48 protein-coding genes, 1 tRNA gene and 1 pseudogene (2 of these 50 running past the window's edge) are annotated in these 57,458 nt (G+C 72.8%); 27 read left to right on the top strand and 23 right to left on the bottom strand.

The genetic code is table 11. The features are described 5' to 3' along the window. The 3 genes in view from HNR13_RS14455 to HNR13_RS14445 are tightly spaced (each overlapping or abutting the next) and all read right to left on the bottom strand, a layout consistent with a single transcriptional unit that may run on beyond the window. Positions 1–874 carry the 5' portion of a P-loop NTPase gene (locus HNR13_RS14455; RefSeq protein WP_179606839.1) on the bottom strand. 290 nt of this gene lie to the left of the window's left edge, so 874 of the gene's 1,164 nt are visible here — the first part of the coding sequence; the start codon lies at positions 872–874; its stop codon lies off the left edge, out of view. Continuing rightward, positions 867–1,391 carry a DUF1003 domain-containing protein gene (locus tag HNR13_RS14450; protein ID WP_179609509.1) on the bottom strand — a complete coding sequence of 175 codons (525 nt, stop codon included), beginning with the start codon at positions 1,389–1,391 and terminating at the stop codon, positions 867–869. Before HNR13_RS14450 ends, HNR13_RS14455 begins: the two co-directional genes overlap by 8 nt. Continuing rightward, positions 1,378–2,691 carry a magnesium transporter MgtE N-terminal domain-containing protein gene (locus HNR13_RS14445; RefSeq protein ID WP_343063566.1) on the bottom strand — a complete coding sequence of 438 codons (1,314 nt, stop codon included), beginning with the start codon at positions 2,689–2,691 and terminating at the stop codon, positions 1,378–1,380. Before HNR13_RS14445 ends, HNR13_RS14450 begins: the two co-directional genes overlap by 14 nt. Positions 2,692–2,749: 58 nt before the next feature. Here HNR13_RS14445 and HNR13_RS14440 point away from each other — a divergent pair, with 58 nt between their 5' ends. After that, positions 2,750–3,373, top strand: coding sequence for a YflT domain-containing protein (locus HNR13_RS14440; RefSeq protein WP_179606837.1), 624 nt, complete (start codon positions 2,750–2,752; stop codon positions 3,371–3,373). A gap of 9 nt (positions 3,374–3,382) precedes the next feature. Here the strand turns inward: HNR13_RS14440 and HNR13_RS14435 are convergent, their stop codons facing one another. Further along, positions 3,383–4,951: an aminopeptidase P family protein gene (locus HNR13_RS14435; RefSeq protein WP_246312778.1), complete on the bottom strand. Its 1,569-nt coding sequence runs from the start codon at positions 4,949–4,951 to the stop codon at positions 3,383–3,385. 33 nt (positions 4,952–4,984) lie between these two features. On the opposite strand from HNR13_RS14435, the gene HNR13_RS14430 reads away from it, so the two are divergent. Both HNR13_RS14430 and HNR13_RS14425 read left to right on the top strand, forming a co-directional pair. Next, positions 4,985–5,851 carry a PHP domain-containing protein gene (locus HNR13_RS14430; RefSeq protein ID WP_179606833.1) on the top strand — a complete coding sequence of 289 codons (867 nt, stop codon included), beginning with the start codon at positions 4,985–4,987 and terminating at the stop codon, positions 5,849–5,851. Between the two features lie 50 nt (positions 5,852–5,901). Next, positions 5,902–7,089, top strand: coding sequence for an aggregation-promoting factor C-terminal-like domain-containing protein (locus tag HNR13_RS14425; protein WP_179606831.1), 1,188 nt, complete (start codon positions 5,902–5,904; stop codon positions 7,087–7,089). 67 nt (positions 7,090–7,156) lie between these two features. On the opposite strand, the gene HNR13_RS14420 is transcribed toward HNR13_RS14425, so the two are convergent. After that, positions 7,157–8,635, bottom strand: coding sequence for a DEAD/DEAH box helicase (locus HNR13_RS14420; protein WP_179606829.1), 1,479 nt, complete (start codon positions 8,633–8,635; stop codon positions 7,157–7,159). A 122-nt stretch (positions 8,636–8,757) separates the two neighbouring features. Between HNR13_RS14420 and HNR13_RS14415 the strand changes: the two genes are divergently transcribed. Beyond that, the gene (locus HNR13_RS14415; RefSeq protein WP_179606827.1) at positions 8,758–9,468 is read left to right on the top strand and encodes a ferritin-like fold-containing protein; all 711 of its coding nucleotides are present in this window, start codon (positions 8,758–8,760) and stop codon (positions 9,466–9,468) included. 139 nt (positions 9,469–9,607) lie between these two features. Here the strand turns inward: HNR13_RS14415 and HNR13_RS14410 are convergent, their stop codons facing one another. Together HNR13_RS14410 and HNR13_RS14405 are read right to left on the bottom strand one after the other, a co-directional pair. Continuing rightward, positions 9,608–9,910, bottom strand: a complete 303-nt coding sequence (locus HNR13_RS14410) for a hypothetical protein (protein WP_179606825.1) — start codon at positions 9,908–9,910, stop codon at positions 9,608–9,610. 10 nt (positions 9,911–9,920) lie between these two features. Continuing rightward, complete coding sequence (locus tag HNR13_RS14405; protein ID WP_179606823.1) at positions 9,921–10,145, bottom strand: DUF3107 domain-containing protein; 225 nt, start codon at positions 10,143–10,145, stop codon at positions 9,921–9,923. Between the two features lie 108 nt (positions 10,146–10,253). On the opposite strand from HNR13_RS14405, the gene HNR13_RS14400 reads away from it, so the two are divergent. Further along, a complete protein-coding gene (locus HNR13_RS14400) occupies positions 10,254–13,400 on the top strand; it encodes an ATP-dependent helicase (protein ID WP_179606821.1) in 3,147 nt (1,048 codons plus the stop codon). Between the two features lie 34 nt (positions 13,401–13,434). Next, a complete protein-coding gene (locus tag HNR13_RS14395) occupies positions 13,435–16,746 on the top strand; it encodes an ATP-dependent helicase (protein ID WP_179606819.1) in 3,312 nt (1,103 codons plus the stop codon). Between the two features lie 199 nt (positions 16,747–16,945). Here HNR13_RS14395 and HNR13_RS14390 read toward each other — a convergent pair whose 3' ends face one another. Beyond that, entirely contained in the window at positions 16,946–17,992 is a 1,047-nt protein-coding gene (locus tag HNR13_RS14390) for a phosphotransferase (protein ID WP_179606817.1), read from the bottom strand. 79 nt (positions 17,993–18,071) lie between these two features. Between HNR13_RS14390 and nudC the strand changes: the two genes are divergently transcribed. Together nudC and HNR13_RS14380 are read left to right on the top strand one after the other, a co-directional pair. Beyond that, complete coding sequence (gene nudC / locus HNR13_RS14385) at positions 18,072–19,091, top strand: NAD(+) diphosphatase (protein WP_179606815.1); 1,020 nt, start codon at positions 18,072–18,074, stop codon at positions 19,089–19,091. A 10-nt stretch (positions 19,092–19,101) separates the two neighbouring features. Continuing rightward, positions 19,102–20,835 carry an ATP-dependent helicase gene (locus HNR13_RS14380; protein ID WP_343063563.1) on the top strand — a complete coding sequence of 578 codons (1,734 nt, stop codon included), beginning with the start codon at positions 19,102–19,104 and terminating at the stop codon, positions 20,833–20,835. Positions 20,836–20,851: 16 nt separating this feature from the next. On the opposite strand, the pseudogene HNR13_RS14375 reads toward HNR13_RS14380, so the two are convergent. Together HNR13_RS14375 and HNR13_RS14370 are read right to left on the bottom strand one after the other, a co-directional pair. Continuing rightward, a pseudogene (locus HNR13_RS14375) lies at positions 20,852–21,457 on the bottom strand (TOMM precursor leader peptide-binding protein); the annotation flags it as partial. Between the two features lie 359 nt (positions 21,458–21,816). Then, positions 21,817–23,160, bottom strand: coding sequence for a zinc-dependent metalloprotease (locus HNR13_RS14370; protein WP_179606813.1), 1,344 nt, complete (start codon positions 23,158–23,160; stop codon positions 21,817–21,819). 157 nt (positions 23,161–23,317) lie between these two features. Between HNR13_RS14370 and HNR13_RS14365 the strand changes: the two genes are divergently transcribed. The 4 genes from HNR13_RS14365 (at position 23,318) to HNR13_RS14350 (ending at position 29,403) form a co-directional block, all read left to right on the top strand. Next, the gene (locus tag HNR13_RS14365) at positions 23,318–24,457 is read left to right on the top strand and encodes a YlbL family protein (RefSeq protein WP_343063562.1); all 1,140 of its coding nucleotides are present in this window, start codon (positions 23,318–23,320) and stop codon (positions 24,455–24,457) included. A 117-nt stretch (positions 24,458–24,574) separates the two neighbouring features. Then, a complete protein-coding gene (locus HNR13_RS14360) occupies positions 24,575–27,550 on the top strand; it encodes a UPF0182 family protein (RefSeq protein WP_179606811.1) in 2,976 nt (991 codons plus the stop codon). Positions 27,551–27,736: 186 nt separating this feature from the next. Then, positions 27,737–28,930: an ROK family transcriptional regulator gene (locus tag HNR13_RS14355; protein WP_179606809.1), complete on the top strand. Its 1,194-nt coding sequence runs from the start codon at positions 27,737–27,739 to the stop codon at positions 28,928–28,930. Then, entirely contained in the window at positions 28,930–29,403 is a 474-nt protein-coding gene (locus tag HNR13_RS14350) for a hypothetical protein (RefSeq protein ID WP_179606807.1), read from the top strand. The genes HNR13_RS14355 and HNR13_RS14350 overlap by 1 nt, the downstream gene beginning before the upstream one ends. A 42-nt stretch (positions 29,404–29,445) precedes the next feature. Here the strand turns inward: HNR13_RS14350 and HNR13_RS14345 are convergent, their stop codons facing one another. Next, complete coding sequence (locus tag HNR13_RS14345) at positions 29,446–30,585, bottom strand: ROK family protein (RefSeq protein WP_179606805.1); 1,140 nt, start codon at positions 30,583–30,585, stop codon at positions 29,446–29,448. A 75-nt stretch (positions 30,586–30,660) separates the two neighbouring features. Between HNR13_RS14345 and HNR13_RS14340 the strand changes: the two genes are divergently transcribed. Next, positions 30,661–31,179 (top strand): isochorismatase family protein, encoded by a 519-nt coding sequence (locus tag HNR13_RS14340; protein ID WP_179606803.1) that lies wholly within the window; start codon positions 30,661–30,663, stop codon positions 31,177–31,179. A gap of 33 nt (positions 31,180–31,212) precedes the next feature. On the opposite strand, the gene HNR13_RS14335 is transcribed toward HNR13_RS14340, so the two are convergent. From HNR13_RS14335 to HNR13_RS14320, 4 genes are all read right to left on the bottom strand, one after another. Beyond that, a complete protein-coding gene (locus HNR13_RS14335) occupies positions 31,213–34,620 on the bottom strand; it encodes an SbcC/MukB-like Walker B domain-containing protein (RefSeq protein ID WP_179606801.1) in 3,408 nt (1,135 codons plus the stop codon). Then, complete coding sequence (locus HNR13_RS14330; protein WP_179606799.1) at positions 34,617–35,333, bottom strand: DUF4194 domain-containing protein; 717 nt, start codon at positions 35,331–35,333, stop codon at positions 34,617–34,619. Before HNR13_RS14330 ends, HNR13_RS14335 begins: the two co-directional genes overlap by 4 nt. Next, entirely contained in the window at positions 35,330–36,826 is a 1,497-nt protein-coding gene (locus tag HNR13_RS14325) for a DUF3375 family protein (protein ID WP_179606797.1), read from the bottom strand. Before HNR13_RS14325 ends, HNR13_RS14330 begins: the two co-directional genes overlap by 4 nt. Positions 36,827–36,916: 90 nt before the next feature. Beyond that, positions 36,917–36,993, bottom strand: a tRNA-Met gene (locus HNR13_RS14320). Positions 36,994–37,117: 124 nt separating this feature from the next. Here HNR13_RS14320 and HNR13_RS14315 point away from each other — a divergent pair. From HNR13_RS14315 to HNR13_RS14285, 7 genes are read left to right on the top strand one after another with little or no spacing between them, the layout of a single operon-like run. Beyond that, positions 37,118–38,185, top strand: a complete 1,068-nt coding sequence (locus HNR13_RS14315) for a response regulator (protein WP_179606795.1) — start codon at positions 37,118–37,120, stop codon at positions 38,183–38,185. Next, positions 38,182–39,192 carry an ATP-grasp domain-containing protein gene (locus tag HNR13_RS14310; protein ID WP_179606793.1) on the top strand — a complete coding sequence of 337 codons (1,011 nt, stop codon included), beginning with the start codon at positions 38,182–38,184 and terminating at the stop codon, positions 39,190–39,192. Before HNR13_RS14315 ends, HNR13_RS14310 begins: the two co-directional genes overlap by 4 nt. An 11-nt stretch (positions 39,193–39,203) precedes the next feature. Next, entirely contained in the window at positions 39,204–40,001 is a 798-nt protein-coding gene (locus HNR13_RS14305) for a PHP domain-containing protein (protein WP_382313454.1), read from the top strand. Next, complete coding sequence (locus HNR13_RS14300) at positions 39,998–40,153, top strand: hypothetical protein (protein ID WP_179603898.1); 156 nt, start codon at positions 39,998–40,000, stop codon at positions 40,151–40,153. Before HNR13_RS14305 ends, HNR13_RS14300 begins: the two co-directional genes overlap by 4 nt. Then, positions 40,150–40,539 carry a response regulator gene (locus HNR13_RS14295; protein WP_179606791.1) on the top strand — a complete coding sequence of 130 codons (390 nt, stop codon included), beginning with the start codon at positions 40,150–40,152 and terminating at the stop codon, positions 40,537–40,539. The genes HNR13_RS14300 and HNR13_RS14295 overlap by 4 nt, the downstream gene beginning before the upstream one ends. After that, entirely contained in the window at positions 40,536–42,314 is a 1,779-nt protein-coding gene (locus HNR13_RS14290; RefSeq protein WP_179606789.1) for a sensor histidine kinase, read from the top strand. The genes HNR13_RS14295 and HNR13_RS14290 overlap by 4 nt, the downstream gene beginning before the upstream one ends. Further along, positions 42,311–43,117, top strand: a complete 807-nt coding sequence (locus HNR13_RS14285) for a carbon-nitrogen hydrolase family protein (RefSeq protein ID WP_179606787.1) — start codon at positions 42,311–42,313, stop codon at positions 43,115–43,117. The genes HNR13_RS14290 and HNR13_RS14285 overlap by 4 nt, the downstream gene beginning before the upstream one ends. Positions 43,118–43,136: 19 nt before the next feature. Here the strand turns inward: HNR13_RS14285 and HNR13_RS14280 are convergent, their stop codons facing one another. Then, a complete protein-coding gene (locus HNR13_RS14280) occupies positions 43,137–44,333 on the bottom strand; it encodes a pyridoxal phosphate-dependent aminotransferase (protein WP_179606785.1) in 1,197 nt (398 codons plus the stop codon). Between the two features lie 148 nt (positions 44,334–44,481). On the opposite strand from HNR13_RS14280, the gene HNR13_RS14275 reads away from it, so the two are divergent. The 4 genes from HNR13_RS14275 (at position 44,482) to HNR13_RS14260 (ending at position 49,267) form a co-directional block, all read left to right on the top strand. Continuing rightward, positions 44,482–46,386, top strand: coding sequence for a S1C family serine protease (locus tag HNR13_RS14275; RefSeq protein ID WP_179606783.1), 1,905 nt, complete (start codon positions 44,482–44,484; stop codon positions 46,384–46,386). 142 nt (positions 46,387–46,528) lie between these two features. After that, entirely contained in the window at positions 46,529–47,572 is a 1,044-nt protein-coding gene (locus HNR13_RS14270; RefSeq protein ID WP_179606781.1) for a glycosyltransferase family 2 protein, read from the top strand. A gap of 2 nt (positions 47,573–47,574) precedes the next feature. After that, positions 47,575–48,393: a CDP-alcohol phosphatidyltransferase family protein gene (locus HNR13_RS14265; RefSeq protein WP_179606779.1), complete on the top strand. Its 819-nt coding sequence runs from the start codon at positions 47,575–47,577 to the stop codon at positions 48,391–48,393. Further along, a complete protein-coding gene (locus HNR13_RS14260) occupies positions 48,386–49,267 on the top strand; it encodes a glycosyltransferase (RefSeq protein ID WP_179606777.1) in 882 nt (293 codons plus the stop codon). Before HNR13_RS14265 ends, HNR13_RS14260 begins: the two co-directional genes overlap by 8 nt. On the opposite strand, the gene HNR13_RS14255 is transcribed toward HNR13_RS14260, so the two are convergent. From HNR13_RS14255 to HNR13_RS14230, 6 genes are all read right to left on the bottom strand, one after another. Beyond that, positions 49,264–50,313: a hypothetical protein gene (locus HNR13_RS14255; protein WP_246312777.1), complete on the bottom strand. Its 1,050-nt coding sequence runs from the start codon at positions 50,311–50,313 to the stop codon at positions 49,264–49,266. The two genes, HNR13_RS14260 and HNR13_RS14255, sit on opposite strands and share 4 nt — an antisense overlap. A gap of 63 nt (positions 50,314–50,376) precedes the next feature. Then, positions 50,377–50,676 carry a helix-turn-helix domain-containing protein gene (locus HNR13_RS14250; protein ID WP_179606775.1) on the bottom strand — a complete coding sequence of 100 codons (300 nt, stop codon included), beginning with the start codon at positions 50,674–50,676 and terminating at the stop codon, positions 50,377–50,379. Positions 50,677–50,811: 135 nt separating this feature from the next. After that, positions 50,812–51,123 carry a hypothetical protein gene (locus HNR13_RS21650; protein WP_179603897.1) on the bottom strand — a complete coding sequence of 104 codons (312 nt, stop codon included), beginning with the start codon at positions 51,121–51,123 and terminating at the stop codon, positions 50,812–50,814. A gap of 137 nt (positions 51,124–51,260) precedes the next feature. After that, the gene (locus HNR13_RS14240) at positions 51,261–51,995 is read right to left on the bottom strand and encodes an ATP-binding cassette domain-containing protein (protein ID WP_179606773.1); all 735 of its coding nucleotides are present in this window, start codon (positions 51,993–51,995) and stop codon (positions 51,261–51,263) included. Beyond that, entirely contained in the window at positions 51,996–52,880 is an 885-nt protein-coding gene (locus HNR13_RS14235) for an ABC transporter permease (RefSeq protein ID WP_382312792.1), read from the bottom strand. A 54-nt stretch (positions 52,881–52,934) separates the two neighbouring features. Continuing rightward, positions 52,935–53,627, bottom strand: a complete 693-nt coding sequence (locus tag HNR13_RS14230; protein WP_179606771.1) for an NTP transferase domain-containing protein — start codon at positions 53,625–53,627, stop codon at positions 52,935–52,937. 415 nt (positions 53,628–54,042) lie between these two features. On the opposite strand from HNR13_RS14230, the gene HNR13_RS14225 reads away from it, so the two are divergent. The 3 genes from HNR13_RS14225 to HNR13_RS14215 are packed head-to-tail and all read left to right on the top strand — an operon-like array spanning position 54,043 to position 56,947. Beyond that, a complete protein-coding gene (locus tag HNR13_RS14225) occupies positions 54,043–55,059 on the top strand; it encodes an ABC transporter ATP-binding protein (protein WP_179609496.1) in 1,017 nt (338 codons plus the stop codon). After that, a complete protein-coding gene (locus HNR13_RS14220; protein ID WP_343063561.1) occupies positions 55,035–56,612 on the top strand; it encodes a hypothetical protein in 1,578 nt (525 codons plus the stop codon). The genes HNR13_RS14225 and HNR13_RS14220 overlap by 25 nt, the downstream gene beginning before the upstream one ends. A gap of 56 nt (positions 56,613–56,668) precedes the next feature. Continuing rightward, positions 56,669–56,947 carry a DUF3039 domain-containing protein gene (locus tag HNR13_RS14215; RefSeq protein ID WP_179606770.1) on the top strand — a complete coding sequence of 93 codons (279 nt, stop codon included), beginning with the start codon at positions 56,669–56,671 and terminating at the stop codon, positions 56,945–56,947. 23 nt (positions 56,948–56,970) lie between these two features. On the opposite strand, the gene HNR13_RS14210 is transcribed toward HNR13_RS14215, so the two are convergent. Beyond that, on the bottom strand, positions 56,971–57,458 hold the 3' end of the coding sequence (locus tag HNR13_RS14210; protein ID WP_179606768.1) for a nicotinate phosphoribosyltransferase. Its footprint extends 817 nt past the window's final position; 488 of the gene's 1,305 nt are visible here — the last part of the coding sequence; its start codon lies beyond the right edge, outside the window; the stop codon is at positions 56,971–56,973.

Raw genomic sequence — 57,458 nt, 5'->3', positions numbered from 1 at the left:
CGATGACGCCGACGATCCGCTGGCCGGTCTGGCGGGCGACCACGCCGCTGCGCTCGGCCACGTCGGCCGCGGCCGGCTGGGGCGTGGTGATCACGAGCACCTCGGCCTGCGGCAGCAGCTGCCCGACCGAGATCGCCACGTCGCCGGTGCCGGGCGGCAGGTCGAGGAGCAGCACGTCGAGGTCGCCGAAGAACACGTCGCCGAGGAACTGCTGGATCGTCCGGTGCAGCATCGGGCCGCGCCACGCGACGGCGGCCGAGGAGGAGTCCACGAACATGCCGATCGAGATCACCTTCACGCCGTACGCGACCGGCGGCAGGATCATGTCGTCCACGCGCGTCGGCCGCACCGCCGCGCCGTCCGCGTCGGTCAGCCCGAGCAGGCCGGGGATCGAGAAACCGTGCACGTCGGCATCCACCAGGCCGACCCGGAGGCCGCGCTCGGCGAGCGCGACGGCGAGGTTGGCGGTCAGTGTGGACTTGCCCACCCCGCCCTTGCCGCTCGTGACGGCGTAGACGCGGGTCAGCGAGTCGGGGCCGAACTGCTGCGCACGGGCCGCGCGTCCGCCGCGCAGCTTCTCGGTGAGCGCGGCACGCTCGGCGGGCGTCATCACCGAAACGTCGACGGTCACGGCGCTGACACCCGGCACGGAGGCCGCGGCGGCGTGGACGTCCCGCTCGATCCGGTCGGCGGCCGGGCAGCCGACGATCGTGAGCTTCACCTTCACGGTGGCGTGCCCCTCGGGGGAGACCTCCACCCCGCCGATCATGTCCAGCTCGGTGACGGGCTTTCGGATCTCGGGGTCGAGGACGCCGGAGAGGGCGCGCTGGATCAGCTCAGCGGTCGCGTCGGGACCGGCGCCGGCCTCAGGCACGCGCACGTCCGTTCTCGGCCGGCTCGCCCTTCTCCAGGTCCTCCAGCAGCGCACGCAGCTCGGCGCGGATGAAGTCCTTCGTGGCCATGTCCCTGACCGCGAGCCGCAGGGCGACGACCTCGCGCGCCAGGTACTCGGTGTCGGCCAGGTTGCGCTCCGCGCGCTGCCTGTCCTGCTCGATCTGGACGCGGTCGCGGTCGTCCTGCCGGTTCTGGGCGAGCAGGATGAGCGGCGCGGCGTACGACGCCTGCAGCGACAGCACCAGGGTCAGCGCGATGAAGCCGAGCGCCGCCGAGTCGAACCGCCAGGCGTTCGGCAGGAGCGTGTTCCACAGCATCCAGGCCGCGACGAAGACGGTCAGCCCGAGGATGAACCACGGTGTGCCCATCGCCCGCGCGATCCACTCCGTGAACCGGCCGAACCGGTCGTTCTGCTCCAACGGGTTGCGGCGGGGGATCACCGACGTGCGGAGGCCCTTGGGGGCGTCGAGGCTCGCGTCCTGCCTAACTCGTGCGATGTCCGCCCCTCCTTCCGTTCACGATGCGGATACTGCCGGTCTCGTCGGACGGCGCCTTCACCGGCTCGTCCTCGTCCTGACTTCGCCAGTCGTCGGGGAGCAGGTAGTCGAGGACGTCGTCGATCGTCACCACCCCGACGAGCCGGTGCTTCTCGTCCACGACCGGGACGGAGACTAGGTTGTAGCTGGCGAGGATGCGGGAGACCTCCGCCGCGGAGGTGTCGGCGGTCACCGGCTCCAGGCTCGGGTCGAGCAGGGTGCCGAGCCGGACGTGCGGCGGGTAGCGCAGCATCCGCTGGAAGTGCACGATGCCGAGGAACCGCCCGGTCGGCGCCTCGTAGGGCGGCAGCGTCACGCAGACGGCGGCACCGAGCGCCGGGGCGAGCTCGTGCCGGCGGATGAGGGCCAGCCCCTCCGCCACGGTGGCGTCGGCCGAGACGATGATCGGCTCGGTCGTCATCAGGCCGCCCGCGGTGTCCGGTGCGTAGCTCAGCAGCATGCGGACGTCGTCCGCCTCCTCCGGCTCCATGAGCTCCAGGAGGTGCTCGCCGCGCTCGTCGGAGAGCTGGGCGATGAGGTCCGCGGCGTCGTCCGGCTGCATCTGGTCGAGCACGTCGGCGGCGCGGTCGTCGTCGAGCTTCGCGAGGATCTGCACCTGCTCGCTCTCCGGCATCTCCTCGAGCACGTCGGCGAGCCGGTCGTCCGGCAGCTCCTCCGCGACCTCCAGCATGCGCTGCTGCGGGAGGTCGAGCAGAGTGTTCGCGAGGTCGGCCGGCTTCAGCTCGGAGTACGCCGCGATGAGCTGCTCGGCGGACTGCGCCTCGCCGCGGGCCTGCTTCTCGCGCACCTCGTTCCAGGCGACGAACGTGGTCTGGCCCTTCCCGAACGGGGAGGCGCCCGACTTCGGCCGGCGGACGAAGAGCTGGCTCACGGCCCACTCGCCGGTGGCGGACTCCTGGATGGCGACATCCTCGATCGTCGCCTCGCCGGTGCCGTCGGCGAAGACCACCTTGCGGCCGAGGAGCTCCGCGATCACCCTGACCTCGCCGCCGCGCTGCTCGAACCGGCGCACGTTGATGAGTCCGTTGGTGATGATCTGGCCGGTGGAGATGCTGGTCACCCGCCCGATCGACAGGAAGACCCTGCGCTTGCCCGGGATCTCCACGATGAGGCCCACGACGCTCGGCGGGTCGTCCTTGCGGTACACCACGAGCACGTCGCGCACCTTGCCGACCCGGTCGCCGACCGGATCGAACACGCTGGTGCCTGCCAACCGGGCGACGAAGATGCGGGTGCTCACGACTAATAACTTAACCCCCTAACAGCCCGGCGGACGGTGAGGATGGGACAATGGCCGGATGACCACACCCAGCCCGCTCGGCGGACGAAACCGGACGCTCTTCCCGACCATGCCCCGGGGAGAGATCGTGGCTGCCTACGAGACGTACGTCGACGCCCAGCAGGCCGTCGACGTGCTGGCGCGCGCCGACTTCCCCGTCGACAAGGTCTCGATCGTCGGCAGCGACCTCAAGAGCGTGGAGCGCGTGACCGGCAAGCTCACCTGGGGCAGGGTCGCGCTCGCCGGCGCCGCCTCCGGAGCGTGGCTCGGCATCTTCTTCGGGTTGCTGCTGCTCATCTTCTCGCCGACCGTCAGCTACGCGTTCGTCATCGCGGCCGTGCTCATCGGCGCCGGCTTCGGCATGCTGTTCGGCATCGTCTCGTACGCGATCAACCGGCGCCGCCGGGACTACACGTCGGTGATGCAGGTCATCGCGACCAGCTACTCCGTGCTGGTGGACTCCGACCTGGTCAACCGGGCGCGCAACCTGCTCGGCGGCGTCGCCGACGTGCAGGCCGCGCCGGGCGGCTGGGCGCCGCCGGCGCACCCGTCCGACCCGCCGCCCGCGCAGCCGGTCCAGCCTCCGGCGCAGCCGGAGCCGCCCGCGGACGACCAGCAGCCGCCGGCGCCTCCCGCGTCGTAGCGGGATCTCTCAGCGGGCGCTGAGCCGCCGCACCCACGCCTCGACGTCGTCGGCCGTGCGGGGGAGGGCGATGGAGAGGTTCTCCGCGCCGTCCGCCGTGACGAGGATGTTGTCCTCGATCCGCACGCCGATGCCGCGGAACCGCTCCGGCACCGTCAGGTCGTCGGGCTGGAAGTAGAGGCCCGGCTCGATCGTGAAGGTCATGCCGGGCTCCAGCACGCCGTCGAGGTAGAGCTCGCGGCGCGCTTGCGCGCAGTCGTGCACGTCCAGGCCCAGGTGGTGGCTGGTGCCGTGCACCATGTAGCGGCGGTGCTGCTGGTTGTCGGCCTGCAGCGCCTCCTCGGCGGTCACCGGCAGCAGCCCCCACTCGGCCGTCCGCCGTGCGATGACCGCCATCGCGGCCGCGTGGATCTCGCGGAAGCGGATGCCGGGCCGAACGATCGCGAAAGCGGCGTCCGCGGCCTCCCGCACCGTCTCGTACACGAGGCGCTGGGTCTCGGTGAAGGCGCCGTCGATCGGGAGCGTGCGCGTGATGTCGGCGGTGTAGAGGCTGTCGACCTCCACGCCGGCGTCGATCAGGATGAGGTCGCCCGGCACCACGGGTCCGTCGTTGCGGGTCCAGTGCAGGATGCAGGCGTGCGGGCCGCTCGCGGCGATGGTGTCGTAGCCCACCGCGTTGCCGTCCAGGCGGGCGCGCGTGTTGAAGACGCCCTCCACGATGCGCTCCCCGCGCGGGTGGGCGACGATGCGCGGGAGGTCGGCGATCACGTCGTCGAACCCGGCGGCCGTCGCGGCGATCGCGCTGCGCAGCTCGGCGACCTCGTAGGCGTCCTTGACGAGGCGCAGCTCGGAGAGGTCGCGGGCGAGGCGGTCGTCGTCGCCGTGGTCCTCGGGGTCGAACGCGGCATCGCCGGCCTCTGCGTCTGACTCCGCGTCGGCCTCGGCGGCGAGCACCAGGCGGGCGGCGTCCACCCGGTCGGTCAGCTCGGGGTCGGCCTCGCGCAGCACGAGCGTGGCGGCGTCGACCGCGTCGAGCACGTCCTCCACGTCGGCGATGCCGCGGGTCGGGAGGCCGAGGTCGCCGGCGACCTGCGCGAGCGACGGGCGCGGGCCGATCCAGAACTCGCCGATCTCCGGGTTCGCGTAGAACTCGTCGGAGTCGCGGCCGGCGCGCTCGCGGAAGTACAGGGTCGCGACGTGGCCGTCCCCGTTCGGCTCCAGGACGAGCACGCTGCCGGGCTCGGCGTCGGAGCCCCAGCCGGTGAGGTGCGTGAACGCCGAGTGCGCCCGGAACGGGTAGTCGGTGTCGTTCGAGCGCTGCTTGAGCCGGCCGGCCGGGATGATCAGGCGCTTGCCGGGGAAGAGCTCGGACACGCGGGCGCGCCGGGCGGCGGCGTAGGCGGCCTGCTCGCGGGCGGCGGGGACGGTCTCGGGGCGCTCGGCCCAGTTGCTGCCGATGTATTCGCGGAAGTTCTCCGACCCGGGGGTGGTGGACCGGTTCGCGGTGGCGCGGGGCGCCTCGCCTGCCGTGTCGCTGGATGGGGCGACGGCGGGCGCGGTGGTGTTCTCGGACGACATGCCGACCATTCTTCCACTCCTAGGATGGTGGGCATGGCTGATGCGCGACGGTTCCGCGGTCCCGTCGACCTCCACACGCACTCCAGCGTGTCGGACGGCACGGAGACCCCCGCCGAGCTGGTGCGCGCCGCGGCGGCCGCCGGGCTCGGCACGGTCGCGCTCACGGACCACGACTCGACGGCGGGCTGGGCCGCGGCGGCGGCCGCCGGGGCCGAGGCGGGGGTCACCGTCATCCCCGGCATGGAGCTGTCCACCCGTGTGGAGTTCGCCAGCGTGCACATGCTCGGCTACCTGTTCGACCCGACGGACGAGGCGCTCGTCGCCGAGACGCTCCGGATCCGCGAGGGCCGCATGCGCCGGGCGGAGGACATGGTGCGCCGCATCGCGGAGGACTACGAGATCACCTGGGCCGACGTGCTCGCGCAGGCCACAGAGGGCGCGACGGTCGGCCGGCCGCACATCGCCGACGCGCTCGTCGCGCGCGGGCTGGCCGCCGACCGCAGCGCCGCGTTCGCGGGCATCCTGCACTGGCGCAGCGGCTACTTCCAGCCGCACTACGCGCCGGACCCGATGACCGGCATCCGGCTGATCCGCGGCGCCGGGGGCGTGCCGGTGCTGGCGCACCCGGCGACCAGCAGCCGCGGCGTCATCCCGGAGCAGCGGCTGCGCCGCCTCGTCGACGCCGGGCTGTTCGGGCTGGAGCTCGACCACCGGGAGAACCGGCCGGAGGGGGTGGCCGAGCTGCGCGGCTACGCGGCGAAGTTCGGCCTGCAGATCACCGGCTCCAGCGACTACCACGGGTCGGGCAAGCCCAACCGGCTGGGCGAGAACACCACCGATCCCGCCGTGGTGGATCTGATGATCGAAGAAGCGACAGGCGCGGCGCCTTTCTACGCCTGAGCCGAACCTCCGGTTAGCCTGGTCCGCGGGGATCAGGAAGCGAGGTACGTGTGTCTCGGCGGCTCTGGACGTCTTCTGTCGCGGTTGCGGCGCTCATCTGCGCGCTCACGGTCGCCGGCGGAACGGCGCCCGCGAACGCGGACAACTACCCGTCCTGGGATGACGTGCAGGCCGCCAAGGCCAACACCGCGGCCGCCCAGGGCGAGGTCGACCGGATCAACGGCCTACTGGCGTCGCTGCAGACGGCGGCGAACGCCGCGGGCGACCTGGCGGTCAAGCGACTGGGCGAGTACGGCCAGGCCGAGGCCGCACTCAAAGACGCGACCGTGAAGGCGCAGGAGATCGGGCAGCAGGCCCAGGCAGCGGCGGCGCGCGCGGACGAGCTGCGCGCGCAGAGCGGCAAGTTCGCGGCCCAGCTCACCCGCTCCGGCACCTCGGACGTGTCGCTCCGGCTGTTCCTCGGCGGCGCCGGGGGACCCCGCGGCTCCGCGGCCGGCGCCGGCGGCTCGCAGCAGTCGCTGCTCTACCAGCTCGGCGCGGTCTCCAAGCTCGCGGACCAGGCCTCCAGCCTGTTCGCCCAGGCGGCCGCCCAGAAGAACGTCGCCGCGGCGCTGAGCGATCAGGCGGCGGCGGCGCAGAAGGTCCGCGACCAGCTGGACAAGGACGCGCAGAAGGCGCTGCAGGTCGCGAATGCGGCGAAGGCGGCGGCGGACGCGCAGCTCGCCGACCAGAAGCAGCACGCCACCACGCTCTACGCGCAGCTCGCGGCGCTCCAGAACACCGAGGCCACCGTGGAGCAGGCGTACGCCGCGGGCGTCGCGGCGGCGCAGGCCGCGCAGGCGGCGGCGGCCGCCGCGGCCGCGCAGCAGGCGGCGAACAGCGGCGGCAGCGCCGACGGCTTCGCGCCCCCGCCCGGGATGAACGTCGATCCCGCTGCGGCCCAGGCCTACGCGTCGAGCCGGCTCGCCGCGTTCGGCTGGGGCCAGGACCAGATGGGCTGCCTGATCTCGCTCTGGAACCACGAATCGGGCTGGCGCGCCGACGCGTACAACACGTCGAGCGGCGCCTACGGCATCCCGCAGTCGCTCCCGGCCAGCAAGATGGCCTCGGCCGGCCCGGACTGGATGACGAACCAGAACACCCAGGTCAACTGGGGCCTCGACTACATCAACCGGTCCTACGGCTCCCCGTGCGCCGCCTGGAACTTCGAGATGAGCCACGACCCGAACTGGTACTGACCTCCGCCTGACGGAACACGCCGCCTGCCGGGTTCGGCAGGCGGCGTGTCGTGTCCGTCAGGCGTTCTCAGCTCGCGGGCGTCGCGGGGGAGCTGCCGCGCGAACGGCGACGGCGCCGGCGCGGGGCGCTGTTGCCGTCGCGGTGCTGCGAGCCGCCGCCGTCGTGCGTGCCGGCCGCGGGGGACTTGTCCTCGCCGCCCGCGGCGGCCGCGCCGGCCGAGCCGTGCTCCGCCTGGCCCTGCCCGGAGCCGCCGGAGCGGGTGCGGCGGCGGCGGTTGCGCGAGCGGCCCTCGCCCTGGGCGCCGGGGCCGCTGGAGTCGCGGCGCGCGCCGTCCTGGGTCTCCGGGGCCTTGACCGCCGGGGTCGTCTTGAGTCGGCCCTTCGCGCCCTCCGGGATGTCGAGGTCGCTGTAGAGGTGCGGCGACGACGAGTAGGTCTCGGTCGGCTCGGGCTGGCCGAACTCCAGAGCGCGGTTGATGAGGGCCCACTTGTGCAGGTCCTCCCAGTCCACGAAGGTCACGGCGACGCCGGTCTTGCCGGCGCGGCCGGTGCGGCCGGCGCGGTGCAGGTAGGTCTTCTCGTCGTCCGGGATGGTGTGGTTGATGACGTGGGTGACGTCGTCCACGTCGATGCCGCGCGCGGCGACGTCGGTGGCGATGAGCACGTCCTTCTTGCCGGCCTTGAAGGCCGCCATCGCGCGCTCGCGCTGCTCCTGGTTGAGGTCGCCGTGCACGGCCGCGGTGTTGAAGCCGCGGTCGCCGAGCTCCTCGACCAGCTTGGCGGCCGCGCGCTTGGTGCGCGTGAAGATCACGGTCTTGCCGCGGCCCTCGGCCTGGAGGATGCGGGCGACGACCTCGTCCTTGTCGAGCGAGTGCGCGCGGTAGATGAGGTGCTTGATGTTCGCCTGCACCTGGCCCTCGTCGGGGTCGCTGGCGCGGATGTGGATCGGGCGCGTCATGAAGCGGCGGGCCAGCGCGACGATCGGCCCGGGCATGGTCGCCGAGAACAGCATGGTGTGGCGCGTCGCCGGGGTCTGGGCGAAGAGCTTCTCGATGTCGGAGAGGAAGCCGAGGTCGAGCATCTTGTCGGCCTCGTCCAGCACCATCTCCTTGACGTGGGAGAGGTTGAGGAGGCGCTGGCCGGCGAGGTCGAGCAGGCGGCCCGGCGTGCCGACGACGATCTGGGCGCCGGCCTTGAGCTGGGCGATCTGGCCCTCGTAGGCCTTGCCGCCGTAGATCGCCGTGACGGCGGTGGCGCGGTTGGAGGCGGCCTGCTCCAGGTCCTCGAAGACCTGGACGGCGAGCTCGCGGGTCGGGACGACGACGAGCGCCTGCACTCCGGGTTCCGGGTTCAGGCCGAGCCGCTGGATGATCGGGAGGCCGAAGCCGAAGGTCTTGCCGGTGCCCGTCTTGGCCTGGCCGATGATGTCCTGGCCGGCGAGGGCGAGCGGGATGGTCTGGGACTGGATGGGGAACGGCTCGATGATGCCCTTGGAGGCGAGGGCGTCCACCATGTCCTGGTCGATATTGAGTTCAGAGAAAGTCACGTAAGGGTGCCTGTCGGTTCGAAAATGAGTTCCACGCCCTGTTCTCGTCGCAGGCGCAGGGCCGTCGATCCTGCGCCGACGGCACCACAAGCCTACTGGACCTCCCCGTTACACTGCTGTACGTGTCAACGTGGTTCACCAGACGCCGGCCCGCGGTCGAGCTGCCCCGCCTGTCCCCGCGCACCCCTCCGGCGACGGTCAGGGTCGATCTGCACGAGGTGATGCCGGACCTGCTCCCGTACCTGGGGCAGGCGGCGTACCTGCAGCTGGAGCAGTTCCAGACGCTGTCCCGGGTGGCCGCTGACACCGACTCGCTGGCGGCCAAGGAGGTCGTCTCGGGCGCTGCGGGGCTCGCGCTGTCCAAGCACCAGGGCATCATCGCCGAGATCCGCCGGCGCGGTGACGAGCCGGCCGAGGTGATGCGCCCGTTCGCCGAGGAGATCGAGGGCTTCCGCGCGCTGCTGGTCGGCTCCGACTGGCGGGAGACGCTGCTGGCAGCGCTGATGACCGGCGGACTGCTCGACGACTTCTTCATCCGGCTCGCCGGCGGCCTGCCCGGCGACGTCGGACCGCGGATCGCGCACCTGCTGGGGTCGGACTCCGGTCAGGAGGGCCTCCTGGAGGTCCTGCGCGGCGAGATCGCTGCCGACGCGCAGCTCGGGTCGCGGTTGGCGATGTGGGGGCGCAGGCTGGTCGGCGACACCCTGCTGGTGGCGCGCTCGGCCCTGCACCTTTCGGGCAACCGCGCGGACGAGGAGCGGATCGAGCCGATCTTCACCGAGCTGATCGCTGCGCACACGCGCCGGATGGACGCGCTCGGGCTCACGGCGTAGGCGTCGCTAACGGAGGAGATCCGCCGCGACACGCCCGCCCAGAGCAGTCAGCGGAGGAGATGCGCGCCGAATCCGGGGCGAAGTCCTCCGTTGCCTGCGGGGTCAGCGGGCGTTGGCTGCGGGGCCAGCGGTCGACGAGTCAGCGGGCGACGGCGCCGCGGGAGAGGGTGTGCAGCAGCTTCTCGTCGTGGGCGGTGCGGACCCGGCCGATGACCAGGTCGGCCACGATCACCACGACACCGGTGCCCACGAGCGTGATCCACCAGATCCAGCCGCCGTTCCACTTCAGGCCCGCCCAGGTGAGGGCGACCCAGAGGACGCAGGCGACGCTCACGCCGAGTGCGGGCATGAGCACGGAGCCGTGCGTGTGACGGTTGGGCAGGAGATACCGGGCGCCGAGGCCGAGGATGGCGCCGGCGAGCGCGACGAAGAGCAGTTCCACGGTGGGGAATCTAGCCGACGAAGCCGATGCGCCGCGACTCTTCCGTGCCGACCTCGACGTAGGCGATGCCCGCGGTCGGGACGATGTAGACGCGGCCCTTGTCGTCCGCGAGCTTGAGGATGCCGGTGCCGCTGGTGAGGCCGGCCTGGATCTGCTCGGTGAGCTCCTCGGCCGACTGGGCCGACTCGAAGCTGAGCTCGCGGGGGGCGTTGACGATTCCGATGCGGATCTCCACGGGGTGTGCCTTTCGAATCAGACCGGGCGGTTGCGAGTTCAGACTACGGCACGCGGCTCGCGGGCTCGGATCGCGTTCTCTGTCGGCGGACGCCGTTACCGTGAATGCATGTCCACCCGAGGTTTCCGTCCGCGCGCCGACGCCGCGGCCGGCGGCCCGGTCCTGGAGCTCGACGACGACCAGCGTGCGGTCCTGGCGCTGTCCGACGGCGCGTCGGCGGCGGTGCTCGGCGCGCCGGGGACGGGCAAGACCTCGGTCCTGGTGGAGGCGATCGCCGAGCGCGTGCACGAGCGCGGCTACGCCGCCTCGGAGGTGCTCGCGCTGAGCGCGTCCCGCACGGCGGCGACCGCCCTGCGCGACCGGATCGCCCTGCGGCTCGGCGTGCCGACGCCCGGGCCGCTGGCCCGCACCGCGACCTCCCTCGCGTTCCAGCTGGCGGGCGAGCAGGCCAGGCGGAACGGCTGGGAGCCCCCGCGCCTGCTCACCGGCGGCGAGCAGGACCAGATCATCGCCGAGCTGCTGGCCGGTCACCTCGAGGACGGGGGCGGCCCGGTCTGGCCGCCGTCGCTCGGGCCGGAGGTCCGGATCCTGCGCGGCTTCCGGACCGAGCTGCGCGAGCTGATCGGCCGCTGCGCCGAGCGCGGCGTGTCGCCGGCGCGGCTGGCGGAGCTCGGCGCGATCACCGGCCGGGACGAGTGGCGGGCCGCCGGGCGCTTCATCGCGGAGTACCAGAGCGTCCTCGACAGCTTCCGCGGCGGCTACGTCGACTCCGCCGAGCTGATCGCCTCCGCGGTGCCGGTTGTGGCGGAGGGCAGCTCGCTCGACGGCCTCCGCGCGCTGTTCGTCGACGACCTCCAGGAGGCGACCGTCGCGACGATCGCCCTGCTGCGCGCCGTGGCGGCCCGCGGCATCGCGGTCGTCGCGTTCGGCGACCCCGACGTCGCGTCCACCACCTTCCGCGGGGCGGAGGTCGCCGCGCTCGGCCAGCTCGGCGCCCGGCTCGGCGTCCCGGTCACCCGTTTCGTGCTCGGCACCGCCCACCGGCAGACGCCTGCGCTGCGGGAGCTGACCTCCCGCGTCACCGAGCGGATCGGCGCCGCGGCGGCCGGCGTCCACCGGGTGGCCATCGCCGGGCGGGAGCAGCCGGAGGACGCCGGTCCCGCCGTCGTGGTCGTGAAGGCGTCGTCCGCCCCGGCCGAGGCCGCTCGGCTGGCCCGGCTGCTGCGCGAGCGGCGGCTCATCGACGGCGTGCCGTGGAACCGCATGGCGGTCGTCGTGCGCTCGGGCGCGCACATCCCGGGACTCGCGCGCTCGCTCGCCGTGGCGGAGGTGCCGACCACCACCAGCATCGCCGGGCGCCCGCTGCGCGACGACTACGCCGCCCGGCAGCTCATCACGATCGCGGGCGTCGCGCTCGGCGCGATCGAGCTCACCCCGGCGGTCGCCACCGAGCTGCTGCTCGGGCCGTTCGGCGGGCTCGACGCGATCAGCCTCCGGCGGCTCCGGCTCGCGCTGCGCCAGGAGGAGCTGGCGGGCGACGGCAACCGCGCCGGCGACGACCTCCTGGTCGAGGCGCTGGCGACGCCCGCCAACCTCGCCACCATCGACTCGTCGCCCGCCCGCCGCGCCGCCCGGCTCGCCGAGACCCTGCGCGGCGGGCGCGAGAAGGCGGCGGCCGGCGCCACGATCGAGGAGCTGCTCTGGCACGCCTGGGAGCGCAGCGGCCTCGCCGCGCGCTGGCTGGAGCAGTCCGAGCGCTCCGGCATCGTCGCCGACGAGGCCGACCGCCACCTCGACGGCGTCGTGGCCCTGTTCACCGCGGCCCGTCGCTTCGTGGAGCGGTCCCCGGAGCGCCCGGCCTCGGACTTCGTGATCGAGCTGCTCGGCGCCGAGGTGCCGGAGGACACCCTCGCGGCGCGCACGACCGGCGACGCCGTGCTGGTCTGCACGCCGAGCGCCACGGTCGGCCGGGAGTTCGACGTGGTCGCCGTCGCCGGCCTCCAGGAGAGCGTGTGGCCGAACCTGCGGCTGCGCGGCTCCCTCCTGCACCCGCAGGAGCTGGACGACGCGCTCGCCGGGCGCAGAGCGGACTCCGCGGACGACGGCGCCGACACAGCGGACCAGCGGGCGGCGGTGCTGAGCGATGAGCTGCGGATGTTCGCCCTGGCGGTGTCCCGCGCCCGCACCCAGGTGCTGCTCACCGCCACGGCCAACGACGACGAGCAGCCCTCGCCGTTCCTCCGACTCGCCGGCGAGCTCGCCGTCGAGGACGACGATCCCGGCATCCACCCGCTGTCGCTGCGCGGCATGGTCGGCCGGCTGCGCCGCCGACTGGTCACGACCGGCTCGCCCGACGCCGCCGACGCGCTGGCCCGGCTCGCCGACGCCGGGGTGGAGGGCGCCGATCCCGCCGACTGGTACGGGCTCGCCGAGCCGTCCACCGACGCGCCCCTGATCGACCTGGACGACCCGGAGGCGATGGTGAAGGTGTCTCCGTCGCGGCTGGGAACCTTCGAGAAGTCCCCGCTGGCCTGGTTCGTGGACGAGATGGCCGCCTCCCCGAGCGGTCTCGCCGCCGGCATCGGCACCGTGGTGCACGCCGTCATGGAGGAGGCCGCCGAGACGGACGAGACGAGCGTCGACGTGCTCTGGTCGGGCATCGAGCGCCGCTGGGCGCAGCTCCAGTTCGAGTCGCCGTGGATCGAGGAGCGCGAGCGCCGCCGCACCCGCGGCCTCGTGGCGGGCGTGTCGGAGTACCTGCGCGACTTCGGCCGCGCGGGCGGCCGGCTGCTCGGCTCGGAGGGCGCGTTCCAGCTCGACCTCGGCCGGGCCAGGATCAGCGGCAAGATCGACCGCGTCGAGCAGACGCCGGACGGCACGGTCGTGATCGTCGACCTGAAGACCGGGCGCACGGTGCCGTCCGCCGCGGAGACGGCGTCGCACGCGCAGCTCGGGGTGTACCAGCTCGCGTTGGAGCACGGCGCGGTCGAGCATGACGCCGTCGGCCAGGGAGACCTTCCTCCGGGCGGCGCCAAGCTGCTCTTCGTCGCCAAGGGCGTGCGCGGCAAGGCCTACCGCGAGGTGGCCCAGGACCGCGTCGACGCGGAGGGGCTCGCCCGGCTGGAGGAGCGCGTCGCGCGCGCGGCCGAGGGCATGGCGGGGGCGACCTTCGCCGGCGTGGTCGACCTGGGCGACCGGGACCCGCATGCCGCCTACGCGTACCGCATCCATCTGGTGCCGGCGGTCAGCGCATGAGCGGGGGAGAGCGCATGACAGCGGAGACGACACGATGAACGACGACAGCCTCCTGGAGCTCGCCGACGACCAGCCCGGCCTCGACCTGGTCGAGCTGGCGTTCGCGGCCGAGGCCGCGGCCCCCGATCCGCAGCGGCCGTCCCGCCGGCTGAGCGCCGCCGAGATCGCCGACGCCCTCGGCCTGCCGCGGCCGACCGCGCAGCAGCAGGCCGTCATCGAGGCGCCGCTCGCGCCCGCGATCGTCGTCGCCGGAGCGGGCAGCGGCAAGACCGAGACGATGGCGAACCGGGTGGTCTGGCTGCTCGCCAACGGCCTGGTCCGGGTCCCCGAGATCCTGGGCCTGACCTTTACTCGCAAGGCGGCGGGAGAGCTCGCGGAGCGGGTCCGCCGCCGCATCGAGCAGCTGGCGGCGTCCGGCCTCACCGACGTGGTCTTCGACCCGTTCGACGCCCCGGAGATCGCCACCTACAACGCCTTCGCGAACGCGATCTTCCGCGAGAACGCCCTGCTGATCGGCCGGGAGCCGGAATCCGCCGTGCTGAGCGAGGCGTCCGCCTGGCAGCTCGCCCGCCGCGTCGTCGTGGCCTGCGACGACGAGCGGCTGGTCGAGCTCGACAAGAGCGTGGACGCGGTGACCACCGCCGTCCTCGACCTCAGCCGCGCGCTCAGCGAGAACGTCGCCGACGCCCGCGACGTGCACCGCATGGTGGAGGGCTTCGGCCGGCTGCTCGAGCTGCCGACCGGCAGCGGCCGCGTGAAGGACGCCTACGCCTCCGTCCGCACCGCGGTCGCCGCGGTCGGCTCGCTGCCGCCGCTGCTCGACCTCGCGGAGCGGTTCGCGGACGAGAAGCGCCGCCGCGGCTTCGTCGAGTACTCCGACCAGGTCGCGCTCGCGCTGGCGGTGTGCGAGCGGCTGCCGGAGGTCGTGGCGGACTACCGCCGCCGCTACCGCGTGGTGCTGCTGGACGAGTACCAGGACACCTCGGTCGTGCAGACCCGGCTGCTGTCGTCGCTGTTCGCCGGGCAGCCGGTGATGGCGGTCGGCGACCCGCACCAGTCGATCTACGGCTGGCGCGGGGCGAGCGCGGCCAACCTGGGCCGGTTCGCCCTCGACTTCACCGGGGCGAAGGACGGCGCGGAGTCGTTCGCGCTCAGCACGAGCTGGCGCAACCCGACCACGGTGCTGGACGCGGCGAACGCGCTCGTCGCCCCGTTGTCCGCCGACTCGCCGGTGCACGTCGAGCAGCTCCAGCCGCGGCCCGGCGCGATCGCGGGCGAGCTCGACCACGCGTTCGGCCAGACTGTCGAGGACGAGGCGGCGGCGATCGCCGAGTGGCTGCGCGTCCGGCTGGCCCAGCGGGATGCGCAGGGGATGCCGCCCTCGGCCGCCCTGCTTTGCCGGTCCATCAAGAAGATCGACGCGTTCACCGCGGCGCTCACGGCGCAGGGCGTGCCCTTCCACGTCCTCGGGCTCGGCGGCCTCCTGGAGCAGCCGGTGATCGCCGACCTGGTCAGCGCGCTGCGGGTCATGCACGACCCGACCGCGGGCTCCGAGCTGATCCGGCTGCTGACCGGGGCGCGCTGGCGGGTCGGACCGCGCGACATCGCGGCGCTGCGCCGGGTGGCGAGCTGGCTGGCCGCGCGCGACCACCGCTTCCAGGCTCTCGACCCGGACGTCCGCGACCGGCTGCGCGGCTCGGTGGTGGCGGAGGAGTCCGCCTCCCTGGTCGACGCGCTCGACTTCGTGGTGGAGGCGCCGGAGGGTCACGGCCAGCTCGCGGACTTCAGCCCGGCCGGGCTGGAGCGGCTGCGGGCGGCGGGCGGCCAGCTCGACCGGCTGCGCTCGCGCGCCGGGCTCGACCTCCTCGACCTCGTGACGCTCGTGCAGCAGGAGCTGCGGCTGGACATCGAGGTCGCCGCCAATGAGACCGCCCAGCTCGGGCAGGCCTCACTCGACGCCTTCGCCGAGCAGGTGGCGTCGTACCTGGCCAGCGACGACCGGGCCACGCTCGGGTCGTTCCTGGCCTGGCTGGCGGAGGCCGAGCAGCGCGACAACCTGGCGCCGCGCAGCGAGGACCCGGAGCCCGGGACAGTGCAGATCCTGACCATCCACGGCGCGAAGGGCCTGGAGTGGGACGTCGTCGCCGTGCCGCGGATGGTCGAGGGCGAGCTGCCCGGGCCGCCGCAGAGCAAGCGCGGCTGGCTGGCGTTCGGCCAGCTCCCCAACGAGTTCCGCGGCGACTCCGCCGAACTGCCGGTGCTGCCGTGGCGGAACGCCGAGGACCAGAAGCAGGTGGACGAGGCGATCTCCGCCTTCGAGGCCGCCAACGTGGCCCGCCACCTGGAGGAGCAGCGCCGGCTGATCTACGTCGCCGTCACGCGCGCGCGCCGCAGCCTGCTGCTGACCGGCTCGTACTGGTCCACCCAGTCCCGGCCCCGGTCGCCCGGCGCCTACCTCCTGGAGCTGCAGCAGGCCGGGCTGCTGCCCGAGGACGCCTTCCCGCCCTGCGACGAGCCGGACGAGAACCCGCTGGCGCCGGAGTCCCGCACGGTGCTGTGGCCGCTCGACCCGCTCGGCGTGCGACGCACGCGGGTGGAGGCGGCCGCCGCCGCGGTACAGGCGGCGCGCGAGCGCGGTCCGGGCGACGGCGGCGTGTACGCCCTCGACGTCGACCTGCTGCTCGCCGAGCGGGCCAGGCGCGAGGCGGAGGACGGGCTGGTGGAGCTGCCCGCGCGCATCCCGGCTTCCCGGTTCAAGGACTTCGTCAGCGACCCCGCCGGCGTCGCCGCCCAGCTGCGCCGCCCGATGCCGGAGCGGCCCTACCGCCAGACCCGGCTGGGCACGCTGTTCCACCGCTGGGTGGAGGAGCGCTACGGCGTCGCGGGGGGAGCGACGGACGCGCTCGACGCGGCGGTGGCCGAGCTGGACGATCCCGCGGGTGAGATCCTGGGCGCCGAGGCGCTGGCTGAGCTGCAAGCGACGTTCGCCGCGAGCGAGTGGGCCGACCGGGCTCCCGCCGAGGTCGAGCTGGAGATCCACGTCACGCTCGCCGGCCAGGTGATCGTGTGCAAGCTGGACGCGGTCTACGCGGTCTCCGACGGCCGCCACGACGTGCAGATCGTGGACTGGAAGACCGGCAAGGCTCCGCGCGACGCGGCCGACCTGGAGCGCAAGCAGCTCCAGCTGGCCCTGTACCGGCTCGCCTACGCGAAGCACGCGGGGATCGACCCGGCGCGCATCGACGCCGTGTTCTACTTCGTCGCCGACGACCGCGTCGTCCGGCCCGAGCGGCTGTACTCGGAGGCGGAGCTGGTCGAGCTGTGGGGGCAGGTCCGGGGCGCGTAACTCCGGAGTCCCCTCCGCTCACCCGCCCGAATCATCCGTAACTCCGGAGATCGGGCTGCGGGAGGCCCGGATCTCCGGAATTCGCGACGCAGTGGCCGTCTGTAACTCCGGAGATCGGGGCCGTTTCGGGGTGGATGTCCGGTTGAACGGGCATTTCGGGGAACTCCGGCGGCGGAGTTCCGGAGTTGCCGACGGAGGCTCAGCCGGCCTGGTCGTCGACCGGGCGCATGCCGCCGGGGCGGGCCGCGGAGCGGTCGCCGGGGGTGCGGTCGAGCATTGCCTCGACGTCGTCTACGGCCATGATCGGGCCGGTGGCCGTCGAGAGCGGGGTGACCGTGTTGCTGTGCACCCGGTCGACCAGGCCGTCGAGCATCTCCACCGCGTCGTCCACGATGCTCTGGTCGCGGAGCTCGCGGCCGTGCAGCAGCCAGCGCGCGACCTCCAGCTCGGCGTACAGCATCGCGCGCTGGGTGAACTGGCGGTCGGTGGCGACCTGGCGGGTGGTGGCGTAGGCGATGAGCGCGCCGTCCGTCGCCTCCGGGTCCATGGCGAGCAGCCAGTGCAGGTCGCGGGCCGGGTCGCCGACGCGCAGCGCCGACCAGCCGAGCACCGCGGAGACCGACTCCCCGTCGATCAGGAACGAGTCGGCGGTCAGCGCGCCGTTGATGACCGTGGGCTGGAACTGCCAGACGGAGTGGTCGGCGACGGCGTCGCGCCAGCGGTCGCGCAGGGCCGCGGGGACTTTGCCGGTCGAGACGGCGGACTCGATCAGCGCCGCGGTCGAGGACAGGCACTCGGCGGCGGAGAGGACGGGAAGCCCCGCCTCTCCGACGAAGCTGGTCGGCAGGGTGTGGATCGCGGCGATCGCGTGCCCGATGGACCCGGCCAGTCCGTCGCCCGGGGGGATGTCCTCGACGGCGACGTGCTCGCCGGGCAGGAAGTCGTAGACGATGGCGCGGGTGCCCCCGACGGGCGCCTGGCCCAGGTAGGTCGGCACGTCGAACGGGAGGCGGCTGCGGATGCCGGTCGTCAGCGCGCGCAGGGCGACGAGGTCGGAGCTCTGCTCGGTCTCGGCCGCCTGGGTGAGCGGGACGCGCACGATGCGGGCGCTCCCGTCGGCCGCGGTGAGCACGGCGGAGTCGAACTCGCCCGCTCCGTCCGCGGTGTGCGCGCGGGTCGCGGTGACAGTCAGGTCGGGCACGGCCGAGCTGGCCAGCGCGGCTAGAGTGAGAGGGGATCTGGCCATGGACCTAGGCTAAATGGACATCCGCGCGTGGGCAGTTCCGCCACGCCTTGCAACTCCTCCACGCTTCGAAGGGATCCCGATGTCGTCCGCATCGACGTCCGCGCTGCCGCTCGCCGCGCTCCCGCTCTCGCGCCACGCGATCGACCGCGATCACGCCGCGCGTTCGCGTCCCGCGCTGTTCGACGAGCTCTGGGAGGAACCGACGACCCGGGTCCTCGCGCTCTGGAAGGGCCGAGCGCTGCTGACCCCGGAGAGCGTGCCGGCGGCGACGCCGGCCTCCGACGGCTGGAGCGCTCCGGACGCCGGTCCCGCCGAGCTCGACCTGCTCCCGGTGGAGCGGGTGACGGCCGCGCTCGTGCGCGTCTACCTCGGCCGCACGCTCGTGGACGCCCCGGGCCAGCCGGCCGGGTCCGCGGTGGTCCTGGAGGTCCTCACCGACGCCGCCGCGACCGAGCTGGAGCCCGACGAGGCGCGCTGGGGCAACCTCCGCACGGTCGCCACCGCGCTGAGCGACCGCGACGCAGGCCTGTTCACCGAGGCCCTCGCCATCGCGAACTGGCACGCCTCGCACACGCACTGCCCGCGCTGCGGGACCCCCACCGTGGTGGAGCAGGCCGGCTGGGTGCGGCGCTGCTTCGAGGACGGCTCCGAGGTGTTCCCGCGCACCGACCCCGCCGTGATCGTCACCGTCCTCGACGCCGACGACCGGCTGCTGCTCGGCTCGAACGCGATGTGGGAGCACTCGCGCTACTCGCTGCTGGCCGGGTTCGTGGAGCCGGGCGAGTCCTTCGAGTCGGCCGTGGAGCGCGAGATCTTCGAGGAGGCGGGCGTCCGGGTGACCGACGCCCGCTACAAGGGCTCGCAGCCGTGGCCGTTCCCGGCCTCCGTCATGGTCGGCATGACGGCGCGGCTGGCCGACGACCAGCCGCCCGCGGCGCTCGCGCCGGACGGCGAGGAGATCCTCGACCTGCGCTGGTTCAGCCGCGACGAGCTGTGGGAGGCCAGGGAGCAGATCATCCTGCCCGGCCGGTCGTCCATCGCCCGCGCGCTGATCGAGGACTGGTACGGCGGCCCGCTCGACGAGCCGCCCGCGCTGTGAGGGCGACGCCGTGAGCACGGTGACGGCGTCGGGTCCCGACGGCCTGCTGGCCGGGCTGGACGCGCAGCAGCGCGTGGCCGCGGAGGCGCTGTTCGGCCCGGTGTGCGTCCTGGCGGGCGCCGGCACGGGCAAGACCCGCGCGATCACCCACCGCATCGCCTACGGGGTCGCCTCCGGGGCGTTCACGCCGAACCGGGTGATGGCGCTGACCTTCACCAACCGCGCCGCCGCCGAGCTCCGCGGGCGGCTGCGGCAGCTCGGCGCCGGGGGAGTGTCGGCCCGGACCTTCCACGCCGCCGCGCTGGCGCAGCTGAACTACTTCTGGCCGCAGGTCGTCGGCGGGCAGCTCCCGAGCGTGCTCGACGGCAAGGGCCGCGTGCTCGGCCACGCCGCAGAGAAGCTGGGGCTGCGCGTAGACACCGCGACGCTCCGCGACGTCGCCGCCGAGATCGAGTGGCGCAAGGTGTCCAGCCTGGGGCTGGACGAGTACGCCGCGGCGCTGGCCTCCCGGCCGCTGCCCGGGACGCTGAAGGCGGAGCAGCTGGTCGACCTGCACCGGACCTACGAGGAGCTCAAGGACGAGCGCAAGCAGATCGACTTCGAGGACGTGCTGCTGGTCTGCGCCGGCATGATCGAGACCGAGCCGTCCGTCGCGCTGCAGGTGCGCGAGCAGTACCGCTACTTCGTCGTGGACGAGTACCAGGACGTCTCCCCGCTGCAGCACGACCTCCTCCGGTTGTGGCTCGGCACCCGACGTGACCTCTGCGTCGTCGGCGACGCCAGCCAGACCATCTACTCGTTCGCCGGCGCCCGCAGCGAGTACCTGCTGGACTTCGAGCGGGAGCACCCCGGGGCGACCGTGGTGCGACTGGAGCAGAACTACCGGTCGGCGCCGGCGGTCATCGACACCGCCAACCGGCTGATGCGCGGACGATCGGGGGCGCTCACCCTGCACGCGGTCCACGAGGCGAAGCCGGGCGACGAGGTGCCGGCGCCCGCGGCGTTCGAGGACGACCGCGCGGAGGCCCGGGCCGTCGCCGGGAGCATCGCGGCGGAGCTGGCGGCGGGCGCGCGGCCGGAGAGCATCGCGATCCTCTACCGCGTGAACGTGCAGGCGGCTGCCCTGGAGCAGGCGCTCGGCGACCTCGGCATCAGCTACCAACTGCGCGGTTCGAAGCGCTTCTTCGACCTGCCGGAGGTGCGTCAGGCGGTGATGACGCTGCGCGCGGCGAGCGTCGCGGCGACCGACGAGCCGTTGTTCAAGTCGGTCAGCGACGTGCTGCGGACGCTCGGCTGGTCCGTGCAGCCTCCGGAGGGCCGCGGAGCGGTGCGGGAGCGCTGGGAGTCGCTGAACGCGATCATGGGACTGGTCGACGAGATGCCGGAGGGCGCGACGTTCCGACGCTTCACCGACGAGCTGATGGCCCGCCAGGCCGGTCAGCACGAGCCGACGATGGCCGCGGTGACCCTGGCCACGCTGCACGCGGCGAAGGGCCTGGAGTGGGACTCCGTCTACGTGGTCGGGCTCTCCGAGGGGCTGGTCCCGATCAGCTACGCCTCCAGCTTCGAGCAGATCGACGAGGAGCGTCGCCTGCTGTACGTGGGCATCACCCGCGCCAGGCACCGGCTGCGGCTGAGCTGGGCGCAGCGCGGAACCCAGCCCGGCCGCCCGGTGACGCGCCAGGCCTCGCGGTTCCTCGCGGAACTGGCTCCGGTGCGGGCGCAGGCTCCGCGAGCGGAGTGAGGCACCCGCACTCCGGGTGCGGCTCCCACCGCCGCTCCGACCAGCGCGCGGCGGTCGCGTCGTAGCGCAACGCGGCGTCCGAGCGATCCTGCGTGCCACGCAGCAGCGCGAGGACCGCGCCGGCCGCGGCCGACGCCGCCGCGCCGCACACCAGCTCCGTCTCGCCGGGCAGCGGCCGGGTGTGGAGTTGCGCCGCGAGCGCCGGCCAGGCCGGGTCGGCGTCCCGGCGGTGGAGGTCGACGCAGCGCAGGCACGCGCCGTCGCCGGGCCGCACGAACGGGCCGACGGTCACCCCGCCGTCGCCGAACACCACCGCCAGGTGCGGGACGTCGCGGCGCAGCCAGCGCTGGTGCCGGTGCGGCGCGATCGCGTACGCGCCGACGAGGACGGCCGCCGCCGCGAGGTCGACGGCGGGATCGTCGGCGGCGAGACCGCTGCGCACGTCGACCCCAGCCTCCCGCAGCAGGGCGAGGATGCGGGCCGCCGTGGGGCCGCTGCCGTCGAGGACGACGATCGGCGCGTCGCCGGGCTCTGCGTCCGGACGGGTCTCCAGCACGGGGCGCAGCCGCGCGAGCAGGGCGTCGACCGCGGCCGGCCCCGCTCCCGCGCCGCGGGCGATCATCCGCAGGGCGCCGGGCGTCGCCCCGGCCGCCAGCGCCGCGATCAACCGCTCCTCGGCCGCGCCGACCGGTTCGAGGATCAGGCGGGGCCGTTCGACGCCGAACTGGAGGGTGCGCGGCGTGCGCCACACCCGAGGGATGCTGGGGTCGAGCTTGTGGACCATCCCGCCATCCTGCCGTGGGGGGACGGCCCCGAGACGGTTATCCACAGGTCTCGCACGCCTCGCGGTTCATCCGCAGGTGGGCAACGGAGGAGATCGGCGCCGACACGCCGGGTGGCGGCAGCGTGCGGAGGAGATCCGCGTGCTGGACGGGCGGATCTCCTCCGCTGGCCGCGGGTGGTTGGCCGCGGGTGGTGGGGTCAGTCCTCGGTCGGGCCGTCGCCGTCGCCGCGGAGCAGGTCCTCGATCGCCTGGTCGAGCTCGTCGCGCTCGGGCTCCTGGCCGGTGGCCGCGGCGGTGAGCCGGGCGACGAGCCGGGCCGGGTCGTCGAGGTCGGCGGCCTGGGGGAGCAGGTCGGGGTGCGACCAGAGCCGGTCGCGGGCCTCCTGCCCGACGGCGTCGGTGACGGCCTGCCACATCGCCGCCGCGTCGCGGAGCCGGCGCGGGCGCAGCTCGAGGCCGACCAGCGTCGAGAACGCCGACTCGGCCGGGCCGCCGGCCGCGCGCCGGCGGCGCACCGTCTCGGCGATCGCGTCGGCCTTCGGCAGTAGCCGGGTGGCTCCCGCGGTGACCACGTCGACCCAGCCCTCGACCAGCGCGAGCACCGTCTCCAGGCGACCGAGGGCCTCCTGCTGCTCCTCGGTCTTGGGCGGGATGAGCGCTCCGGAGACCATCGCCTCGCGCAGCTCCTCCGGGTTGGACGGGTCGAAGCTCTCGGCGAGCGACTCCAGCCGGTCGGTGTCGATCGTGATGCCGCGCGCGAACGCGGTGATCTGGGTGATGAGCTGCAGCCGCAGCCACTTCGCGTGCCGGAACAGCCGGGCGTGCGCGAGCTCGCGCACCGCGAGGTAGAGCTGCACCTGGTCGGTCGGGATGTCGAGGCCCTCGCCGAACTCGGCGACGTTCTGCGGGATGAGCGCGGCCGTGCCGTCGGCGAGCAGCGGGATGCCGATGTCGCCGCCGGAGACGACCTCCTTGGCGAGCTGGCCGACCACCTGGCCGAGCTGCATGGCGAACAGGGCGCCGCCGACCGAGCGCATCACCTGGCCGGCGTTCTGGATCATGCCCTGCATCTCCTCCGGCGCCTGCTCGGTGAGAACGCGGGTGAGCGCGTCGGAGATGCTGAGCGCGACGGGCTCGGCGAGCTGGGTCCAGAGCGGCATGGTCTGCCGGGCCCACTCGGCGCGGCCGATGAGCTCGGGCTGGGTGGAGAGCCCCGCCACCGTCGTGGCCTCGTCGAGCCAGAGCGCGGCGACGTGGAAGGCCTGGTCGAGCGCCGAGCGCTCGGCCGGGGTGACCGGGTGGGCGCCCTCGCCGGCGAGCGTGCGGGCCTGCTGGGAGGCCAGGTCCCAGTTGATGCCGCCGCCCGGGTTCATCAACGCGTTCTGCAGCTGCCCGAGCAGCTGCTGGATGGCCGCGGGGTCGTTGGGCAGACCGGCCGCTCCGGCGAGCTGGCTCGGGTCGATGGAGGAGTCGCCGGACAGGAACTCCCGCAGCATGTCCCGGAACTCGTCGTCCGGTTCTTTGTTCGGCTCGTCGGACATCGCGCGCCCCTCGTCTCGGCTGGATCCGGCCGTGCGATTACGGCTTTCCAGGCTTGGCATCTACGCTAGCCCGAGATCACCGCGAGCCGGGTGAGAATCGGCTCGGGCCGAGCCGTGGGCTGTGCGCCCGTGGCGAACACGACCGAAGGGACAGCGCGTGACCCTGTTCACCGACGACGACCACCCCGTGCCTCCCGGCGGGCACGGCAGGGTGGCCCCCTCGCGTCGCGCGATCATCGGCTGGGTCTCGATCGCCGTCGCCGTCGCGCTCGCCCTCGTGCTGGCGATCGCGCCGGCCCCGTTCGTCATCGAGCAGCCCGGTCCCGTCTTCAACACGCTCGGCACCGACCAGGCGGTGGGGACGCCGCCGGCGGCGAACGCCAAGCCGCTGATCAGCATCCCCGGCCAGAAGACCTATCCGACCGCCGGGTCGCTCGACCTGCTCACCGTCTCCGTCGTCGGCAACCCGGACCAGCGGCCGAGCTGGCTGGACATCATGACCGCGTGGTTCGACCCGAGCCGCGCCGTGCAGCCGATCGACGCCGTGTTCCCGCCGGGCACCACCACCGAGCAGTCCAACGCCGCGAACGCCGCCCTGATGACCGACTCCCAGCAGGACGCCATCGCCGCCGCCCTCAACCAGCTCGGCTACCACTTCCCGCAGGCCGTCGCGGTCAAGCAGCTCATCCCCGGCACGCCGGCCGCGAAGGTGCTGAAGACCGGCGACGAGATCACCAGCGTCAACGGCAAGGAGATCGAGAGCGTCGCCGCCCTCCGCGCGGCGGTCAACGAGAACGGCACGGGCAAGGCCGCCGAGATCGGGATCGTGCGCTCCGGCGCCGCGTCCACCGTCTCGATCACGCCCACCGAGACCCAGGGCCAGGTCGTGCTCGGGATCGGCGCCGGGATGGACTACACGTTCCCGTTCGACGTGAACATCCAGCTCAACAACGTCGGCGGCCCCAGCGCCGGCCAGATGTTCGCGCTCGGGATCATCGACAAGCTGACGCCGGACAAGCTCAACGGCGGCAGGAAGGTCGCCGGCACCGGCACGATCGACAACGTCGGCACCATCGGGCCGATCGGCGGGATCCGGCAGAAGATGTACGCGGCGCGCGACACCGGAGGAGCGAGCTACTTCCTCGCGCCCGCCTCGAACTGCGACGAGGTCACCGGGCACATCCCCTCCGGCCTGCACGTGTTCGCGGTGAAGACCCTGAAGGACTCGCTCGCCGTGCTGGAGGCCGTGAGCAGCGGCGCGAGCACCGCGAAGCTCCCCACCTGCCCCGCGTCCTGACCCGCCCGCACTCGGCGCACGTCCCGGCTGTTCACCGCCGGGCCGCAGCATTCTCCAAGCGACGCCCGCCTAGGATGGACCTCTGAGTCACCCCACGAAGAGCAAGAGGGCCCACACGTGAGTTCAACCGCCGCAGTTCGACCCCCTGGACGTCGCCGGGCCGCCATCTGGATCACTCTCGGGGTGGTCGTGGCGCTGGTGATCCTGTTCTTCGTCTTCGCCGGGCTGTACGCCGACATCCTCTGGTACCAGCAGCTCGGGTACCTCAACGTGCTCACCACCCAGTGGTTCGCGGGCACGGCGATGTTCTTCATCGGGTTCTTCGCGATGGCCATCCCGCTCTGGCTGTCCATCCAGCTCACCTACCGGCTGCGCCCGGTCTACGCGAAGCTGAACACCCAGCTCGACCGCTACCAGCAGGTCGTCGAGCCGCTGCGCCGGCTCGCGATGTACGGCATCCCGATCGTGTTCGGCATCTTCGCCGGCGTCTCGGCGGCCAGCCGCTGGCAGGCCGCCGCGATGTGGCTGAACGGCACGTCGTACGGCAAGAGCGACCCGCTCTTCCACCTCGACATCGGCTTCTACCTCTTCGCTCTGCCGTTCTACCGCAGCGCCGTCGGCTTCGCCTCGGCGGTCGTCCTCATCGCGCTGCTGGCGACGCTCGCGACCTGCTACCTCTACGGCTCCGTCCGGGTCAGCGGCCGCGAGGTCCGCATCTCCCGGGCCGCGCGCGTCCAGATCTCGGTCATCGCCGGCCTGTACCTGCTGCTGCAGGGCATCAGCATCTGGCTCGACCGCTACGCCGCCGTCACCGACTCGAACGTCAACGACATGATCAACGGTGCGGCGTACACCGACGTCAACGCGACCATCCCGGCCCGCGCCGTGCTGGCGGGGATCGCAGTGCTCGTCGCCATCATGTTCTTCGCCACCGCGTTCATCGGGCGCTGGCGCTTCCCGCTCGTCGGCACCGCGCTCCTGATCGTCGCCGCGCTCGTCGTCGGCGCCATCTACCCGTGGGTCGTCCAGCGCTTCCAGGTCGACCCCAGCCAGAAGACCCTGGAGACGCCGTACATCCAGCGCTCCATCAACGCCACGCGCGACGCCTACGGGCTCAGCAACATCGACGTGATCCCGTACCAGGCGACCACCAACACGCAGCCGGGCGCCCTCCGCCAGGACGCGCAGACCACCGCGCAGATCCGCATCATGGACCCGGCCGTGATCAGCCCGTCGTTCCAGCAGCTGCAGCAGTTCCGCCAGTACTACGCCTTTCCCCGCAACCTCAACGTCGACCGGTACCGGATCAACGGCAACGAGCAGGACGCCGTGGTCGCGGTCCGCGAGCTCAACCAGTCGGGGCTCACCAGCCGGAGCTGGTTCAACGACACCGTCGTCTACACCCACGGCTACGGGATGGTCGCGGCCTACGGCAACCAGCGCTCCAGCGACGGCCAGCCGGTGTTCATGGAGTCCGGCATCCCCAGCACCGGGACGCTCGGCCAGTACGAGCCGCGGGTGTACTTCGGCCAGCAGTCGCCGACCTACTCGATCGTCGGTGCGCCGAAGGGCTCCAAGCCGGTGGAGCTCGACTACCCGGGCGGCCCCGACAACGCGCAGCAGACGGCGACCACGTTCGCCGGCAACGGCGGCCCGAAGCTCGACAACGTCTTCAAGCGCCTGGTCTACGCGCTCAAGTTCCAGGACGAGCAGATCGTGCTCTCCGACGCCGTGAACAGCGACTCGCAGATCCTCTACGACCGCGACCCGATCAAGCGCGTCCAGAAAGTCGCGCCCTACCTGACGCTCGACTCCCAGGCCTACCCGGCGGTGATCGACGGGCGGATCAAGTGGGTCATCGACGGCTACACGACGAGCGACCAGTACCCGTACTCGCACGTCGGCAGCCTGAGCGACGCCATCGCGGACACGGAGACGCCGAAGCCGGCCTACGCCTTCGACGACATCAACTACATCCGCAACTCGGTCAAGGCCACGGTGGACGCCTACGACGGCTCCGTGCAGCTCTACGCGTGGGACGCCAAGGACCCGGTGCTGAAGACGTGGGAGAAGGTCTTCCCGACCACGGTCAAGCCGATCAGCGACATGAGCGCCCAGCTGCTCAGCCACGTCCGGTACCCGTCCGACCTCTTCAAGGTGCAGCGCGCGGTGCTCGGCCAGTACCACGTCACGGACGCGGGCTCCTTCTACTCGCGCGACGACGCCTGGACGACGCCGAACGACCCGACCTCGTCGCCGTCCGACCCGACGCTGCAGCCGCCGTACTACCTGACGCTGCAGATGCCGGGGCAGACCTCGCCGTCGTTCTCCTTGTACTCGACGTTCATCCCTCAGGCCGCCAGCGATTCCAGTCGCTCGATCCTGAAGGGCTATCTGGCGGTCGATGCGGACGCGGGCTCGACGAAGGGCACGGTGTCGTCGGGCTACGGCAAGCTCAGACTCCTGTCCCTGCCGTCGAGCGACACCATACCCGGGCCGGGTCAGGTGCAGAACACGTTCAACTCCGATCCGACCGTCTCGCAGGAGCTCAACCTGCTCCGGCAGGGCAAGACCGACGTGATCAACGGCAACCTGCTGACGCTGCCGGTCGGCGGCGGCCTCCTCTACGTCCAGCCGGTCTACGTCAAGTCGACCGGGGAGACGAGCTACCCGATCCTGCAGAAGGTGCTCGTCGCGTTCGGCGACAAGATCGCCTTCGAGGACACGCTCGACAAGGCCCTGGACTCGCTGTTCGGCGGCGACTCGGGAGCGACCGCCGGCGACAACAACATCCCCGCGACCGGCGGGGGAGGCACCAGCGGCGGATCCGGCGGCTCGGGCACCGGCTCCGGGACGGGGACGGTGAACAACACCGCGCTGCAGCAGGCGCTGCAGGCCGCCAAGGCGGCGCTCGCGGCGCGCGAGACCGCGCTCAAGAACGGCGACTGGGCGGCGTACGGCGCGGCGGACGCGCAGCTGCAGCAGGCGCTGCAGGCCGCGATCGCCGCGGAAGGCGCCGGGTCCTCCACCGGATCCAAGTCCGGCTCGACGGCGACGCCGACCCCGGCGCCGTCCTCGACGCCCAAGAAGTAGGCCGCGGCCAGGCGCTCGACGCCCGGCTGCCCGACGGAACGACCCGCACCGCGTCGGTGCGGGTCGTTCCGTATGTTCAGGCGCTGTACTAAGTCCGGGCCCGATTCGTACGAAAGCGTGCGGCCCGGCCGGTATTTCAGGGCGAAACCCTTGCGCGGACTTTGATTGTCTACTTTACTAACAAACATGCTCATCGACGAAGCCCGGCGCTCCGGAGCCGATCGCCGCCCGGTCGGCGCCGACGGCGTCCTGGTGCCGGGGCGCGCGCTGCGTCCGCGCACCAAGGTGCTGCCCGAGCACGCCCGCAACCACAACCGCTCCCTTGTGCTGCAGTCGCTCTACCGCGACGGCCGCGCCAGCCGGGCGGACCTGGCGCGGGAGACCGGGCTCACCCGGGTCACGATCTCCGACCTCGTCGGCGAGCTGATCGCGGAGGGCCTGGTCATCGAGCTCGGTCAGCGCGACGACGCCCGTCCGGGCAAGCCGGCCGTGCTGCTGGATGTGAACCGCGCCGCGACGCAGATCGTCGGCGTCGACCTCAGCGAGCACGCCGTCTTCCGCGGCGCGGTGCTCGACATCGACGGCGCGGTGCTCCGCTCGGCGGAGGTCGCTCTGGCCGGCAGCCGAGGCGAGGAGGCCACGGAGAAGGTCCTCGCGCTGGTCGACGAGCTGGTCGCCGCGGCGACCGCGCCCATCCTCGGGATCGGCATCGGCTCGCCCGGCATCGTCGACGCGACCGGGACGGTCGTGGCCGCTCCCAACCTCGGCTGGACCGACGAGCCGCTGCAGCAGCGCCTCGCCGAGCGCACCGGGCTCGCCGTCTTCGTCGCGAACGACGCCAACGTCGCGGTGCTCGCCGAGCACGGCTTCGCCGACGCGCAGGGCGACATGATGCTCGTCAAGGTCGGGCACGGCGTCGGCTCGGGTCTCCTCGTCGCCGGGGCCCTGGTCTTCGGCAGCCGCTTCGCCGCGGGCGAGATCGGCCAGGTCATGGTCGGGACGGACGACGGCGCCGAGGGCCCGTACGACCGGGAGAAGTGCCTGGAGGCCTGGCTCGCCGTCCCGCGGCTGGAGTCCAAGGTCGCCGCAGCCGCCCTCGCGGGCGAGCCCGTCGAGCCGGTGCTGCGCCAGGCCGGCCAGCGGCTCGGCGTCGCCCTCGCGCCCATCGTCGGAGCGCTCAACCTCTCCGAGGTGGTCCTGAGCGGCCCGGACGACCTGCTCGCCGGAACGCTGATCGACGCGGTCCGCGAGACGCTCCGCAACCGCACGATGGCCGGCTTCCACTCCGATGTGACGATCCGGATGACGAGCCAGGGGAGGGACATCGTGCTCCGCGGCTGCGTCGTCATGGTGCTCTCCGCGCAGCTCGGGGTGTCCTGATGACCCTCGTCGCGGAGGCGCCCCCGATCGCGGCCGGCCCGGCCGGTTTCCGCTTCGGGGCGGGCGTCCGCGACGCGCTCCCCGCCTTCCGCGCCCGCTGCACGGTGGTGCGGCTGGCGAGCGTGGACAACGAGCGCCTCGGCGTTCCGCGCTGGTACACCCTGGCCGAGGCCTGGACGGCGCCCGGCTCCCCGGAGGACGCGCTCTGGTCGCGCAACCCGGTGATCGACGTCGACAGGGACGACCCGCCGGAGCTGGTGCTCGCGACCGGGACGCCGGTGATCGTCCTCGGCGCCGGGATCGGCGCCGCCCGCTGGCAGCGCGACGTGGTCGACGCGGTCCGGGCGAGCTGCGCCCGCGTGCTCGTCGTGGAGCTGGGACCGGAGGACGTCGGCGGCTACGCCGACATCGCGACCGGCGGCTGCGACCGGGCGCGCGGCGAGGCGCTGCTGCGCCTGCTCTGCGGGGCGTGACGGCTGGAGCGCGAACGCCGGACCTCATCCTCGCGTCGGCGCTCAGCGCGCCCAGCTGACCCCGAGGGTCGCCTGCAGGGCGTACTGCGCCGCGCCGCGGAACGGCTGCTCCTGCGCCGTCTTCGCGTAGCGGAAGCTGAGCGGCATCGCCGCCCGGACGGGGTGCCGGGCGGCCTCGGCGCGCACGTGCCCGATGAAGTCGGGTCCGAGCTTCGGCGCCGCGCCGCCGAGGACGACGTTGGGCACGTCCAGGGCGGCCCCGACCATCAGGAGCGCCCGGGCGAGCACCCGGGCGCCCGCGGCGATCCGCTCGCGCGACTCCGGGAGGGCGGCGAGGGCGGCGACGTCGACCGCCTCCAGATCCGCACCGTGGGGGAGGCCGAGCAGGCTGGTCACCGAGACGACCTCCTCGAGGCAGCCGCGGTTGCCGCACGCACACAGCGGCGCGTCCTCGCCGAACAGGACGGGGACGTGGCCGATCTCTCCTGCCCGGTGGGTGGCGCCGGCGAGGACGTCGCCGTCCACGATGACGGCGGCTCCCACCCCCGTGCTCAGGGAGACGAAGAGCTGGTTGGCGCCGAACTCGTCGGAGATCGCGTAGTCGGCGATCGCCTCCGCGTCGGCGTCGTTGACGAGGTGCACCGGCGCCGACACGATGCCGGCCAGCTCGCGGCCGAGGTCGACGTCCACCCAGCCGAGCTGGACGCTCTCGCGGATCAGGTCGGCGTCCACGATCCCCGGGACCTGGACGGCGACGGCGACGACCCGCGCCGTCGTCGCCGCGGCGAGCCGGCGGACGACCGAGCGCACGTCCTCCACCGTCGCGGTCGCCGCGGTGCGGTGGGCGACGGTCTGCACCACGTCGCCGAGCAGGTCGACGACGGCGCCGCGCACCAGCCCGGGCTGGACGATCACCGACAGCAGCACGTTGCGGGCGGCGTCGACGCGGAGCGTGGTCGCGCGCTTGCCGCCCGTGCTCTCCGCGAGGCTGCCCTCGACCACGAGGCCGTCGCCGATCAGCCGGGCGAGGAGCGACGAGACGGTGGCGGAGGTGAGCCCGGTTCGCCGCGCGATGCTCGCCCGCGTGGCGAGGCCCTCCCCAGACAGCACGAGCTGCAGCGCGCTGGTCAGGTTGTGCTCGCGCACGACGGAGTGCGTCGCCTTGGCGTGATCCTCTGCCACAGTCCTCCTCGCGGCGCCGGCCCGTCGGCCCGCTACGGTTTACGACCCTAGCGAATGCGGCGCATGATGGAGCGCATGGGATATGGCCTCATCCTCGTCGACGTGCAGCGCAACCTGCTCGAAGGCGAGACCGCCGTCGCGGGGGCGGGGGAGTTCCGGGTCGTGCTGTCCGACCTGCTCGACGCGGCGCGGGACGCGGACGCCTCGATCGTCCACGTGAAGAACGACGGCGCCCGCGGCGAGCCCGACGAGCCGGGCACGCCGGGCTGGGAACTCGTCTTCGCGCCGCTGCCGGGCGAGCCGGTGGTGCGCAAGGACGTCGCCGATGCGTTCGAGTCCAATCCGGCGCTCGCCGACGTGCTGCGGGCGATGGGCGTCGACACGGTGGTGGTCGCCGGGCTGCAGAGCGAGCACTGCGTGCAGGCGACCGCGATCGGCGCGTTGCGGCGCGGCTTCGACGTGGTCGTCCCCGCCGGGGCGCACACGACCTACGACGCCGACGAGCCGGCGGAGGCGATCGTCGAGCGCATCACCCTGGAGCTGGTCGCGGCGGGCGTGGAGGTGCCGGAGCTGGACGATCTGACCTGGGCCTAGCGCCGCAGGCCTCGCACCGCGCGTCGCCCGGGGTCAGGCGGTGGCCAGACCGAGCCGCTCGCCCTCCAGCGCCTCCCGGATGCTCAGCGAGTAGATCCGGGACAGCCCCGGCCGGGCCGGGTCGCCCGTCACGTACGCCACCGACTCCACGTGCTCCTCGAAGGCGTTCACCTTGTCGCGCGGGGCGCCGACGATCAGCTGGAAGCCGAGCCCGCGGAACGCCGCGAGCGCCCGGCCGGTGTACTCGTTGTCCGCCTTCACGAATCCCTCGTCCAGCACGATCGGGGCGTAGGTCGGGATGGCGTCCGTCCCGTCGCCGAGCCGGTAGCGCAACGCGGCGCCGAGCACGAACGCGATGAGCTCCTGCCCCTCGCCTCCGGACTTGCCCGCGACGCCCTCGTGGACGATCTGGGCGCCGTCGGCGCGGGTCTCGATCGCCCGGAACTGGTAGTGCTCGCGCGCGTCGAGCACGCGCCGCCGCCAGGCCTCGCCGGCGCGCGAGCGCTCCTCCAGGCGCGACAGGTCGCGCCGCAGGTCGAGGAAGTCGCGCTCGATCGCCGCGGCGTCCCTGCGGTCGGCGCCGGCGGCGCCCGCGGTGTGCTTGCGCAGCGTGCGGGTGAACTCGGTCAGGTCGCTGTTCGACACCGGCCGCGGGTCGATGTCGAGCGTCGAGCCCTCCCGGAACTCGATGCCGCGCAGCGCGTTCGAGATCGGGCGGACGCCGCGGCGGATGGCGTGGCCGTCCTCCTCGATCTGGGTGAGCAGGGCGCGCAGGCTGTCGCCCATGCTCGCGCCCGCCTTGACCAGCCAGTCGGCCTTCGCGCGCGGCAGGTCGTCCTCCACGAGCATCCGGTGGATGGCCTGGACGGCGGGGAGGCTCTCGATCGAGGCGTCGATCTCGGCGGCCGGGTCCAGGTCGCGGTAGCGCTCGAACGTCACGACGAGCAGCTGCTCGTAGTGCTCGACGCTCTGCTGGTGGGCGTCGATCTGATCGCGGAGGGCCGCCAGCGCCTCGGCGTAGCGGTGGTCGACGTCGGCCGCCTCGCGCGGCGCGGCGAAGGGGAGCGTGCCGAGCAGCAGGCGCTCCTCTGGCGTCAGCGGGCTGTTGCGCTCCAGCGCGTCGGCGATGCTGTCCTCGATGTCGATGAGGGCGGCGTGCTGGGACTCCAGCTCGTCCACGCGCGCCTGCAGCGCCGCGCCGCGCTTGGCGGCGTCGACGCGCTCGCGGTCGTGACGCTCGGCCTCCTCCTGCAGCAAGGCCGCCTCGGGGTGCGCGACCGCGACGTTCGCGAGCTGCTCGGCGAGCTCGGCCACCCGGGCGGCGTGCGAGGCGACCTCGATGCCGTCCCACTCGATCGCGCGCACCCCGCCGAGGGCCTCGCTGCGGCGGCGCGCGTCGCCGTGCTCGGCCTCCGCGCGGTCGGACGCGGCGCGCGCCTCGGCCAGCTCGGCCTCCAGGGCGGCGATGCGGGAGGCGAGCTCGTGGATGCGCGGCGTGTTGTCGAGTCCGATCCAGGAGGCGCTGCGGCGGTCGTCCTTGACGACCCGGCCGCGCGCCGCGGAGCGCATGCCGGAGCGGGTGACCGCGCCCGAGACGCCGGCCGGACGGGGTGCGTCCAGCTCCTCGGGCGTCTCGACGCACAGCACGCTGCGGTCGGCGACCAGCTCGTCGTGCAGCCAGCCGTGGAACGGGCTGGCGTCGTCGAACTGCAGCAGCGCGGGGACGGTCCGGTCCACCGGGTCGAGCGCCGGCGCGCGCCCGGCGGCAGCAGGGACGAGCACGACCCGGCCGCGCAGGTCGGCGTCGTTCACGTAGCGGCGGACGGCGGCGAAGCTGCGCTCGTCCACGACCAGGTGGGTGGCGACCTCGCCGAGCACGGCCTCCACCGCGCGGCTCCAGTCCCGGCGTCCCGGCGCCACCTCGAAGAGCTCTCCGGCGTAGGGCAGCTCCTCCGGCGCCAGCCCCACGGCCTCGGCGATCCGGCGGCGGCGCTCGTCGGCGTCGGCGGGGACGTTGCTCCGGCGCTGCTCGAAGGACCGCTTCTCGGCGGTCGCGGCGGCGATGGCTTTCTTCGCGGCGTCCACCCGGCCCGCCAGCTCGTAGCGGTGCGCCTGCTGCTCCTCGTCGGCCGTGACCGCGGCGAGCCGGGTCTCCGCCTCGCGCTGCAGCTCCGCCAGGTGCTCGGCCGACTCCGGCGCGGGCAGGCCCGCCCGGGCGAAGAGGGCGTCGGCCGTCGCGCGCTCCCTGGTCTGCGCGGCCAGGATGCGTTCGGCGAGCTCCTGCTCGCGGCGGAGCGCAACGGACGGGTCGCCGCCGGCCGCGGCGAGCCGCGCCTGGGCGTCCTGGTGCGCGCGGTGCGCGGCGCGCTCCTCGGCCTCGGCCTCGCGGCGCTGGGTCTCCTGCTCGCGCTTGCGGTCGCGCACGTCGTCGACCTGCCCGGACACCCAGTCGCGGATGCGCTCGGCCAGCCAGACCCGCAGGCGCGGGTCGGTCTCGCCGTCGGCGGGGGAGAGCAGGCGGCGCTTGCCCGTCGCGTCCTCCGCGGCTGCCGCGTACTGCTCGGCTCGGGCCGGGACGTCGGCGAGCACCTCCAGCTTGCGGCGCGTGGTCTCGAACACGTCGTAGAGGGCCGACGCCTCGCGGTAGCTGCTGAGGGTGGTCTCCCAGCGGGACAGGGCGCGCGGCTCGGTCAGCACGAAGCTCTTGAACAGCTCGTCGATCGAGAAGACGCCCTTGGACGCCTGGGCGCGGCGCAGCAGCGTGAGCGCCTTGAGCTGCGACTCGTCGCTGCCGCCGATCCCGAGCTCCTCGCACAGCCGCACCCGCAGCTCCGGCTGCGAGGAGGTGACCAGGTCGCGCTCCGGGTGCACCAGCCGGGCGAGGGAGGCGCGCGTGAGCGGGGAGGAGCTGCCGGGCTCCTGGACGAGCTCGTTCAGGCGTCCGAGCGGGAACTCGCCGTGGGCGAGCAGGTAGACGGTCGCAGTGGTGACCTCGTCCTGCGTCGAGGTCTCCGGGCCGATCCAGGCCAGCCGGGCCGCGGTGATCGTCTCGCCGAGCTCGGTGCGCCAGGTGATGGCGGCGCCGGTGGGGAACGCGGTCCCGAGCGGGCGGAGGAAGTGCGTGGTGGTGGTGTCGGAGCCGGCGTCCCTCACCTCGTCGGTCTTGCCGCGGGCGTAGCTGTAGACCGTGCGCTCGGAGCGCTGCCGGGAGTCGTCGCGCGCCGCGCGGTTGAACTCCTGCGGGTTCGGCATGATGACCGCGGACATCGCGTCGAGCACGGTGGACTTGCCGCGCCCGGTCGGGCCCAGGATGGCGATGCCGCCACGGCCCACGGGCATGCGGTGGAGCCCGTCGTAGCTGCCCCAGTTGAGCAGCTGGACGAGCTCGATGCGGAACTGGCCGCGGCGGAGCAGGCCGTCGTCGGCGGGCAGGTCGGTCACTCGGCGGCCTCCTCGGCCTCGCTGGCGGTGTCGGCGGTGTCGTCGTCGGTGTCGTCGGCGCCGGCGTCTTGGGCGGGGGCGTCCGCGCCGGCTCCGGCGAGGAACACCCGCTCCAGGTGGAGCAGCTCGGTCGTCCCGATCAGCGGCACGACCGCGGGCGAGACGAGGAACAGGTCGGGGTCCTCCGGCGCCGGGGTCAGCAGCTCCAGCCGGTCCAGGGCGGCGATGGCGGCGCGGATCCGGCGGTCGACGCGCACCTCGTCGTGCGCCGAGTCGCCCTGGAAACGGCCGAGGAACTCGGCGATGTGGTCGCGGGTCACGGTCACGGGCTCGTCCTGCGCGTCGGCGTAGGCGTGCTCCTGCCGCAGCAGCACCAGCAGCAGCGACGCGTCGCGGGACAGCGGCTTCTCGCGGCGCAGCAGCACGGGGACGCCGTCCTCGCCGTTCTGCCGCTTGAAGGCGACCTCGTGCTCCCGGTCGAGGTGCAGGGTCAGGAACAGCTCCTCCAGGCGCGCGCGGATGTCCTCCTCGTGGTCGAGGAGGCCCCGCCACGCGTCCGGCTGCTTGGCGCGGGTGATGAAGCGGCTGGTGAGCAGGGTGATGAGCGCGGTGCGCGCCTCGCGCGGGAGCGCGTCGGACGCCGCCCCGCCGCCGGTCCGGTCGTGGTCGGTCTGGTCGTCTTCGAGCGTGTCCGTGTCGATCGTGTCCGTCACCGGTCCTCCGCCTCCGTCTCGAGCGCGTCCCGTCCGAAGACGAGCAGCGGCATGGTCACTTCGCGGGTGCTCTCGGCGAGCTCCAGCGGAACGGTCTGGACGCCCTCGGCGACGGCGCCGTGCTCAGCGGCCAGCTCGACCAGGCTCACGGCGAGCCCGAGCCGGCGGAACTCCGCGGGCGTGCCGGCGTACACGTCGGCGCCGGTGACGGTCTCGCTGCGGGAGAGCAGCGCGTCGATCGTCTCGCGCACGGCCGCGGTGCTCGTCCCGACGGCCAGCCGGAGCGCCTCGCGCTCGTGCTCGGGCAGCGGGTCGTCGTTCTCGGCGATCGCGACGCCGACCTCCGGGCGGCCGCGGTCGCGCCAGAGCTGCGTCTGGGTGACGTCCACGAGGTCCCAGCCGCCGATGCCGAGCACGTCCTCGTCCACCAGGACGGGCCCGGGGCGGCCCTCCGCCCAGGCCGCACCCGCGTCCAAGGCCCGGGCCGCGAGTCCCAGCAGGCGGGCGTGGCGGTCGGAGCCGCTGCGGCTGAGGAAGCGGCGCAGCGATGAGGTCCAGCGCACGTAGGTCTCCTGGACGGCCTGCTCCTCGGCGAGCAGCGAGGTGATCAGGGTCTCCAGCTGGGCGCGCTGCCGCTCGGTCAGCTCGGTGGCGGCGGCCGGCCGGGAGAGCACCCGGTCGATGTCGGTGCGCATCGCCTCCAGCTCGCGCGAGGACAGCATCGCGGCGAACCCGCGGTAGGCCCGGCCCTCCGGCGTCTGCTCCAGGAGGTCGTTGTCGCGCAGGAAGCGGTCGACCAGCGCGCCCTTGCCGACGTGCTGCGAGGAGGCGGCGCGGGCCACCTCGCGGTGGCGCTGCTCGACCATCGCCCCGAGCTGCCGGAAGTCCTCCGGGAGGGTGGCGGTGAGCCGTAGCACCTCCCGCACCTGCCGCGCGACGGTCTCGGGGGAGGCCGCGACGGCGCCCTCGCGCGCGATCGCGTCGCGGCGGGCCTGCAGCGCGGCGATCTCCCGGTCGAGCCGTTCGAGCTGGGACTCGGCGGTGGGGTCGGTCAGCGCGGCGAGGTGGTGGACGGCGTGCGCGATGCTCGCGAACCGCGCCTCGGAGACGGCGCTGTCCGGCTCGGCCAGCTCGCGGACGATCCGCAGCGCCTGGAGCGCGTACTGCGACAGCCGGTACCGGGCCCGGCCCTCACCGGCGCCCGCACGGGAGCGGATCAGCCAGCGGCTGTCCACCCAGCTGCGGCAGTACTCGATCGGGGAGGTGCGGGACGACTCGGCGCCGGCCGGCGGCTCGCGGTCGTCGTCCAGCGCGTCGAGAGCCTCGGCGACCTTCTGGTGGAACCAGTCCGCCGAGACCGTGCCGTCGGCGTACTCCAGGTGCCGGGAGAACAGCGGGAGGACCCAGCGGCCGTTGTAGCTGCGCAGCAGCGCCCAGGTGGGATGCTCCTCCCAGACCGCCGCGACGCGCCCGGCGTCGAGAGCCTCGTCCACTCATCCTCCGGGGGCTACAACGCGGTACAGGTAACAGCACAGACAAAAATCGGCCCGGACCTGGGGATTTCTCCTCAAGTCCGGGCCAGTTGGTTGCGGGGGCAGGATTTGAACCTACGACCTCTGGGTTATGAGCCCAGCGAGCTACCGAGCTGCTCCACCCCGCGGCACAAGAAATGACTCTATCACGCCGATGGGCCGCCGCGAAATCGGCTGCGGCCCGGGCGCGTCCGATGGGCGCCTAGACCGGCCGTCCCACTAGAGTCGAGCCAGGAATCGGGAGAAGGGCGTATGGCGAACTCTGCTCAGAAGTACCGCGTGTGCGTGATCGAGGACGATCCCGACGTCGCGTTCTACATGAAGACGGTGCTCGAGAAGCGTGCGGACGCCCAGGTGGTCGCCGTCACCGACCCGTCCATCGCCCTCGACACGATCGCCGCCTTCGACCCGGATGTGGTCATCACCGACATCGAGATGCCGGGCATCTCCGGCATCGACCTCCTCCGCGAGCTCCGCAGTAAGCACCCCGGGATGCCGGTCGTCGTGATGACCGCGCACGTCTCGGTCGACTACGCCGTCTCGGCGCTCCGCGCCCAGGCGGACGAGTTCCTCACCAAGCCGATCGCGTCCTCCGAGCTGGTCGCCATCGTCGGCCGGCTCGCCGAGGAGGGCAGGCTGAAGCGCGCGGCCAGCCAGCAGCAGGTCGTCCTCGCGATCGGTGCGCACCCGGACGACGTCGAGATCGGCGTCGGCGGCATCCTGTCCGCGCACCGCGACGCCGGGAACCAGGTCGTCATCCTCACCCTGTCGCGCGGCGCCCGCGGCGGCGACGCCGACGACCGCCAGCACGAGTCGCTGGCGGCGGCCGAGCTGCTCGGCGCCCGGCTGTTCCTGGAGGACCTCGAGGACACCCGCATCTCCGCGGCCGACCCGACCGTGAGCATCATCGAGCGGGTCGTCGCCGAGGTCCAGCCCGACATCGTCTACACGCACTCGGCGCACGACCGGCATCAGGACCATCGCGCGGTGCACGCCGCCGTCAACGTCGCGACGCGCAACGTGCGCACGGTGTGCTGCTTCCAGAGCCCGTCGGCGACCATCGACTTCCGCCCGACGCGCTTCGTCCCGATCGACGGCTTCACCGAGGCGAAGCTGCGCCTGATCGACTGCTTCCGGTCGCAGACCGAGCAGCGCGCCTACCTCGAGCACGACTTCGTGCTCGCCACCGCGCGCTACTGGTCGCGGTTCGGCGGCGGCACGAACTGCGAGCCGCTGGAGGTGATGCGCGACACCGCGGACATCTCCGTGCCTGCCGCGAGCATCCACACCGACGCCCGGATCCGGAGGGACCAGCAATGACCGCCAGCACCACCCGCGTCCTCGTCACCGGAGCGGGCGGGCCCGCCGGGATCGCGGTCATCCGCTCGCTGCTCAAGCGCCAGGACGTCGAGGTGTTCGCGGCCGACATGGACGGCTGGGCGAGCGGTCTCTACCTGGTGCCGGAGAGCGCGCGGCGGATCGTACCGCCCGGGAAGTCGCCCACGTTCGTGGACGACGTGATCGCGCTGTGCGCCGCCGACCGCGTCGACGTGCTGTTCTCGACGGTGGACGTGGAGCTGCCCGGGCTGGCCGCGCGCCGCGACGAGCTGGCGGCCGCCGGAACGGCCCTTGCGGCGCCGAGCCACGAGACGCTCGTGACCTGCCTGGACAAGTACCGGCTCGCGCAGGCGGTCGCCGGAAAAGCGCGCATCCCGGAGACCCGGCTGCTCGACCGCGACGGCGTCGGCGCCGAGTGGGTGTTCCCGGTGATCGTCAAGCCGCGCAGCGGCGCGGGCTCGCGCGGCGTCCGGCTCATCGCCGACCGTGCGGCCCTGGAGGCGCTGGGCGAGGACCGGAGCGTCATCATCCAGGAGAACCTCCCGGGTGAGGAGTTCTCGGTCGACGTGCTCGCCGGCCTCGACGGGAACGTGATCGCCGCCGTGCCGCGCTCGCGGGAGCGCGTCGACTCCGGCGTCTCGATCGCCGGCCGCACCGTCCGCCGGGCGGAGCTGTCCGACACGGCGGCCGACGTGGCGCGCGCCATCGGCCTCACCGGGGTGGCCAACGTGCAGCTCCGGTACAGCAGCGACGGCGTGCCTGCCCTGCTGGAGGTCAACCCGCGCTTCCCCGGCGCCATGCCGCTGACGATTGCGGCCGGCGTCGACATGCCCTCCCTGCTGCTCGACCTGGTTCTCGGCCGCCCGGTGCCCTCCGCCGTCGACTTCGCCGAGCTGGCGAACGTGCGCTACCTGGAGGACGTCTTCCTCGCGCCGGGCGACGTGCTGGTGTCCGAGCACGCGGCGCACGCCGAGGGGCCAGGGGAGTGACGGCACCGGGAGTGACGGAACCGGGCGCGACAGCACACGGCGCGACCGGACTCCGGCGGCTGCTGGACGGCGACTTCCACGTCCACTCCACCTTCTCGGACGACGCCAGGAGCACGGTCGCGGAGAACATCGCGGCGGCGCGGCGCGCGGGCCTGCGCACCGTGCGGCTGACCGACCACGTGCGCGCCTCGACCGCGTGGGTGCCGGAGTTCGTCGCGGCGGTCGCGGCCGAACCGGTCCCGGACGGCCTCACCGTCCTCACCGGCGTCGAGGCCAAGCTCCTGGACGTCTCCGGCGCGGTCGACACCCCCGCCGACCTGATCGTCGGCCCGGGCGGCGTCGACGCCGTCGTCATCGGCGACCACCAGTTCCCCGGCACGGACGGCCCGTGGTCGCCGGAGGCCACCAGGGAACGGCTCGCGAACGGCCTGTCCGCCGACGACGCCCTCGACCTGCTGATCGAGGCGAGCGTCCGGGCGATGGAGCGGACCCCGCACGCGCAGCTCGCGCACTGGTTCTCCATCCTCCCGAAGATCGGCCTCGCCGAGGAACAGCTCGGCGCCGACCGGCTCGCCGCCTGGGCCGCGGCCGCCGCCGCCACCGGCACCATCGTGGAGGTCAACGAGAAGTGGGCCTGCCCCGGGGTCCCCGCCGTGCGCGCGCTCCGGGTCGCCGGAGCGCGTATCGTTGCCTCCACCGACAGTCACGACGCCGCCGACGTGGGCCGCTACGACCGCGTGGCGGCCGTGCTCGACGCCGTCGAACTGGAGAACACGGCGGAGGACGGCGCGGAGGAGGAGCAGGGATGAGCCCCGTCGACCTGACGCGTGTGCAGCGCGAGGAGCTGCAGCGCGAGCTCGACCGCAACCGCAGGTGGGAGCTGCGCCTCCCGCTCTACGGCGGCATCGCCCTCCTGGTCATCGCGGCCATCGCCGTCGTGAGGCTGGTGTTCTTCCCGTGAGCGGCGCGAAGCGGGTCGTGATCGCCGACGACGACGCCGACATCCGCGGGCTCATGGTCATCGCCGCCAACCGGGCCGGCGTCGAGATCGCGGCCGCCGTCGACAACGGCCAGGCGGCGCTCGACGCCGTCAACGAGGGCGGCGTCGACCTGGCAGTGCTCGACATCTCGATGCCGGGGCTCAACGGGGTGGAGGTCGCCGAGGCGATCCGCGGCGACGCGCTGACGAAGGACACGCTCATCCTCATGGTGTCGGCGTCCGTGCAGCTCCTGACGGACCACGGTGTCGTAGCGAACCGCTCCGACAGCTTCATCATCAAGCCGTTCAGCCCGCGGGTGCTCTCCGACCGCATCCGCTCGATGCTCGGACTGGGAGAGCCCGCATGACGCTCGACCGCTGGCTCAGCCGCATCCCCCTCGAATCGCCCTCGGTCTTCGTGAAGCTGATCCCGACCCTGGTCGGCTTCGTGATCGCGCTGGGGCTCTCGCTCATCCCGGGGGTGGTGGCCGACCACATCCCGCTCTTCGTCGGGTTCTCGGTCACGGTGATGGTCGGCGCGGTGCTGCTGGCGACGCTGGTGCCGTGGACGCGGTTCGGCGCGGGCTGGTCGGTGATCGTCCCGCTCGTGGCGATGATGTCGATCGGCCTGATGCGGATCGGCACCGGCGGCTCGACCTCGTCCATCGGCGTCATCCTGCTGCTGCCGTTCGTCTGGATCGCGACGGAGGAGGGCCGGCGCAACATCGTCATCGCGGCGCTCGGGATCTTCCTCGTCCTCCTCGGCCCGATCGTCGTCGCCCACACCCCGACCAGCCCGGCCGACCTCATCCGCGCCTTCTTCTCGCCGGTCATCTACGCCATCGTCGCCGCCGTCGTCAACGAGATCGCGCACCGGTCGCGGGCGCAGCTCGCGGCTACGCGCGCGGCCGCCCAGCAGCGCGAGGAACTGCTCGAGCAGGCCGTGCGCACGCAGGACGAACTGGTGCTCAACGAGGCACGTCTGAAGACGGCGAACCGCCTGATCCAGAGCATCTGGAACGCGGTCACGGAGCAGTCGGTCATCGGCACCGACCTCGACGGGGTGATCGACGTCTGGAACCCGGGCGCCGAGAAGATGCTCGGGCTGACCGAGAAGCAGGTCCTCGGCGCGAACCGCAAGGTCATCGAGTTCCACCTGGTGAGCGAGCTCGAGGACCGGCTGCGCGACATGGACGCCCGCTTCACGACGGTGGCGGGGATGGACGACTTCTCCGCCCTCGTGGACACCGTGCGCGCCGGCTACGCCGACGTCCGCGACTGGACGTACGTGCGCGCCGACGGCAAGCAGGTCCCCGTCCAGGTCGCCGCGACGCCCCGCCTGGACGAGAACGGCCACCGGGTCGGCTTCATCTTCGTCGCGACCGACATGACGCAGGCGCGGGAGTTCGCCCGGCTGAAGGACGAGTTCGTCGGCCTGATCTCGCACGAGCTGCGCACGCCGCTCAGCTCGATCCTCGGCTACCTGGAGCTGATGCGGGACGACGACGAGTCGCCGCTGTCGGCCGAGCAGCTGCAGTACCTCGGCGTGGCCGAGCGCAACGCGCACCGGCTGCTGCGGCTGGTCGGCGACCTGCTCTTCACGGCGCAGGTCGAATCCGGGCGGTTCCCGATCGACATCACGGACGCCGAGCTCCGCTCGGTCGTCGCCGCCTCGATCGAGACGGCGACCCCGGTGGCCGCGACGGCCGGCGTCGCGCTGGTCTCCGACGTGCCGGACGAGCCGGTCGAGGTCCGCGGCGACACCGTGCGTCTCGGCCAGGCGGTGGACAACCTCGTGTCGAACGCGCTCAAGTTCACGCCCGCGGGCGGCACCGTCACAGTCTCGCTCCGCCGCGACGGCGACGAGGCGGTGGTCGCGGTGACCGACACCGGCATCGGCATCCCCGCCGTCGAGCTCAGCCAGCTGTCGCAGCGCTTCTTCCGCGCGTCCACCGCGACGCGCAACGCCGTCCCCGGAGTGGGGCTCGGCCTGACGATCACCAAGGCGATCGTCACGGCGCACGGCGGCCGGCTCGACATCGCCAGCGAGGAGGGCGTCGGCACGTCGTTCAGCCTGCGGCTGCCGCTGGAGACCCCGCGTCCCGTCGCCGAGGCGGTGCCGGGGGCGGAGACGACGGCATGACCGGCGTCGGCGTCGCCGTCGCCCAGTTCACCCCGGGCGACGACCGCGTGCACAACCGGGACGTCGTCGCCGCGCTGATCGCGGTGGCCGCGGCCCGCGGAGCCCGGCTGGTCGTCTTCCCGGAGTACTCCTCCTACTTCACCGACCCGCTCGGGCCGTCCTTCGCCCGCAACGCCGAACCGCTCGACGGCGAGTTCGTGCAGTCGTTGCAGGCCGCCGCGCGGGACCACGACGTCTTCGTCATCGCCGGGCTCGTCGAGCGCACCGGCATCCGCGACAAGTTCGCCAACACGCTCGTCGCGGTCGGCCCCGACGGCACGACGCTCGCCCAGTACCGCAAGCAGCACCTCTACGACGCCTTCGGCTCGACCGAGTCCGACTGGGTGGTGGCGGGCGACCTCGCCACGCCGGAGGTGTTCGAGGTCGACGGCCTGCGCGTCGGGATGCAGACCTGCTACGACCTGCGCTTCCCGGAGGTCACCCGCCGGCTCGCCGACGCCGGCGCCGAACTGGTCGCCGTCCCGGCGGAGTGGGTGCGCGGCCCGCTCAAGGAGCACCACTGGTCGACGCTGCTGGCGGCGCGCGCGATCGAGAACACCCTCTACGTCGCCGCCGCCGACCACACCCCGCCGATCGGCGTGGGCGCGAGCGCGGTCATCGACCCGATGGGCGTCGTGATCGCGGGCCTCGGGGAGACCTCCGGGGTGGCCGTCGCCGAGGCGTCCTCCGAGCGCGTGCAGGAGGTGCGCCGGCGCAACCCGGCGCTGAAGCTGCGGCGCTACCGGGTCGAGCCGCTCGACTGAGCGTCCCGCGCAGGAGGCGTCAGGAGCCCAGCGTCGCCAGCCGCGACGCGGCGTCCTCCAGCACCTCGACGCGCTTGCAGAACGCGAACCGGACCAGCGACGCCGTGCGCTCGGCGTACTCGCCGCGGCAGAAGGCGGAGAGCGGCACCGCGACGACCCCGGCGAGCTCGGGCAGCCGGCGGCAGAACTCGACGGCGTCCGGGTGGCCGAGCGGGGCGGCGTCCGCGACGACGAAGTAGGTGCCGTCGCTGCGGTGGACGTCGAACCCGGCGGCGCGCAGGCCTGCGGACAGCACATCGCGCTTGTGCGCGAGCGCGGCCGCGATGCCGGTGAAGAACTCCGTCGGCAGGGCGAGCCCGGCGGCGATGGCGGGCTGGAACGGCGCGCCGTTGACGTAGGTGAGGAACTGCTTCACAGCGAGGATCGCCGTCACCAGCTCCGCGGGCGCGGTGAGCCAGCCGACCTTCCAGCCGGTGGTGTTGAAGGTCTTGCCGCCGGAGGAGACGGTGACCGTCCGCTCCCACGCCCCGGGCAGCGTGGCGATCGGGATGTGCTGCGGCCCGAAGGTGAGGTGCTCGTAGACCTCGTCGGTGACGATGAGGGCGTCGTGCCGGTGGGCGAGCTCGACGATCGCCTCCAGGGTCGGGCGGTCGAGAACGGCGCCGGTCGGGTTGTGCGGCGTGTTCACGAGGATGACCCTGGTGCGGTCGGTCACCGTGGCCCGCAGCCGGTCGAGGTCGGGCCGGAACGCCGGCGGCTCCAGCGGGACGGTGCGGTGCACGCCGCCGGCGAGGGCGATCACGGCGCCGTACTCGTCGTAGAACGGCTCGAAGGTGACGACCTCGTCGCCCGGCTCGAGCAGGGCGAGCAGGGCGGCGGCGATGGCCTCCGTCGCGCCGGCGGTGACGAGCACCTCGCGGTCGGGGTCGACCTCCAGTCCGTAGAAGCGGCTCTGGTGGTCGGCGACGGCGTGCCGCAGCTCGGGGACGCCGATGCCGGGCGGGTACTGGTTGACGCCGGCCCGGATGGCGTCCACGGCGGCGTCGAGAACCGCGGCCGGGCCGTCCTCGTCGGGGAAGCCCTGACCGAGGTTGATCGCGCCCGTGCGCACCGCGAGGGCGCTCATCTCCGCGAAGATCGTCGGCCGGACCGCGCCGTCCGCGCCGAGCAGTCCCGCGCCGCGGGCCGCGGCCTTCCATGCGCCCGAAACCGTCATGGAACCAACCTAGGGCCTCGCTCCCACCGCATCCATTCGTTACGTTGGGAGGAGTCATCGGGAGGCGGAAGGTCGCCCACAGGACCCGCAAATAGAACGCTCAGGTTGGCATCCCAAGCTGTCTAGTGCTTGGAAGGAGCACCTCACCATGACCGACACCCCGATCACCCCGGAGCCCGCGAAGCCCCAGAACGACGCCGACACCGACGCGGTCGTGGATGCCGGCGCGGCCCGCCCCGCCGAAACTCCCACCGAGGCCCCGGCCCCGGCGGCGCAGGCTCCCACGGCGCAGGCTCCGGCCGAGCAGGCCCCCGCGGAGCAGGCTCCGGCAGCGCAGGCTCCCGTGACGCCGGCCCCGGCCGCCGCCGAGCAGCCCGCTGCCCCGCAGCCCGCCGCCCCCCAGCCCAACGCACAGCAGCCCGCCGCCCCGACCGCCGACCACGGCTGGACCGCTCCAGCGGCTCAGCCCACCGCCGAGCAGCCGACGGCGCAGCAGCCGACCGTGCAGCAGCCCACGGCGCAGCAGCCCACCGTGCAGCAGCCGACCGTTCCCCAGCAGCCGGTCGCGCCGCAGGGTCCGATCCCCATCGCGAACAACACGCAGCCGACCCAGCCGGTCGCCCCGCAGCAGCCGTACGGCCAGCCCGTCGCCGGCGCGCAGCCGCACCCGCAGCCGAACTACGGCAACGGCGCGTTCGGCCAGCCGTCCGCCTACGCGCAGGCCCCCTACGCGAACCAGCAGGGCGCGAACCAGCAGGGCGCGAACCAGCCGGGCGCGCACCAGCAGGCGTACGCCACCGCTCCCGGCGCCGGCGAGAAGGCGCCCCGCAAGCGCAACACCGGCCTGATCATCGCCACGCTCGCCATCGGCGCGCTCATCGGCGGCATCGCCGGCGCGGGCGCCGGCATCGGCCTCTACTCGGCCACCGGCAGCAACGCGACGATCAAGACCGTCTCCGGGCCGCAGAACATCACGGTCAACGACACCAACAACGCGACCACCGTCACCGCGGTCGCCGCGAAGGCGTCGCCGAGCGTCGTCACCATCTCCGTCTCCGCCTCCAGCGAGGGCGGCACCGGCTCCGGCATCGTGCTCACCTCCGACGGCTACATCCTCACCAACACCCACGTCGTCACCCTCGACGGCGCCGCGGCCAACGTGAGCATCAGCGTCACCGACAACAACGGCAAGATCTACACCGCCAAGATCGTCGGCACCGACCCGACCACCGACCTCGCGGTCATCAAGCTCGACGGCGCCAGCGGGATGACCCCGATGAACTGGGCCGACTCCAGCAAGCTGAACGTGGGCGACACCACGATCGCGATCGGCGCCCCGCTCGGCCTCTCCGGCACCGTCACCGACGGCATCGTGAGCGCGCTGAACCGGTCGATCAGCATCGCGTCCTCCGCGGCGCCGAAGTCCAGCGACGGCTCGAACGGCAGCGGCGGCGGCAGCGGCAACGGCAGCTCGCAGAACCCGTTCAACTTCGACTTCCCGAACCAGGGCGGCTCGTCGCAGTCCGGCAGCCAGGGCACCATCTCGCTGCCCGTCATCCAGACGGACGCCTCGATCAACCCCGGCAACTCGGGCGGCGCGCTGCTGAACAGCAAGGGCGAGCTGATCGGCATCAACGTCGCGATCGCGAGCGCCGGCGGCAGCAGCTCCTCCGGCAGCCAGTCCGGCAGCATCGGCGTCGGCTTCTCCATCCCGTCGAACCTGGCCAAGCGGATCTCCGACGAGCTGATCAAGAAGGGCTCGGCCACCCACGGCCTCCTCGGGGCCTCGGTCGGCGACGCGAGCCAGGACAGCAAGGCGACCACGGTCGGCGCGACGATCAAGTCGGTGACCTCCGGCGGAGCCGCCGCGAGCGCGGGCCTGCAGGCCGGCGACATCGTGGTCAACTTCAACGGGCTGCCGATCACCGACGCCACGGACCTGACCGCCCAGGTGCGCGCCCTCCCGGCCGGAGCCAAGGCGGACATCACCTACATCCGCGGCGGAGAGACCAAGACCGCCACGGTCACGCTCGGGTCGCTTCCCGCGAACTGACCGGACACCCCAGGAAGGCCGTCCCGCACCCGCGGGGCGGCCTTCCGGCGTTCCCCCCCGACGAGCCGCGGTGCCGTCCGCCGACGAGCCGTCCAGGCGCCGGCTGGTAAGCTCGGCCCGACCCGAACGACGAATGGATCAGATGCCGGACGACACCGTGAACACCCTCCCGGGTGTCTCCTACGTGATGCCCGTCCTCAACGAGGCGACCCACGTGCGGGCGGCGGTCGACAGCCTCCTGGCGCAGGACTACACCGGTCCGTTCGAGGTCACCATCGCCCTCGGCCCGAGCATCGACGGCACCACCGAGCTGGTCGCGGAGCTCGCGGCCGTCGACTCCCGCATCCGGGTCGTCGACAACGAGATCGGCTCGACGCCCGCCGGGCTGAACCTCGCGATCCGCCAGTCGCAGTACCCCGTGGTCATCCGCGTCGACGCGCACAGCGTCCTCCCGCCGGACTACGCGCGCGTCGCGGTGGAGACGATCCTGGAGACCGGAGCCGACAACGTCGGCGGCCTGATGGACGCGCAGGGCACCACCGCCTTCGAGCGCGCGGTCGCCCGCGCCTACGGCAGCCGGATCGGCCTCGGCGGCACCAAGCTGCACGTCGGCGGCGCGGCCGGCCCGGCCGAGACGGTGTACCTCGGCGTCTTCCGCCGCGACCGGCTCCTGGAGGTCGGCCTCTTCGACGAGGAGATCAAGCGCGGCCAGGACTGGGAGCTCAACCGGCGCATCCGCCAGGCCGGGGGGACCGTCTGGTTCACCCCGCGGCTCCACGTCGTCTACCGGCCCCGCCCCAACCTCTACCGGCTCGCCCGGCAGTTCTTCTCGACCGGGATCTGGCGCGGCGAGCTCGCGCGCCGGTTCCCGGCGTCCAACGGCCTGCGCTACTTCGCGCCGCCGGTGATGGTGCTCGGCGTCGCCCTCGGCGTGCTCCTCGGCCTCGGCGGCGTGCTGCAGGCGGCGCTCGGCGCGACCCCCTGGCTGCTCTGGGCGTTCGCCGTCCCTGCCGCGTACCTGCTCATCGTCATCGCGTCGGCCGTGGTCTGGGGACGCCGCGACGGCTTTTCGTCGTTCCTCTGGTTTCTCGTAGTCTTGCCGTGCATCCATTTCAGCTGGGGGATCGGGTTCATCCTCGGATACCTGTCCCTCACCAGGAACATCACGGCCCACACGGGAAGGTAGGCATGACTGCAGCGGGACCGGCGGCGCACGGAGCGCGGCCCTCGTCGATCGCGGAGCTCAAGGCGGTCGCGCAGCCGCCGGAGGTGCGCGGACGGCGCAACGCCGAGCACTGGACGGCCTCGCTGTACCTGCGCACACTGTCGCCGTACCTGACCTGGGTCCTGCTCAAGACCTCCATCTCCGCCAACGGGGTGACCGGCCTGATGATCCTGACCGGCTGGGCAACCGCGGCCAGCCTCCTCATCCCGGGGATCGGCGGAGCGGCGCTCGCGCTCGTGCTCGGCCAGCTGCAGATGCTGGTGGACTGCTGCGACGGCGAGGTGGCGCGCTGGCGCGGGACGTCGTCCCCGGCCGGGATGTTCCTCGACAACGTCGGGCACTACACGACCGAGACGCTGATCGCGATCGCGCTCGGCGTCCGCGCCGCCGGCTACCCGTTCGAGGCGCCGCAGGACTACCTGTGGACGAACCTGGGCACCCTGCTCGCGCTCATCATCGTCCTCAACAAGGCGCTCAACGACATGGTGCGCGTCGCGCGGGCCAGCGCCGGCCTGCCCAAGCTGGCCGACACGGAGGCCGCGTACGCGCCGACGCACGGCGTGGTCGCCCGGCTGCGCAAGGCCGCCAAGTTCGTGCCCTTCCACCGTCTGTACCACTCGGTGGAGCTCACCATCCTGATCTTCGTGTTCTCGATCGTCGGACTGTTCATCGGCACCCCGCTCGCGGACCGCATCCTGCTGTCGGTCCTGGTGCCGCTGGCGCTGCTCGCCGCGATCGGGCACTTCGTCGCGATCATGTCGTCCAAGCGGGTCCGTGGCTGACCCCAGGGTCGGCGTGGTGGTGCTCACCCAGGGCACCCGGCCCGACGACCTGCTCCGGGGCGTGGAGTCCGTGCTCCGCCAGGAGGGCGTCGAGACCGACATCGTCGTGGTCGGCAACGGCTGGGACCCGGCGTCGTCGCAGCCGCCGCTGCCGGCCGCCGTCCGCACGCTGGCCCTGCCGGAGAACCTCGGGATCCCGGCCGGCCGCAACCGCGGCGTCCCGCTGGTGGCGGGGGAGTATCTGCTGTTCCTCGACGACGACGCCGACATCCCCTCGCCGCGGTTCCTCAGCGACGCGATCGCGCTGCTGCGCCGCGAGCCGGGCATCGGCATGATCCAGCCCCGGCTGCGCGCGCGGGACGGCAAGCCGTCGCCGCGGCGCTGGATCCCGCGGATCCGCAAGGGCGAGCCGGAGCGGTCGTCCGCCGTCTTCTCGGTGCTGGAGGCCGTGATCGTCCTCCCGCGCGCCGTGTTCGAGCGCGCGGGCGGCTGGGCCGACCCGTTCTTCTACGCGCACGAGGGCATCGAGCTGGCCTGGCGGGTGTGGGACCAGGGCAAGCGCGTCTGGTACGCCGGCGACCTGGTCGCCGAGCACCCGGCCGTCTCGCCGACCCGGCACTCCTACTACTACCGGCTGAACGCGCGGAACCGGGTGTGGCTGGCGCGCCGCAACCTGCCCGCGCCGCTGGTGCCGCTCTACGTCGGCTCCTGGACGGGCATCCAGCTGCTGCGCTGGTTCCGCAAGCCGGCCGTGCTGCGCGCGTGGTTCGGCGGCTGGCGCGAGGGCTGGCGCACCGACCCGGGCGAGCGCCGGCCGATCCGCTGGCGCACGGTGCTGCGCATGACGGCCGCCGGGCGCCCGCCGATCGTCTAGCGCTCGGCCGGGCGGTCCGCTGACGCGTCGAGGAGGGCCGTGCCGTCCGGTGCGTCCGCTCCGCCGGGAACGAGTGACTCCTCCGCCGCGGCTGATTCCGTCTGCGCGGCGGGCCGCTCCGACCTGGCAGGCCCGTGTTGGGACGCGGGCCCTTCCAGCTCGCCAGGTCCCTCGAGTTCGGCTGCGCCGCGGCCCGGCTTGCCGCGCCGCACGATGCGCCCGGGCAGGGCGCTGCGCAGCACGGTTCCGGCCCGGACGACGCGGCGGCCGGTGCCGGCGCCGAGCCGCCGCACGGCGCCCGGTCCCTCCACCGGGGCGAGCGCCTCCGGGATGGCGAGGGGCGCCGGACCGAAGGCCAGGCGGGAGTTCATGACCACCCGGCGGCCGAGGATGTGGTTGCCCGTGCCTCCCACCACCGCGCCGATGCCGAACGGGATCGCCCTGGCGATGATCGAGGCGCCGCCGCGCACCGCGAACTGGCGGATGAAGACGTTCCGGAGCCGGTCGACGAGCGGGCCGACGACCATCGACGGCAGCGTGGTCGTGACGAGCTCGCCCCAGTAGGCGGTGCGCGTCACCCCGGCTCCGGTCACCTGGCCGGCGAGCTGCCGGACGAGGTCGGAGCCCTCGCGGCCGAGCATCATCGTGAGCACGAGCGCCCGGGCTCGCGCCGGGTCGTCCACGGCGATGCCGTGCAGCTCACTCAGCGACTGCGCGTACAGCGCGGTGGCCTCCAGGAAGCCGGCCGTCTCCAGGCCGGACAGTGCGAGGGTCACCCCGGTGCCGATGGCGGGGATGACCGCGGTGGCCCCGACAGCGGCGCCGCCGGTGGTGACCGCGGCGACGTAGCGCCGTTCCAGGATGCCGGCGAGCTCCAGCGCCGTCGCGTCCGGGTGCCGCTTGCGCAGCCCGCGAAGGTGGCCGAGGACCACCGGCCGCTGGATGCCGAGGAAACGATCCAGGGTGGCGTCGACGGCGCGCGGGGTCTCGCCGCCGCGGGGCGGTCCGCCGGTCGGGGAGACGAAGGGCTCGGGTCGCTTGGTCATCCTTACCGAGTGTAGGCCGCCGCACGCGCAGGGCCAGGGCTTGCGGGATTGCGCGCCGTGCGCTCAGCTCCGCCGGGCGCGTTCCCGGAGGAACTCCGTCGCCGAGAGCACCTCGAACTCGGCGGGGAGGTCGTCTCGCGAGAGACCCTCGGTGAGCGTCGACACATCGGTGCCGAGCACGCTGGCGATCCGCAGGATGGTCACGAGGCTGGGGTTCGCGATGCCGCGTTCGATCTTGCCGTAGTTGGTGACGTGCATCTGAGCGAGTTCCGCGATGCTCTCCTGGCTGAGTCCGAGGGCGATCCGCGTGCGTCGTACCTTCTGTCCGAACTGCTCCGCGGCCGATGAGGTCGAAGAATTCATGACTCATGCTTATCGGGCTGCGGATTTCCGGACCAGAGTGCCTGCCACGTCTGCTTTCACGCCCGAGGCCACGACGACGGATAATGCTTGCTCCGTCGGAGTGGGGCCGGCCGCGGTGCGCGGCCGGCCCCACGGTCAGAAGCTCACCTGCCAGAGGTACTCGCGCCCGTCGGGCGGGAACCAGCGCACGATGAGCACCGTGTCCCTGGCAGGGTCGCCGCCGCTGAGGCTGGCGCGCACCGCCTCTCCGGGGCGGACGAGCGCAGGGGCGCTCACGCGGACGGACGAGCTGCCCGCGATGCTCACGGTCACTCCGCGCAGTTCCTCCCGCCCGGTGTTGACGAGACGGTAGTGCGGAGCGGTGCTGCGGTCGACGGTCCAGGGGACGCGGTAGGCGAAGCGGCGGTCACGGAGCGGTGGGAGTGGGTGACGAAGTCGGTGTTCCATGCGGCAAAGTTAGCCACGCCCTCCGACGCTCGAACGCCGAAATCGGGCTTAAAAACCCTTTCCGGGGACAACTCGCCGAGATTCTTTTCTGTGGAGGACTTCCGTCCTCCCGGAAACCGGCTCTCACCAGGGATTCTCTACGACCCGTAGTCCTGGTTGTAGAGGTCGAGCACCGCGTCGATCGGGCCGTCCAGCACCAGTCCGCCCTTGTCGAGGTAGAGCCCGCGCGAGCAGAAGCGGCGCAGGTCCTTCTCGTTGTGGGAGACGAAGAAGAGCGTCCTGCCGCCGGCGAGGAGCTCCTCGATCTTCGCGTAGCACTTCTCGCGGAAGCCGCGGTCGCCGACGGCGAGCACCTCGTCGACCAGGAGCACGGGCTCCTCCAGCTGCGCGATCACGGAGAACGCGATCCGCACCTTCATGCCGCTGGAGAGGTGCTTGTATGGGGTGTCGACGAAGTCGCCGATCTCCGCGAAGTCGATGATCTCGTCGAACCGCCGGTCGATCTGGGACTTGGTCATCCCGTGCAGGCCCGCGGTGAGGTACACGTTGTCGCGGACGGTCAGGTCGTCCACGAAGCCGCCGGTGATCTCGATGAGGGGAGCGACCCCCTCGGTGACCCTCACACTGCCCTCATCGGGCAGCAGCACGCCGGCCACCAGCTTCAGCAGGGTCGACTTGCCCTGGCCGTTGCGGCCGACGACCCCGATGGACTCACCGGGCTCGACGCGGAAGGTCACGTTCCGCAGCGGCCAGAAGTCGTCGGGCCGCGCACGGCGCTGCCGGCCGCCGAACAGGTCCTTGAAGGAGCGCCGCGCGCCGCGGTTCCGCTTGAACCGCACGCCCAGGCCGGTGACGTCGATGACGGCGGACACCTAGATCTCCTTCAGGACGTCGCGCTCGAAGCGCTTGAACACGAGGAAGCCCACGACGAGCAGCAGCAGCGACATCAGCGCGGCCACGATGACCAGGTACCAGTCCAGCTCCTCGGGGAAGAACGCCGCGCGGTACAGGCTGAAGATGCCGGTCAGCGGGTTGAAGGCCGACCAGAAGTGCAGCGAGAACAGCGTCTCGGTCTGCGCGCCCGGGTGCGCCGCGACGTAGGCTGCGCAGTGCTTCGCCGCGACGCCGGCTCCGCAGCCGCCGGGCAGGTCGCGCGCGCTGTAGATGATCGGCGACGCATAGAAGAGGAAGCGCAGCGCGAGCTTCACGGCCCGCTCCAGGTCGCGGAAGAACACCACCAGCGGCGCGATGATGAGCCCGACGCCGACCGTGAGCACGATCTGGATGAGGATCGCGAGCGGGAACAGCAGGATGTCGATGTTCACACGCGCGCCTGTCGCGATCGCGAAGATCGCGAGCACCGGCAGCGACAGCAGGAACTCGATGCCCTTGGAGGCCACGATCCGGTTCACCCAGATCGTGCGGGGAATCATCGTCGAGCGGATCAGCTTCGCCTCGCGCAGGAACGCCCGCGTGCTGTCGGAGACCGCGCCGTTGAACCACATCCACGGCAGCAGCGCCGCCAGCAGGAACACGATGTAGGGGTTCTCGCCGACGCTGCGGTGGAAGATCACCGTGAAGACGAACCAGTAGATCGCGCTCATGACGAGCGGATCGAGGATCGACCACAGGTAGCCCAGAGCGCTGGTCGAGTAGCGGACGCGCAGGTCGCGGCGCGTCAGGAGCCACAGCGAATGGCGGTAGCGCGCCGAGCGCGTCCGCTGCGCCGGGCGCAGGTCGACGGGGGTACTGGTCACGGGAACCTATCGTATTGATCGCTGGCTGCGTGTTCTCGTCACGCGGCCCTTCGACTATACGAAAAGATTCGCGCGCTCCAGGTCCTCCTGGAAGTCCACCTCGACGGCGTAGAGGTCGGAGATGTCGACCGGCTCGACCAGCAGGCGGTCCTGCTCGATCGCGAGCTCGAGGCCGCGCTCGAAGTAGTCCTGGTCGGCGACGCGCTGGAGCTGGCGCAGCAGGGCGGCCTTGTCCTTGCCCGAGATGTAGTTGATGCCGACGGCCTCGCCGAGGCCGCCCTTGACGGTCTTGGACAGCTCGTGGATGTAGCCCTCGGGGCCGGTGGTGTACTTGACCTCCTCGTCGGCGACCGACGAGGTGTTGACCGTGACGAAGGTCTGGTCGCGGGCGACCATCGCCGCGCCGCGGACCAGGACGGCCGGGTCGAAGACGACGTCGCCGTTCATCCAGAGCACGCCGCCGGGGCCCGAGGACTGCAGGGCGCGCATGAGGCTCTTGGACGTGTTGGTCTGGTCGTACTGCTCGTTGTAGACGAACTCGGCGTCCGGGAACGCCTCGATGATGTGCTCGAGCTTGTAGCCGACGACGATGGTGACGACGACGTCCTTGCCGAACGCGGCGTGGATGTTGTCGAACTGCTGCTGCATGATGGTGCGGCCGTCGCTCAGCTCGGTCAGCGGCTTCGGAAGGCTCCGGCCGAGCCGGCTGCCCATGCCCGCAGCGAGGATCACTACCTGGGTCGTCACAATCATCTCCTTGAATCCGCGCGAACCCCGTGAGGGTGTGGTGCTGCGGGGGCTCTCGGCGCCGGCCCGCTGAACCTCCGGGACGGGTTCTGGAAGATCCAGATGTCACCGGGAGTTCATTCACGCTTTACGTGTTTCGACACGCCTTCATGCCTGCACCAGAATACCGGCGGCCCTCGTCCGGGGGCAGGGGTTGACGGCGGTCGTTGTGGTGTCGTTATGTTCCTCACAGGACATTCCTAGGCGCGCCGGGCCCCGCCCGGGCGCGTCGCTATGAGGTCACCCGTCGGGGGGTACGCAAGCGGTTCCGTCTTGGTACGGTTGCGTGGTGAGTTCCGAGCACGCACGACCCGGCGGCAGCACCGAGCCGGGGGCCGACCTGCCCGGAGCCAGGGGGGACGACGAGGGGGAGCGGATGCCCGAGACCGCAGAGACAGCGACGGAGCAGACGGCGCCGGCCGCACGCCCGGCCGCGAAGCGCACACAGCCGAAGACGGCGGCCGCGGCAGCCGGGTCGAGCACCCGCACGCCGACGCCGCGCAAGCGCACGACGACCGCCAAGACCCGCGCGGCGAAGCCGGCCGCGGAGGCGGCTCCTGTCGCCGAGACCGCACCGCCCGTGGTCGAGACCGCACCGCCCGTGGTCGAGACCGCACCGGTCGTGGACACCCGCCCGAGCGTGCTGACGGTGCACGGCGTCAGCAAGCGCTACGGCTCGGTCGTCGCCGTCGACGGAGTCTCGCTGGACGTGCGCGAGGGCTCGTTCTACGGGATCGTCGGCCCGAACGGCGCCGGCAAGACCACGACCCTGTCGATCATCACCGGCCTGTTGCGCCCCGACGAGGGCCGCATCGTCGTGCACGGCGTCGACGTCTGGACCGAGCCGGTGCGGGCCAAGCACGTCATCGGCGTCCTCCCGGACAAGCTGCGGCTGTTCGACCGCCTCACCGGCGCCCAGTTCCTGCACTACGCCGGCACACTGCGCGGGCTGTCCGCGAAGACCGTGCACGCGCGCACCGCCGACCTCGCGAAGGCGTTCGGCATCGACGACGCGCTCGACCGGCTCGTGGCCGACTACTCGGCGGGCATGACCAAGAAGATCGCGCTCGCTGCCGCCATGATCCACTCGCCGCGTCTGCTCGTCCTGGACGAGCCGTTCGAGTCGGTCGACCCGGTCTCCGCGGCCAACGTGGTCGACATCCTCCAGCGCTACACGGCGGCGGGCGGCACGGTCGTGCTGTCCAGCCACGGCATGGACATGATCGAGCGGGTCTGCGACAGCGTCGCGATCATCGTCCGGGGCCAGGTGCTCGCCGCCGGCACCATCGACGAGGTGCGCGGCGAGCAGACCCTGGAGGAGCGGTTCGTCGACCTGGCGGGCGGCCGCAAGGCGGCGGAGGGCATGGAGTGGTTGCACAGCTTCTCGGACTGAGGCTCAGGCTGCTGGCCAACGCCTTCCGGCGCAGCCCGTGGCAGGTGTTCGGGCTGGCGCTGGGCCTGGCGTACGGCATCGTGACGGTCGTGCTGGTCATCGGCGCCCTCGTGGCGGCGCGCCTCGCGCCCGACGTGGCGGACGTGCACAGCGTCCTGGTCGTGATCGGGTCGATCGTCGTCGCCGGGTTCCTGCTCCTGCCGCTCCTGTTCGGCGTGGACGACGCGCTCGACCCGCGCAAGTTCGCCCTGTTCGGCATCCCCGACCGCGAGCTCGCCCGCGCCCTGGCGCTCGCGGCGCTGATCGGCGTGCCCGCGCTGGTGCTGTCCGTCTGCTCGCTCGCGACGGTCATCACCTGGTCGCGCGACCCGGGAGCGGCGGTCCTCGCCGTGCTCTCCGCGCTCCTCGTCGTCCCCACCTGCGTGCTGGCGTCGCGGATCTCCGCCGCGGTCGCCTCGCTGCTCGTGTCCCCGCGGCGGTCGAGGGAGGCCGGCGGCGTCGTCGCGATCCTCGCCCTCGTGCTGATCGCGCCCGTGCTCCTGCTGCTGCTCACGGTCGACTGGGGCCGCGACGGCCTCGGCACGCTCAGCGGCTTCGCCGGCTGGCTGCAGTGGACGCCGCTCGGCGCGGCCTGGAGCATGCCGGGCGCCGCCGCCGAGGGCGACGGGGGAGCGGCCTTCCTGCAGTTCCTCGTCGCCGCCGCCACCGTCGGCGTGCTCTGGCTGGTCTGGCGGACGCTGGTCAGCCTGGTCCTCGTCGCGCCGGAGCGGGAGCCGCGGGTGCGCGACCACCACGGCCTCGGCTGGTTCGCCCGGCTGCCCGGCGGCCCGACTGCCGCGATCGCCGCCCGCTCGATGACCTACTGGGGCCGGGACCCGCGCTACTGGGTCGCGCTGGCGATGATCCCGGTCATCCCGGTGTTCGTGATCGTCGCCCTCGCGCTCGGCGGCCTCCCGATCCACTTCGCGTCCCTGGTCCCGCTGCCGCTGGTGTGCCTGTTCCTCGGCTGGACCATCCACAACGACGTCGCCTTCGACAGCACCGCGATCTGGCTCCACCTGGTGTCGGGGACGCGCGGCATCGCCGACCGGCTGGGGCGGATGTTCCCGCCCGTCCTGATCGGCATCCCGGTGATCGCCGTCGGCTCCGTGGTGACCACCGCGGTCTTCGGCGACTGGGCCGTTCTGCCGGCGATCGCCGCGCTCTGCGGGTCCATCCTGGTGATCGGCCTCGGGCTGTCGAGCGCCTTCTCGGCGCTGTTCCCGTACCCGGCGACCAAGCCGGGCGACAGCGCGTTCACCCAGCCGCAGAGCTCCGGCGCCTCCGCCGCCCTCGCGCAGGCGTTCAGCTTCTTCGCGATCGTCATCCTGGCGTCGCCCGCGATCGTCTTCCTCGTGCTCGGCCTCACGGTGAACCCGTTCTGGCTGGGCGTCTCGCCGATCGTCTCGGTCCTGGTCGGCTTCGCCGCGCTCGGCGGCGGGCTGTGGGCGGGGGCGCGCGCGTTCGACCGGCGCGGGCCCGAGCTGATGGCGTTCGCGAACCGCAACGACTGAGCCCGCGCTCGCCGGGACCCCGCAGTCTCCAGACCTCACGCCGTTAGACTGGGATGATGAACGACGCCAGCATCCTCGAGCCCGACGGAGAGCCGGGCGGCGGTGCCACGACCACGCTCGAGCGCGAGCTCCGGGAGACCCCGCAGATCTCCGAGCCCGGCGACCACGAGCGGTTCTCGCACTACGTGAAGAAGGAGCAGATCCTCGAGTCCGCGCTGACCGGCAAACCGGTCAAGGCGCTGTGCGGCAAGATGTGGACGCCCGGGCGCGACCCGGAGAAGTTCCCGGTCTGCCCCACCTGCAAGGAGATCTACGAGAAGCTGCGCGACGAGTAACCGCGCCGCCCGGCCGGCTCCGCTCAGCCGAAGATCGTCGGCAGCACCGGGTCGCCCCGGCCCAGCCGGAACGCCTCGTCCGGAAGCTCGGCCATCGCGCTCGCGCGGTGCTCGCGCGCCCGGCGCGTGCCCTCCGGCCCGAGGTGCTCGCGGTGGATCTCTCCGCCGCTGATCAGCGGCGCCAGCAGGTCCCTGCCGGTGTCGTCCGGCACGTCGCCGGCCTCCACGATGTGGACGACCTCCGCGACCGCGCGACCAGCCGCGTCCAGGCGTCGCACCGGGTGCTTGCGCCCGGGAATGCTGGGCTTGCCGTCCGACTTCTTCGCCACCGGCACCCACGCACCGTGGTCGTCACGGTGGGCGACGAGCTTGTAGACCATCCCGGAGGCGGGCGAACCGGAGCCGGTCACGACCGAGGTCCCGACGCCGTACGAGTCCACCGGCGACGAGGACAGTGCGGCGATGGTGAACTCGTCCAGGTCGTTGGTCACGGTGATGCGCGTGCCGGTCG

It is taken from the genome of Leifsonia shinshuensis (genome assembly GCF_013410375.1).
GTDB classification, from domain to species: domain Bacteria; phylum Actinomycetota; class Actinomycetes; order Actinomycetales; family Microbacteriaceae; genus Leifsonia; species Leifsonia shinshuensis.
Note: the sequence above shows the minus strand (reverse complement) of the source record. Positions and strands in the feature narration are given on the sequence as shown.

Bases quoted from the DNA above. Each gene is read 5' to 3' on its own strand.
- HNR13_RS14440 (WP_179606837.1), top strand. From the start codon at position 2,750: ATGACCACACCCAGCCCGCTCGGCGGACGAAACCGGACGCTCTTCCCG.
- HNR13_RS14435 (WP_246312778.1), bottom strand. From the start codon at position 4,951: ATGTCGTCCGAGAACACCACCGCGCCCGCCGTCGCCCCATCCAGCGAC.
- HNR13_RS14430 (WP_179606833.1), top strand. From the start codon at position 4,985: ATGGCTGATGCGCGACGGTTCCGCGGTCCCGTCGACCTCCACACGCAC.
- HNR13_RS14400 (WP_179606821.1), top strand. From the start codon at position 10,254: ATGTCCACCCGAGGTTTCCGTCCGCGCGCCGACGCCGCGGCCGGCGGC.
- HNR13_RS14395 (WP_179606819.1), top strand. From the start codon at position 13,435: ATGAACGACGACAGCCTCCTGGAGCTCGCCGACGACCAGCCCGGCCTC.
- HNR13_RS14390 (WP_179606817.1), bottom strand. From the start codon at position 17,992: ATGGCCAGATCCCCTCTCACTCTAGCCGCGCTGGCCAGCTCGGCCGTG.
- nudC (WP_179606815.1), top strand. From the start codon at position 18,072: ATGTCGTCCGCATCGACGTCCGCGCTGCCGCTCGCCGCGCTCCCGCTC.
- HNR13_RS14370 (WP_179606813.1), bottom strand. From the start codon at position 23,160: ATGTCCGACGAGCCGAACAAAGAACCGGACGACGAGTTCCGGGACATG.
- HNR13_RS14355 (WP_179606809.1), top strand. From the start codon at position 27,737: ATGCTCATCGACGAAGCCCGGCGCTCCGGAGCCGATCGCCGCCCGGTC.
- HNR13_RS14350 (WP_179606807.1), top strand. From the start codon at position 28,930: ATGACCCTCGTCGCGGAGGCGCCCCCGATCGCGGCCGGCCCGGCCGGT.
- HNR13_RS14340 (WP_179606803.1), top strand. From the start codon at position 30,661: ATGGGATATGGCCTCATCCTCGTCGACGTGCAGCGCAACCTGCTCGAA.
- HNR13_RS14315 (WP_179606795.1), top strand. From the start codon at position 37,118: ATGGCGAACTCTGCTCAGAAGTACCGCGTGTGCGTGATCGAGGACGAT.
- HNR13_RS14310 (WP_179606793.1), top strand. From the start codon at position 38,182: ATGACCGCCAGCACCACCCGCGTCCTCGTCACCGGAGCGGGCGGGCCC.
- HNR13_RS14300 (WP_179603898.1), top strand. From the start codon at position 39,998: ATGAGCCCCGTCGACCTGACGCGTGTGCAGCGCGAGGAGCTGCAGCGC.
- HNR13_RS14290 (WP_179606789.1), top strand. From the start codon at position 40,536: ATGACGCTCGACCGCTGGCTCAGCCGCATCCCCCTCGAATCGCCCTCG.
- HNR13_RS14285 (WP_179606787.1), top strand. From the start codon at position 42,311: ATGACCGGCGTCGGCGTCGCCGTCGCCCAGTTCACCCCGGGCGACGAC.
- HNR13_RS14280 (WP_179606785.1), bottom strand. From the start codon at position 44,333: ATGACGGTTTCGGGCGCATGGAAGGCCGCGGCCCGCGGCGCGGGACTG.
- HNR13_RS14275 (WP_179606783.1), top strand. From the start codon at position 44,482: ATGACCGACACCCCGATCACCCCGGAGCCCGCGAAGCCCCAGAACGAC.
- HNR13_RS14270 (WP_179606781.1), top strand. From the start codon at position 46,529: ATGCCGGACGACACCGTGAACACCCTCCCGGGTGTCTCCTACGTGATG.
- HNR13_RS14265 (WP_179606779.1), top strand. From the start codon at position 47,575: ATGACTGCAGCGGGACCGGCGGCGCACGGAGCGCGGCCCTCGTCGATC.
- HNR13_RS14255 (WP_246312777.1), bottom strand. From the start codon at position 50,313: ATGACCAAGCGACCCGAGCCCTTCGTCTCCCCGACCGGCGGACCGCCC.
- HNR13_RS14250 (WP_179606775.1), bottom strand. From the start codon at position 50,676: ATGAATTCTTCGACCTCATCGGCCGCGGAGCAGTTCGGACAGAAGGTA.
- HNR13_RS21650 (WP_179603897.1), bottom strand. From the start codon at position 51,123: ATGGAACACCGACTTCGTCACCCACTCCCACCGCTCCGTGACCGCCGC.
- HNR13_RS14225 (WP_179609496.1), top strand. From the start codon at position 54,043: ATGCCCGAGACCGCAGAGACAGCGACGGAGCAGACGGCGCCGGCCGCA.
- HNR13_RS14215 (WP_179606770.1), top strand. From the start codon at position 56,669: ATGAACGACGCCAGCATCCTCGAGCCCGACGGAGAGCCGGGCGGCGGT.